Below are 55390 nucleotides of genomic sequence, written 5' to 3' on the forward strand. Positions count from 1 at the left end.
CGGATTTCTCTTAATATTCAACACTTTTGGATGTAGGGTGAATCCCAGAAGTTATATGTAGATGCAAGTTTGTGACCATGTTTCACTAGCTTGCGGTACACTAGCTTCTGGTTTTTCACTTAAGTTTGAGACTATTTTCATTAACCTTTTGGTTCTTCTTTGATCCCCTAATTCGGTTTTTTCTAGTTCTTGCTTGATCCACTCTTCCATTGACTGACTTTGGTTGAACTCAGGTATTGCTATAGAGACTATACAATTCCTCGATTTTGTCAACCTTTATGTTAAGAAAGATGTGGGTAATGGATAGCTTTTTAAGGGGGGTTGGGGGGATCTTCAGACATATTAAAACATGAACCGAACCGTATTGATTGAGGAAGCAGATTTTTTCCTATTGTTTAAGAATTAGCAAAAGCGATCGCTCTTTCTCATTTATCTACTCCTAATTTTTCCCATGCGGACGATGAATAATTGTCTCCAAAACTCGCCGTTTAGCTTTTGGATCAATACCTACTAAGCGGATATACTCACCGCTATATTCTGCCAAAGTTGCTTCCAAGTTTGAGATTGCATCAGACTCAGCATCAATGTGGCTATGAACGCAACTTTGCCAAGAACCTGTGCGGAAACGGCGCTCATCTACGTGTTCAATACTTATTTTGTAACCTTGAGATAATAATTGCCGAATCTGTTCTTGTGTCTCTAGGGTTAAATGTGGGCTTGATACTTCCCGTTTCTGAAATCCATTAGTTTTTGCTTCTTGAGTTGCACCATTGCTTGACGGCTGATTAATTGGGGTTACAGCAGCAGGTGGTGCAGATTGAGAATTTCTACCTCGATTGAGTCGGTTGTAATCATCAACCAAATGGGAATTTTCTACTCGTTTTTGTTCACCAACGAGGAAGTTACCAGACTCGATTAAGTGAGATAGCCTGAAATCTGGCTTTTTAAATTCTGGTGGCCCTTCAGTGCTGTTAACGATGCTCAAGGATACCCGCTCAAAACCTACTTGATGGATGTAGTTGCGGATTTGTTCGTCATAAATGCGCGATCGCAAAGCGCTAAAAAAGTCAATGGACTGATTGACAAATGTATCAACTAGCTGTTCAACTTCCCTCTGTGACAGTCCATCCGGTTCAAAAATCCCTTTGACAATTCCCACTTTGTCGTCTCGGTTTGGTTCCCAGTAGAATTTCTCCATCCGTCCATCCCGAATTAACGGTGCATAGAGAGTGGAAAAATCATTACCTGTGACAATAATCGGTACACGATGTAAAGGTGTGGAATCATAGCTTCCAGGCAACTGCACATCTGTGGGATTATCAGCAATATTCATCAGTGTGGCATTCACCAACTGCGTATTTACAGTATATTGAGTACCTTCATCAAAGCGTCCAGCCCCTGCATCTAAATCGTTAATCATCAGTACACACATTTTGCCGCGTACTTTGATTAGTTCTGCTGTTTCCCGATACCGCAACCGAATCAACCGCGCTGGATCTCCTGCGTCTGGACTTTCCAATTCGCCGCCAGATATGTTAGTAACTTCGATACCCATTTTCTCGAAGACTAATTGACATTGAAATGTTTTGCCTTCACCTTTGCGTCCGTGAATACCTAAAATCACTGGGACTCGCACGCCAGGAAGCTTTAGAAAGTTTTTGGTGATGTGGACAGCCAATTTGTCAAGAAATCGAGGAGCGATGTAGTAACCCATAAAATTATCTTTGCCTAGCACTGCCTAAAGTAATGTTAAGTTTTTTTGGTGATGACTGTTTATTTATCTTTTAGTAGAAAAGTAACGCGATTTACCATACACGTCTTACTGGATATGCATCAAAAATTTTATCGGCACTCAGTAAAGGTATATTTTCCACTATCGATTGTGCAATCAAAATTCGGTCGAATGGATCGCGGTGATGTAAAGGTAGTGTAGCAACAACAGTAACATGGCTAATTTTGATATCGAGTAACCTAAAATCGTTCAGGTTGAGTTGCTGTATAATGAATATCTCAAATGGCTGATTGAAACTAAGCTTGCCTAAATTCTGCTTAATAGCTATTTCCCATAAACTAGCAATACTTAGTAAAATTTCATTATTCTCATCATTGATAAACTCTAGTACTTGATTACTAAGTCTTGAATTGTCAGTCACATACCAAATAAAAGTATGTGTATCCAACAGTAATCTCATTCCATATATTCCTTGAAATCTTCCAGTGGTTCATCAAAATCATCGGATATTGTAATTAAACCCTTTGCGCTTCCAGGTTGACGGGGGCGTTTAACTGGTGACACAGGAGTTAACTTCACAACAGGTTGATTATCTTTGATAATAATAATTTCCTCACCACTAAGTGCTGCTTCAATTAAGTCGGGTAAATTTTTAGATGCTTCAGCTAGAGTAATTTGCTGCATAGTTACCACCTTTGGATATAAAAATCAGGTGCTAACACTATCCTAACTTTGAATACTCGATTAAGTTCAGAGGAAACCAATTTAACCAACCGTCCCAATTTTCCACAATTTGGGCAAATTCTGCATAACCGCCTGCTCTTGGATGAACACCATCATTAGCTCTTGCTTCATTAATCCAGATATTAGATTTTTCTAATATCGGAAAAACGTCTAAATAAGGCACATTTAATTCTTTACAAATTGAAGCATATTGTTTAGATAAATTAGTAATTCTCTGCTTTCTTCCTGGATCTTCTCGTTCTTCGTATGGTGCTAGTCCAATCATCAAAACAGGACACAACGATTTAGCTCTACTTAAAATTTTACGGGCATTTCTGATAGAATCTACCAAATCTACGCGAGTTTTCCCATTTTCTACTGTTGTGTCATTCAATCCAAAAGAAAACACAACTCTGCCATCATATTCTTTGGGCAATCGCAGTAATACTTCCTGTAACCAACGCTTTGCTATATCAGTACTCGTATCACGCCTAATTCCTAAATTATAGTAAGTAATGTCATAACCTTTTTGATTAGCATTAGCACATACTCTACCTGTCCAACCAAGACATTCTTGATCGCCAGTACCATTAACAAAAGAGTCACCAACAAAGCAAATTCTTACTTCCGATAGATGCTGTAATCTCATTTATTTTATTAAAAAAAGCAGAGGTTTATGCAAAGGGGCGCTGATTTATTCTCTGCGTTACTCTGCGTTTTCCTTTGCGTCCCTCTGCGTTTCAAAAAAATCTAGTAAATAGGAGAGGCAGATAATTCTACCTCTCCTATGCAGTTAAACTAATTACTTAGAGCAATGCTTGCTTTAGTATCTGGTAGCTTTGTTAGGTTTGTGAACAAGAAAGCTGAGAACTTGGCACTGCTTAATGTTGTCAAAACCCACAACACGGATATAGCTGGTGTTGAATTGAGAACGGCATCCTTGAACTTCGCTCAATACTTCTTGAGTAGATTTAGCGCCGAACAAAGGTAGCTTCCACATTGTCCAATATAATTCTGTTGGCTCAGAAGTTTCGTTGAACTCGATCGCTGGAATGTAACCTTGATTCAAAATGTACTGGATCTGCTTGGCAATTTGAGCGTCAGTCAGGGGTGGCAGATAAGAAAGGGTTTCGTAACGACGCTCTTTTGGTAAAGTTTGCATAGCTTTTGATAATGGGTTGCGATTTTGACTACTAGGTTGACCGAACTAATTAGATAAGTTATCCAAATTCGGATCTGAAGTTGCTTGCTGTTCTGGTTGCAGACTGGGGCTAGATGTGTCTATTCGTGTGATGCGTTCTAAGTGCTGGCGACGCTGCTCCATGTTGGATTGCTGAATGCCAGTGCGAACCATTTCTGGTAAAAATTCTGCAATTTCTTCCGCTATGTGTTCTCTGACAGTCATGATTCGCAAAGCCAAATCTGGTTTTTCTCGCAGCAGTTGCTCAATGAATGACTCACCATTTTGAATTTTGCCAGACGAAAAGTTATGCAACCAAAGTTCTAATGGAGGATTCGTTTCGCCTAGCTGCGCCAATACTGTCCTTAGAGCCTGATAAGTCAGATAGCTTTGGAGAGTTTTGGCTGTGTCCTTCGCAATTTGCTTAAGATTCATGCTTGACCCCAGCCCTGAAGAGTTATGAGTTATAAGTTAAGAGTTATGAATTAATGCAGAGCAAATCCTAACTCTTAACAGACGCAATTAATCGCGTCTTTACACTCTTGTACAGACGCGATTAGTCGCGTCTCTACTTCTTAACTCCTAACTTTTGATCAGACGGTATCCATTGCTTCAAACTCGAACTTGATTTCTTTCCACAGTTCGCAAGCAACAGCTAGTTCAGGAGACCACTTGGCAGCTTCGCGGATGATATCGTTACCTTCACGAGCCAAGTTACGGCCTTCGTTACGAGCTTGAACAACGGCTTCCAAGGCGACGCGGTTAGCGGTTGCACCAGGAGCGTTACCCCAAGGATGTCCTAGAGTACCACCACCGAATTGTAGTACGGAGTCATCACCAAAGATTTCTACTAGCGCGGGCATGTGCCATACGTGGATACCACCAGAAGCAACTGCCATTACACCAGGTAGAGAAGCCCAGTCTTGGGTAAAGTAAATACCACGAGACTTGTCTTGCTCAATGTAGTTTTCACGCAACAGGTCAACGAAGCCCATTGTGATGCCGCGCTCACCTTCCAACTTACCAACTACGGTGCCGGTGTGGATGTGATCGCCACCAGACAAACGTAGTGCTTTAGCCAATACACGGAAGTGGATACCGTGGTTCTTTTGACGGTCGATTACAGCGTGCATAGCACGGTGAATGTGTAGCAAGATACCGTTATCGCGGCACCAACGAGACAACGTGGTGTTGGCGGTGAAACCTGCGGTGAGGTAGTCATGCATGATGATGGGCATTTTGAGTTCTTTAGCGTACTCAGCCCGTTGCAACATTTGTTCGCAAGTAGGAGCGGTGACGTTTAGGTAGTGACCTTTAATTTCACCGGTTTCTGCTTGAGCTTTGTTGATAGCTTCAGCTACAAACAAGAAGCGATCGCGCCATCTTTGGAATGGTGCGGAGTTGATGTTTTCGTCGTCTTTGGTGAAGTCCAAACCACCACGTAAACACTCGTATACAGCGCGTCCGTAGTTCTTAGCAGAAAGACCCAATTTGGGCTTAATGGTACAACCGAGCAAAGGACGACCGTATTTGTTTAACTTGTCGCGCTCAACTTGGATACCGTGAGGAGGCCCTTGGAAGGTCTTGATATAAGCTACTGGGAAACGGATGTCTTCTAGACGTAGTGCCCGCAGAGCTTTGAAACCAAATACGTTACCTACAATTGAGGTTAATACGTTGGTTACAGAACCTTCTTCAAACAAGTCCAAAGGATAAGCAACGTAGCAGATGTACTGGTTGTCTTCGCCGGGAACTGGTTCGATGTCATAACAACGACCTTTGTAGCGATCGAGGTCGGTGAGCAAGTCTGTCCACACAGTTGTCCAAGTACCTGTGGAAGACTCAGCCGCTACAGCCGCACCTGCTTCTTCGGGAGGAACACCGGGCTGGGGTGTCATGCGGAACGCAGCTAGAAGATCGGTATCTTTTGGTGTGTAATCGGGTGTGTAATAAGTTAGTCTGTAATCTTTAACCCCGGCTTGATACCCAGACTTGCTCTGAGTCTTCGTTTGAGCGTAAGACATATTTTATCCTTCCCTGAAATCACTCTTAATTAATTATCAAATCACGTTTTGTGCAACTTCCCCTCACCCGATTTTTCCCCCCTTCATCGGGGAGGAGATTCGGGAAAAATTTTTCTTAGGGGTTGTTTTTGCCAAAGATTGCAGTTTTTTTGCGGCGGACACTTTGGTAGCGGTGGTAGCCCTCCTCACCAGTGTTATCCCCTTCTAGGGGTACACGACCTAGCGCTTCTACTGTTTCCTCTTTATACGAATCAAAATTCTTTTTTACCTCTTTTTCGCACCCGACTAAACCTTCTCAATTTCACCAAAACTCCCGCTTTTTGCGGCTTTATTTTAGATAATTCCCCTACAAATCGGGGTATTCAGGGGATTGGGCTGGCTGGCAGACATTCCCACCTCTACACTCCTTTTATCTTCCCCGTTGATGGAAAAGATACCAGAAAAGAATTTACTTGACAGAGATTTAGCAGAGTGGTGAGCGAAAGATAAAAAATTGCACACCACGTAATTTGTAACTTATTCCACAATATATCAATAATTCGATAAGTTATTCTTTCAAAGTTTTGAACTTATATATTTAGTTTTGTTATTACAGAATGATTTAACATTTTATTACAAACGCTTTACAAGGTGTCATCAATAGTGTTTTGGAACTGGGTAATAAGAAAGTATTCCTAAATATTTATTCCCCAATTCCTATTCCCCAATCCCCAATGTTTAAAAAATCCCAACCAGGGGAACACTGAAATTAACCCAAAGCCAGTTTAGGTAACGGCTATGGGTAATGTCTCCAAAGGAAATGTCACCGTGGTATTGTTTTGCAAGCGTACTAGTTTATTGATTACTTCGATGTTGCTGGGGTTGATAGCTGTGCCAAGTATAGGATGGGCACAAAAAACCTCTGACATTAAATCATCTGATTTAACTCCCGCTTACCCACCTTCTGCGCCGCCACCGCGAGTAGAATCGTTACCCAATGAGCGGGGAGTACAAGAAAATTCGCCAGAAACTGATTATCGTGTCGGTAACTTACTGGCAGATGTTACAGGCAATCTTTGGGTAGGTTCTTGGCGGGGACTATCGAGGATCGATCCTAAAACCGGCAAGATTATTTCTCGCGTTAGCTTACCGAATGTTGCCATTGGTGCTTTAGCCCAAGACAAAGTAGGACGTTTGTGGGTGGGAAGTTATGAGGGACTGTTTCGAGTAGACCCCCGCACTAGTGAAATCACTGCACAGAATTTATTTTTGCCTTCTAAACGGGTTTTGTCATTGTTACTTGACAAACGAGGTTATTTGTGGACTGGAACCGATAGCGGTTTAGCCCTAATTAGTCCCGACCAAGGTTTGATTATGACAACAGTAAAAAATCTACCTGGTGTCAGCGCCAACACCCTAACTTTAGATGCTGAAGGTCAACTGTGGGTTGGTACTCTTGATGGATTGGTGCGGGTAAATACGGCTAGTGCTGGGATTATGAAGCGGATTGCCGATTTACCAGGGACGACCGTCCAAGCTTTAGCTATCAGTCCAGAAGGATTAATTTGGGCGGGAATGCCAAATAATTTGTTAGTTATTAACCCAAAAACTGGTGCGGTGTTGCGGTCTGTAACTCGCCTGCGTGGGCGCGACGTAAAGGTGGTACGTTTTGCTAAAGATGGTAGTGTCTGGGTCGGGACTAACAATGGTTTGTTACGATTAAATCCAAATACAGGCGCTGTGTTAGATGCAGAAGTTGCTGGGCTTCCTTCTAGTCGGGTTCTTGCCCTTGCACCTGACATCGCCAATAAATTATGGATCGGCACTAGTGAAGGTCTAGCTTGGTTAATGCCCAAAACTGATAGTGCAAAACCCCATATTGCTTTCAGTCGCGCTGTTAAATGAGGGAATGGGGAGTGGGGAGTGGTGAAATTCCCTACTCGTACTCTCTACTCCCTACTCCCTACTCCCCACTCCCTACTTAAAAAAATGGCAATCACTACCCAGCAATTAATTCAATGGAAACAACAGGGACGTTCAATTGTGGCGTTGACGGCCTGGGATTATGCGATCGCTCAACTCATCGATGCAGCTGGTGTAGACTTAATCCTTGTGGGCGACTCTATGGCAGTAGTTTTAGGGTATGAAACAACACTGCCGATAACTTTGGATGAGATGATATACCACGCCAAATCTGTGCGCCGTGGGGTTAAACGCGCATTAGTGGTTGTAGATTTACCATTTTTGACGTATCAAGAAAGTCTCCAGCAAGCGATGCACTCAGCAGGGCGAGTACTCAAGGAAACGGGCGCTCAAGCGGTAAAATTGGAAGGTGGCTATCCAGCGATCGCAGAAACTATTGCTCGTTTGGTTCAAGCTGGAATTCCGGTAATGGGTCATGTCGGTTTGACACCGCAATCTGTACATCAACTTGGTTTGCGACAACAAGGGAAAACGCAAGAAGCGAGTGAGAGGATTTTACAAGAAGCGATCGCTCTCGAACAAGCAGGTGTATTTTCTTTAGTTGTAGAGCATATACCCGCAGATTTGGCAATGCAGATTACACAAAAATTGAGTATTCCGACAATTGGTATCGGTGCGGGAACTCACTGCGATGGACAAGTTTTAGTTACCTCAGATGTAATCGGACTTACTGAGAAACATCCGCCATTCGCCAAGGTTTACACCAACTTGCGGGAAACGATTACCAAAGCTGTACAAGATTATGCTGTAGAGGTGCGCGATCGGAAATTTCCATAGTTTGTGGCAAATTGTGTGCAGTTGCAAAACAGTTTTGATGTTCAATTCATTGACTTGGGAATAATACTAGTGTCATCAGCTTTTATAAACCAATGCTCAATTTAATGTTTGCTTTTGGATACTCTAGCCTAGGTTATATACTTTATAATTCTGGCGACTATTAAGGAGCCATTGAAAATTATACTCAGGCAATTTTACAAAATTCAGAGGATTTGACATCATATCTAAGTCGTGGTATTGCTCGTTCACTGACAAAGGATTATCAAAATGCAATTGAAGACTTTAATGAAACAATCCGGCTGAGTCCTCAATATGCTCAGGCTTATGCTGAACGTGGTGTTGCTCGTGCAGCAATAGGCGATAATCAAAGTGCAATTGAAGATTCTCATCGTGCAATTCAATTAGATCCGCAATATGTACGAGCCTATTTTGGACGAGGTGCAGCTTGTTTTTACTCTGGCAACTATCAAAATGCGCTAGAAGACTTCAGTTTGATAGCCAGCATGGAACGTTCTGCTATTTCTTACTACAATTTGGGCATTTTGCAATATTCTCAGGGTATTAATAGCCAAGCCATTAAGCACTTAACCAAAGCTCTTTATGTAGATCCCAATTTAATAGCTGCTTACTATGTGCGGGGTAATGCGTGTTATGAGTTAGGAGATGAGCAAGGTGCATTTGCAGATTTTAATGAAGCAAAGCACATTGAAGCAGTGGGTGGAGGTGAAATATATTCTGAAGATGAATTTGCTTTCTACGCAAGGGGTTTGGCTTGCCATCGCTTAGGAAATCGAGAGGAAGCGATCGCTGATCTCCAAAAGTCAGCCCAAATTGCTTTAAAGCATCAAAACACAATATTTCACCAAAAAGCGATCGACTTCATGAGCGAAATTCAGTCTTAAGAAAGTTGGTATGAATAAATTATTATGGTTTTTGGTCGTGCTGTCTTCGCTAAAGTGCAACTACAAGCTAATTCCAGATATTTGTCATTAAAAAATATAAGAAAGAAGCTAGCGAATAGTTCAATACAGTTCAGATAAGCCCAAAACCCTCATGTAGAGACGCGATTTATCGCGTCTTCAAAGATAAATTATCTACACCAATAACTTTTAATCCAAGCGTATTGCCGAATAGTTAGTTTTCCACCTGGGATAATTTATGCAATCAGAGAGCAGCACATTATAAAATTGTTAAAGTTAAAAATTGTGCTACAACATCCAGAGTGAAAACTGACAGCATCTTTTATCGCCTATTTCAAGAATTCCCCAGTATCTTCTTTGAACTGATTGGGAATCCTCCTGAAACTGCCAATACCTATCAATTCTCTTCAGTTGAAATCAAACAAACTGCCTTTAGAATAGATGGTGTATTTCTTCCCACGCAAGACGAAGAAAATCCGATTTATTTCGTTGAAGTTCAATTTCAACCAGACTCAGATATTTATTTGCGCCTAGTTTCAGAAGTATTTCTCTATTTGCGGCAAAAGAAATCTAAAAATTCTTGGCGAGGAGTGGTGATTTATCCCAGAAGAAATATAGATATTGGTGAACGACAAGATTGCCACGAATTCTTCAACAGCGATCGTATTAGTATAATTTACTTGGATGAATTAGGCGAAGCTGCATCACTACCAATAGGTATTGCTACCATCAAGTTAGTAATTGAAAATGAAGATACAACTATTACCACCGCCAGAGAACTAATTAACCGTACTAAACAAGCGGTAAATTTGCAACTGCCACAAAAAGAATTACTAGAATTAATAGAGACAATCTTAGTTTATAAATTGCCTAACATAAGTCGAGAGGAGATAGAAGCGATGTTTGGGTTAAGTGAGTTGAAGCAAACACGGGTTTATCAAGAAGCTAAACAAGAAGGTAAACAAGAAGGTAAACAAGAAGGTCGTTTTGAGGCAAAGTTAGAAGCTGTACCTAAACTGCTAGCACTGGGTTTAAGTGTAGAACAAATAGCACAGGCGTTAGATTTGGATGTTGCACAAGTCCAGCAAGCAGTACAGCAAACACCTCTCAATGAATAAATTCAGACAAGCGATGTTTGGCGACAAGCCTTTTTGCGTCTAAGCATTTTAGATTAACGCGATCGCTATCTTAACTACAAATATCAGCTAAAAACGCCATACTTGGAGGTGCAGCAATGGTACAACAAGTTACACCAGAAACCACCATCGAAGTCATCTACCCAGAAAGTGACGGACAGCCAATGGCGGATAATACAGAACAATTTGCATGGATTGTCAAAATTAAAGAAAATTTAGAAATCCTATTTGCATCGACAACTGATGTATTTATCGCCGGAGATTTATTTTGGTATCCAGTTCAAGGAAGCCCGAATCTTAAACAAGCGCCTGATACAATGGTGGTCTTTGGCAGACCAAAAGGAAAACGGGGTTCTTATTTACAGTGGGATGAAGATAATATCCCCCCACAGGTAGTATTTGAAATACTATCACCAGGTAACACCCTCAAAGAAATGACCAAAAAATTGCAGTTTTACCAGCGTTACGGCGTAGAAGAATATTATATTTATGATCCAGCTAAAAACGATTTAAATGGCTTGCTGCGTTCTGGGGATAGTTTTGAAGTTATCGAAGAGATGAATGGCTGGGTAAGTCCGCGTTTGGGAATCAGTTTTACATTAACACCGGATACTTTGGAAATTGTTTCTCCTACCGGGCAAAAGTTTTTGTCACCTGTAGAAATTGACCAGTTACGAGAACAAGAACGCCAACGTGCAGAACGGGAATGTCAAGCAAAGGAAACAGCTTTAGAAGAAAAGGAAGCAGCTTTACAAGAATTAGAAAAAGAGCGCGATCGCTATCAAGAATTGCTAGCTAAACTCAAAGAAAAGGGAATTGATACAGATAATTTGTAACTGCTACTGTTGTATTTACTTACAGAAAAAGTCATGAATTAGATATTTTTATTTCATCTTACTTCTGTGATGCTGATAGATACTTAATAATATTAGGAACTAAAAATTTAACAATGGAACAACAACCGATACAAGTAATTGGAGGTGGACTAGCTGGGACAGAAGCAGCGTGGCAAATAGCCCAAGCTGGAGTACCGGTAATTCTCCATGAGATGCGTCCAAAACGCTTCAGCCCTGCTCATCATACTGAACATTTGGCAGAATTAGTGTGTAGTAATTCCTTTGGGGCAATGGCTAGCGATCGCGCGGCGGGATTATTGCACGAAGAATTACGTCAGCTGGGTTCTATCGTCATCTCGAAAGCTGATGAACACGCCGTACCTGCGGGAGGGGCGCTAGCAGTAGACAGGGGACAATTTGGGCAAGACTTGACTCAAACTTTAGCCAGCCATCCTTTAATTGAATTTCGCCGGGGAGAAGTGTCTGCGATTCCTGAAGGGATTGTGGTTTTGGCAACTGGGCCTTTAACCAGCCCCGAATTAGCCGAAGATTTGCAGCGCTTTACGGGGATGGAATACCTGAGCTTTTTCGATGCAGCTAGTCCGATCATTGTCGGAGAATCGATTAACCGTGATATTGCCTTTATGGCATCACGTTATGACAAAGGTGAAGCCGCTTATCTCAACTGCCCAATGAATAAAGAGCAGTATTTGCACTTTCGAGAAGAACTTTGCAAAGCTGAACAAACAGAACTCAAAGGTTTTGAACGGGAAACAGCGAAATTTTTTGAAGCTTGTTTACCCATTGAAGAACTAGCCCAGCGCGGGGAAGATACCATGCGCTACGGCCCCCTAAAGCCAGTGGGATTGTCAGATACTCGCACCGGGGAACGTCCTTATGCTGTGGTGCAGTTGCGACAAGAAGACAAAGCCGGTCAACTTTGGAATATGGTAGGATTCCAAACTAATCTGCGCTGGGGTGAGCAAAAGCGGATATTTCAGCTAATTCCCAGTTTGGAAAAGGCGGAGTTTGTGCGGTTGGGAGTTATGCACCGCAACACTTTTATTAATGCTCCTCAGCTAATGTATCCAACTCTGCAATTTAAAGAACGTCCCACATTGTTAGCTGCTGGACAGTTGATTGGTACTGAAGGTTATACTGCTGCGGCTGCGGGTGGCTGCTTGGCGGGAATTAATGCAGCGCGGCTAGCCTTGGGTAAAGAAGCTTTGGTTTTACCACCAACAACAATGATGGGTGCGTTATTGGAATTCATTAGTTCCGCTTCGCCGAAACATTTCCAACCAATGCCGCCCAACTTTGGGATTTTTCCCGAACTGGGTGCGAAAATCAAAAGTAAGCAGGAGCGTTATGGACGTTACCGCGATCGCTCTTTAACCGATCTAGCAAACTGGAAAGCTAATCGGAATTAATGGGAATTGGGAATTGGGAATTGGGGAAAGACTTGTTTCAAGTTCTCACCCTTTGTCCCCTTGTCCCCTTGTCCCCTGCCTCTTCTGCCCACTCACTATTTAATAAAACTTTAAATAGGTTTATTATCCTTTAAAATCTTTTGCATAAATTTAGGAAAAATATATGGCTGATATTGTTGATATTGCTGTTACGGCTGAGTCTTTCAAAACACTAGTGGCGGCTGTACAAGCTGCTGGTTTAGTAGAAACATTAAAAAGTCCTGGCCCGTTCACTGTCTTTGCGCCAAATGACGATGCTTTTGCCAAATTACCACCGGGAACTATCCAAACTCTGTTACAAAATATTCCCCAACTAACGCGCATTCTAAAGTATCATGTCGTTCCCGGGAAGCTGCTACAGGCTGATTTGGCAGAACTCGGTACGGTTAATTCTGTGGAAGGTTCACCGATTAAAATTCATTCTTCAGATGGTTTTGAAGTTAAAAATTCCACAGTTTTAGCAGCAGATATCGAAGCTGATAATGGTGTGGTACACGTTATCGATACCGTGATTTTACCGGGTTAATTTAGCTAGGGTGGGTATTTTCCACCCCTCTTATCCAAAATCTTTATAATTAACTAACTATTGAGTAGTATCAAAACGCAACTCAATAGTTTAATTTATGTTATGTTTGCAATGTGATTACTCACTCATCTGTTAATGTAAATTTAGTTATTTTAAAATAAATTAAGTTCTTAAAAAGCTAACATCTATCCCAAAAAAATTAATGCTCGATCTTAACACCTTAGTAGAGTTCTCTCGTGGCAACTGCATAGGTATTTGTGCGTTTCTCGTACCAGCAAACTTGATTGTCACAATTTTAACGATGAGCCTAGTAGCCTTACGCCGCCCATCATATCAAGTGTGGCAATCTGCTGGAATTGCCGGTTTCTTCGCTTCTATAATGATTTTGCACGTATATACTTGGTTTATGATTGGCGTGGTGATGGCTCCTACTTACATCTTGCTTTGGCTAGCAATCACTTGTTTGGTGACTAATTTGGGAGCAATTCTTTATCAAAGACGTTACAGTAACAGCCCTAGTCTTTCCAGCAACGCTTGAATATCATAACTTCTGGTGAGTGCGCTGCTCGTCTCTGTATTTGAAATTGAGCGCACCTCAGCTAAATCACAGATTATAGCTGGGGGCTTTTTCTCTACGAAAAGTAAAGATCAGAAAAAACGATCGCTTGCTTGCACAAATGTCTTCAACCCAACCACCAAATCGGCATAATTTGCAAAGCACTCCGATGGGATACCTGCGGTATATTGTCTATCTCAGGTTATAGTCTCTACTTATGATAACAATCAACGATAAGTTGATATCTAAAAAATTCTGACCGCATTGCTGTAAGAGACTTCGGGTATAGGAAATTCTAATAGCGCAAAAAGTAAAAATTATACATTGTCAAGTTTTTACTTTTTGTTTGCAAACCGTTTGCTTTGAATTAACAAATACATACTAATAGCCACAACCCAAAAATGTTGTAATAAAACTTAATTAACATATATAGTCTTTTATCTATGAAAGCAATTTAATATTTATTTAATATTCAGGCTTGAGAATGAACAATATTGACATATAACGCTGTAAGCTATTGTTAATCTCATTTAACTTGGCAGTAAATACAACTTGCAATTCATGTAAGTCTTTACAGTCTAATTTTTGAACCATCTTTGGTCTAAGCCTTCTTTATTGGGGATTCGTGTTCAGCGAATTTCCGCCTAGAAAGGCTTTATAGTCTGCTGCTTTGCAAAAATTAAATGTTTTCTTTGCCTGATTTTTCATGCAATAAGACATGAATTTTACTTAAAGTAGTTGGCAATTTTTAGTAAGAATTCAGGAGTCAGAATTCAGGAGTCAGAATAATTAAGGAATCAAATAAAGACTTGATAAATAAACATCTAGTTTTATTGAACTCCTTATACGTTCTGGCTTCTGACTCCTGGGTGTTGAATTTTTACAATTTTTACAACCCAAAATTTATTTTCCTGTTTTTGTAACCAAAACCCCAGTATGTCATTGACTAATACGATCCATTTTAGAAACTTACGAGGCGATTTATTCGGTGGTGTAACTGCTGCGATCGTTTCGTTACCTCTAGCGCTAGCATTCGGTGTTGCTTCCGGTGCTGGGCCTGTAGCTGGCCTTTATGGTGCAGTTTGTGTCGGCTTTTTCGCAGCCTTATTTGGTGGGACACCAACTCTAATTTCTGAGCCAACCGGGCCAATGACGGTGGTCATGACTACAATTGTCGGTTCCATGACCGCAGCTAACCCCGAAAACGGCTTGGCAATGGCATTTACCGTAGTCATGTTAGCGGGAATATTTCAAATCTTCTTTGGGATATTTAAGTTGGGTAAATACATTACCCTCATGCCTTACAGTGTGATTTCTGGGTTTATGTCTGGGATTGGGGTAATCCTGATTATTTTGCAGATTGCTCCGTTTGTCGGACAGCCAAACCCTAAAGGTGGCGTACTGGGGATGGTGCAAAATCTGCCTCAGTTATTAACTCAGATTAATCCTGCCGAAACAGCTTTGGGCTTGCTAACGCTGGCAATTATTTTCTTCATGCCATCGAAAATCAAGCGCATCGTTCCCCCGCAACTCGTCGCCTTAATTGTCGGAACTATAGTTTCTCTAACCATTTTCGGTGGTGTAGATATCAGACGAATCGGTGAAATTCCCGTAGGACTGCCCACATTACAAATCCCTACCTTTACTGCATCCCAAATCACAGTGATGATTGTTGATGGAGCAATGTTGGGGATGTTGGGTTGTATTGATACTTTATTGACGGCAGTAATCGCAGATAGTTTGACTCGTACTGAACACAAATCTGACAAAGAATTGATCGGTCAAGGTATCGGTAACTTGGTATCTGGTTTGTGTGGTGGGCTACCTGGTGCTGGTGCCACGATGGGAACAGTAGTCAATATCCAAACTGGTGCTAGTACAGCAGTATCTGGTTTAACTCGTGCGTTAATTTTGTTAATTGTAGTTTTGTGGGCTGCGCGTGTCACTCAACCTATCCCAATGGCGGTATTGGCTGGTATTGCTCTCAAGGTGGGGATTGACATTCTTGACTGGAGCTTCCTAAAACGCGCTCATAAGGTGTCGCTGAAAGGCACACTCATCATGTACGGTGTATTATTCTTAACCGTATTTGTTGACTTAATTGTTGCTGTTGGCGTGGGAGTGTTCATTGCTAATATCTTAACTATCAATCGCCTGTCGGAATTACAAGCTCAGGAAGTGAAGACAATTAGCGATACTGATGATGCAATTGTCTTGAATGACGAAGAGAAAAAATGGCTTGATCTCGGCAATGGACGTATCCTGCTATTTTACCTGAGCGGGCCGATGATTTTTGGAGTATCCAAAGCGATCGCTCGTGAACATTCAGCAATGGCAGACTCTGATGTGTTGATTATGGATTTGACTGATGTACCAATTTTGGGTGTGACTGCTTCTTTGGCAATTGAAAATGCCATCAAGGATGCTAGTGAACAAGGTCGTCATGTGTTGGTTGTTGGTGCAACCAGCAAAGTCAAAAAGCGTTTAGAAAAGTTTGGCATTTCCAGATTTGTACCAGAGCATTATATGTTTGTAGATCGTGTAGATGCGCTTAAACAAGCGGTTGCTTTAGTTAATCCTCATGCAAATTCTGCTAATACTTCTGGCGTTAGTAACTACACTGACAACTATTCGTGAGTTGTAATTCGTAATTCGTAATTAGATTATGAATTACGAATCACGAGTTACATTTTTTAATTGGCTCCAAAATAAATCAGAAACACAAGCAAAAACATGATTTTTTCAGAACCAATAGTTAATTCATTTACCTGGTTAAATTTTCTCAACGGAGGTTTACAGTCTCCTTTACTAGCAACAACTAATGAGGCGGAATATGCTCCTATTGTGCTGACTGGAGTATTGCTAAGTTTAGTAGTCATTTATCTGGCTAGTAAAATTGGTGGCGAATTATTTAGAATGATGGACTTGCCACCTGTATTAGGAGAATTAGTTGGTGGGGTGCTTGTAGGTGCTTCTGCTCTGCATTTGGTAGTGTTTCCTGACAGTGGAGCGGCTGGTAGCGATTCCATTATCATGACTATCCTGCAATTCATTAACAACCTCAGTCCTGATGCCGTCACATCAATCTTTCAAAGCCAGAGTGAGGTTGTTTCTGTGCTTGCCGAACTAGGTGTGATCATTCTGTTATTTGAAATTGGTCTAGAATCAGACTTAAAAGAATTACAGAAAGTCGGTTATCAAGCAACAATTGTTGCTTGTGTTGGGGTAGCTGTTCCTTTTGCAGCTGGTACGGCGGGGCTGATTTTATTGTTTCATGCGCCAGTAATTCCAGCGATTTTTGCAGGTGCAGCGCTCACCGCTACGAGTATTGGGATTACCTCGAAAGTTTTGTCAGAAATTGGGCAGTTAAAATCTCGTGAAGGCCAAATTATTGTTGGTGCAGCTGTAATTGATGACATTTTAGGCATCATTGTATTGGCAGTGGTTGCGAGTCTTGCCAAAACTGGTGAGGTTGATATTTTCAACGTCATTTATCTAATTGTCAGTGCTACCGTTTTTCTCATTGGCTCGATTCTCCTCGGCAAATATTTCAATCAGAGTTTTGTTGCCATTGCTGAGAAATTGCAAACACGAGGCAACTTAATTATCCCAGCATTTATCTTTGCCTTTTTCATGGCTTTTCTAGGCAGCGCCATTCATTTAGAAGCTATCTTAGGCGCATTTGCGGCTGGCTTAGTTTTGGATGAAACGGATAAACGTAAAGAACTAGATGAGCAGGTTAAACCTGTTGCTGATATCTTAGTACCAGTTTTCTTTGTGACAGTTGGCGCGAAAGTTGATTTAAGCGTTCTTAATCCTTTAGTTCCAGGAAATCGAGAAGGATTAATTATTGCTACCTTCTTAATTGCGATCGCAATTATCGGTAAAGTTGTCACAGGTTGGGCGGTTTTTGGTCAACCTGGAATTAATCGGCTAGCGGTCGGTGTGGGGATGATTCCCCGTGGTGAAGTCGGGTTAGTGTTTGCCGCCATTGGTGCAGCTAGTGGTACTCTAGATAAACCATTGCAAGCTGCGATCGTTATTATGGTGATTTTGACAACCTTCTTAGCACCGCCTTTATTGCGGTTTGCATTCAAACAATCATCAGAAGAAAAAGAAGCTTTAAAGGAAGCCAATTTAATCAGCTAATGCCGCAAATGAAGAGGCAGGGAGCAGGGGGCAGGGGGCAGGGGGAAATCATAGGTGTCAACTTAACGTGAAAACCATGTCCCTCAAGGAACTGAAGTTCCAAGAATAATAGCGAAAGTCTTCTATTGATGACTAAATAATCCGAAAAATCCTTAGTCTACTTTAGTAGACTTTAGCTAAAAGCCAAAGAACTTTAGTTCGAGGCGGGCGAGGAACTTAACAGTGAAGCTACTTTTAGCTTAAGTTGACACCAATGGGGGGAAATGACTCCTTCTCTACTAGTGGTTCTAGTACCCCTGCGGGGAAGCAAGCTACAGGTGAAGTGGTCACTAAGCGTAGCCTCTCTTAGATAAAAGTGTCGAATCCCAATTCTGTTCTATCCCCCCTGCTCCCTGCTCCCTGCTCCCTGCTCCCTGCTCCCTGCCCCCTGCCCCCTGCCCCTTTTCCTCCTTTTCAATCCTTATCCAACAGGCAATTTCCGTGTTAGAAGCGTGCATATTCGCAACAATACTTTGCGGATTTTTCGGCATCATCCTTAAAAAGAACCTCGTTATGAAGATCATCTCTATGGATGTCATGAGTACCGGGGTTATCGCCTATTATGTGCTGATTGCATCACGAGGTGGCTTATTCACTCCAATTATTTCCAACCTCAAAAATGTCAGATACGCCGACCCGGTTCCCCAGGCGGTTATATTGACGGCGATTGTGATCGGATTTTCGATTCAGGCGTTAATGCTAGTCGGCGTTATGAAGTTGGCACGAGATAATCCGACTTTGGAGAGCAACGAAATCGAGAAGAATAACACGCCATGAATAGCATTACCATCGCCTGGATTGCACTACCGTTTTTTTTGGGCTTTGTCATTTATCTCCTCCCAAAATTTGACAAATACCTTGCACTGTGCGTAGCTTTTGTTTCGGTCGGATATGCGTTGCAGCTATTTTTTAACCAGTCGCCACTGACACTACAGTTACTGGATAATTTCGGCGTTATCTTAACAATCGATCAATTAAGCGGCTATTTTATATTAACTAATGCCCTGGTGACGGCAGGAGTCATCCTCTATTGTTGGGGCACTGATAAGACAGCTTTTTTTTATACACAACTCATCATTTTGCATGGCAGCGTCAATGCCACGTTTATCTCTTCGGATTTCATCAGTTTATACGTGGCCTTAGAGGTGATCGGTATTGCTGCGTTTCTCTTGATTGCCTATCCCCGAACCGACCGATCAATTTGGGTTGCCTTGCGCTATCTCTTTGTCAGCAACACGGCAATGCTGTTTTATTTGGTTGGTGCGGTGTTAGTCTATCAGGCCAATAATTCCTTTAGTTTTGCAGGTTTGCGTGTAGCACCGACTGAGGCGATCGCACTCATTTTTGTGGGACTCTTGACAAAAGGGGGAATTTTTATATCGGGATTATGGTTGCCGTTGACTCACTCCGAATCGGAAACGCCTGTGTCGGCTATGTTGTCGGGAGTTGTGGTAAAAGCTGGTGTCTATCCATTAGTGCGGTGTGCGCTGATGGTGGAAGAGGTTGCCCCAATAGTGAGAATTTTCGGAGTTGGGACGGCGCTTTTGGGAGTTTGCTATGCATTCTTTGAAAAAGATACCAAGCGGACGCTGGCCTCGAGTACTATTTCTCAGTTAGGTTGGATTATTGCTGCACCAGGCGTGGCAGGTTTTTATGCGTTGGCACACGGACTGGCAAAATCGGCGCTTTTCCTGATAGCAGGTAACTTACCAAGCCGAAACTTCAAGGAATTGCAAGATAAGCCGATCAATACCCCAATTTGGATTGCCCTGGTTATAGCCAGCCTTTCAATTTCGGGCTTTCCCCTGTTAGTCGGCTTTGGGGCGAAGATGTTGACACTGGAGAATCTGGAACCCTGGGAAGCGATCGCTATGAATATTGGGGCGGTAGGAACAGCAATAGTGTATGCCAAATTCATATTTCTGCCGCATGGGGGACGAGAGAATGTACGCCCCGGTTTCTGGCCACCAATTATCCTATTAATCACTGGACTCATTGTGGCAAGCGCGGTCTATTATCAGGCGTATACCATTGCAAATATTATAAAAGCACTCGCAATCATCGGTATTGGTTGGTTAGCGCATTTTTTGATTTTTCAACGGTTAGTAGTCAAACTGCCGCGTGTACTTGAGCAATTTGAGCATCTAATCGGGGTGATGAGTCTAATGTTAATCCTACTCTTCTGGATGGTATTGGCATGATTGGGCATCTGAATCTGATATTACGACTGACCATTTGGTTTCTGCTCACTGCCGATTTCAGTGTGGCAAATATCATCATTGGCATCAGCATCGCATTCCTATTGCCGGGTCGTCCGAAAACCCCGGAAGCATTAAAAGATTGGCTGCGTGTGCTGGGTGAAATTATTGTGGCAATTCCGCAAGCATATATTGAGGCATTTGAAATCATCTTCCGTCCGCATAAATACGAAGATGTAATCAGGGAAAGAGTCAAACCCCAACGGACACCCGGACTCATATTCCTGGATATATTCTTGATCACCTTTACACCCAAGACCATTGTTTTGAAATATCACGAAGAGGGTTGGTATGAAGTCCACCGAGTGCGACGGAGGAAAAAGGCATGATTCTGAACCTAGCATTGATTGCAATGATTTTGACATTGCTTATCCCCATGTATGAAGCATGGCAAGATGATGATATTTGGCAAAAAATGTTGGCGTTTGCAAGTATTGCGACCAAGACATCAATCATGATCCTGGTCGTAGCCGTCTTGCGTGATGATTGGATGATCGGTGTTGTCGGAGTAATCATCTTGAGTGTGGGGAATGCCGGATTAATGTTGTTGGCACATATCCTCAAAAGAATGAATGATTTAGCGAATGAGTAATATTATGATTGACGTGCTTAGTTATACTTGTATAGGGTTAGGAATATTCTTTTGGTTTTGGGGAACCTTCCCTTTGCTTGGCGATCGCTCAGTGTTATTCAAGCTGCATAGTCTTTCGGTTGCGGATACCCTCGGATCTATGAGTATCGTTATTGGGCTACTCTTGAAGATACCCAGCGAATGGCCACTACTTCTCCTCGCCATCATCTCTTTAGCGATCTGGAATACAGTGCTGGGGTATGTGTTGGCTTACTGTTCTAGTAGCGAGGGTAGCCATGAATGATAACTATATCTATATCATCATTGCCCTGCTGCCCTTGGCTGCTTGTATGCTGGTATTTCAAGTCAATCCATACCATGCGCTAGTAATTCGCGGCATATTAGGAGCAGTGGCAGCATTGGTATATACGGTTTTAGGCGCGGCGGATGTTGCTTTAACTGAAGCCTTGGTGGGTACGATGCTGGCAATTACGCTCTATGCGATCGCTGTGCGCTCATCCCTGGTGATGCGTCTTGGCGTACTCGAAGACGAGGCGATCAAGGCAGATAGCAATCACCCTTTTGTGAAACTGATGGATGAGTTACGCACAATTTTTGGCAAACGCTATATGCGTCTTGAACTAGTTACCTACATGAATACGCAGTCCTTACACCAAGCGCTGATGGAAAAAGAAGTCCATGCAATCTGTGCCCCAACGGAACCAAGCGATCAAGACGAAAAGCAACCCTATCACACCAAAACCAGAATTCAACGCATCTATGACATTATGCAAACCGAACTTTCGTCACCAGAAACAATCCTGGACTATGTAAATACGCCAAATTCAGGGGAGAAGCATAGATGAAATGGATTTACATTGCGGCGGGCATAGCCGTGTACATCAAATTCCTCATCATGCCCAATTTAGCACCAGAAATACCAGATTTCTCTATCGTTGATTCGATTGTCAAAGATGGTGGCGTACCCAATGCGGTTACAGTGATCATTCTCAGGAATCGTTTATATGACACTATCTTCGAGGTAGTTGTATTTACGATCGCAATTATGGGGGCTAGTTTTCTACTGGCAAATGAAAGACCATCTTGCACAATCTATCGTTTCACCGATCAACCATCTATTGTTCTAGCACGGCTAGGAGCGACCATTGCTGCGTTGGTGAGTATCGAACTCGCTATTAGGGGACATCTCAGCCCCGGTGGTGGTTTTGCCGCAGGCGTAGCGGGTGGAACAGCCATCGGACTGATTGCGATTACCTCATCACCAGAATGGATGCAAGGGATCTACCAGCGATGGCACGCTGCTACATGGGAGAAAGTTTCGGTTTTAGTTTTCATCGTACTGGCGGTTATAACTCTGATTGGAATAGAATTACCGCATGGAGAAATAGGCGCACTTTTCAGTGGGGGTGTTATCCCCTTGCTGAATATCCTGGTTGCAATCAAAGTCGCATTAGGTTCGTGGGCGGTGATTTTAGTTTTTACTCGTTATCGAGGATTGCTGTGAGAAATGAGCTTTTGGGTTTTCAATGGTAGATTCATTTAGAAAATTCTGCCCGTAACTGATTGACAACCCGATCTAGCCCCACAGAATGGGCGGCTTTGAACAATAAACGATCGCCTGTTTGCACAAATGTCTTCAACCTAGCCACCAAATCGGCATGAGTTGCAAAGCACTCCGATGGGATACCTTCGGCACTTTGAGCGATCGCTTCGGCATCTTCTCCATCTACTAAAACCAACAAACCGTCTAAATTCAATTTTCGTACTGTTTCTCCCACTCGCTGGTGCAACTGCTGCGATCGCTCTCCCAATTCTTTCATTGCACCCAATACGGCAATTTTCCGCTTTCCGGGCGTGTCTGCCAATAATTGCAACGCTGCAATCATAGCTTCTGGTGCAGCATTATAAGTTTCATCTAAAATTACCACATCATTAGCCAAGTTAAATCGCTGCGATCGTCCTGTGGGCATATCCACCTCCACACCTGCTTTAAGGGTTGCCCAATCGATTCCCAACACCTTTGCTACCGCTAAAGCTGCTAAGAAATTAGTCGCATTGTGACGGCCGGGTAGCGGTAGAGGTAGTTGGATTCCGGCAACTTCTACAGTCTCGTTATCAATTAACTTTCCTTGAATATCCCCACCAGAACAGCCGTAAGTTAAAACTTCTCCGTGCCAAACTTTCGCCGCCGTGGCCATTAATAAAGGATTATCGTGATTGAGAATTGCCACACTATCAGCAGGCATTTCAACTAACAACTCACATTTTGCCTCAGCGATCGCTTCTTCGGAACCCAGTAACTCAATATGTGCTGTCCCCACATTGGTAATTACTCCAATTGTTGGCCGCGCTATTTGGGTTAGTTCGGCAATTTGTCCCCTACCGCGCATCGCCATTTCAATCACAGCGTAGTCATTTTCTGCACCAAGTTCTAGGAGAGTTTTCGGAACACCAATTTCGTTGTTGTAATTTCCATAAGTTTTGTGAACTCGTCCCTTTGTTCCTAAAACTGCGGCGATCAATTCTTTGGTTGTAGTTTTACCCACCGAACCCGTTACGCCAATTACAGGAATATTAAAGCGATCGCGCCACCATCTGCCAATTTGCTGATATGCCTTCAGGGTATCTTTTACTTGTAATACAGGAAGCCCCGGATTTTCGTATTCAAAATCCACAATTGCTGCTATTGCACCCTTTGCGATCGCAATTGGCACAAATTCATGTCCATCAAATTTATCGCCTCGCAAAGCTAAAAATATTTCACCCGGCTTTAGGGTACGGCTATCTGTTTGTATACCAGTACTTACTTGTATTAAGGCAGTTTCAGATAAGTTTGTAGGACTGGCCAAAAGAACTTCAACCAGTTGGGTTAGGGTGGCAGAACAACGCATAAGTAATTTACGATTTAAGGTTCAAAATTATAAAATCGAATTATGACACAATCCTACATTCAACAACAAGATTTGCGACTTCTCGAAAAAGTTCTAAATTTTAGCTTCATCACAATAACATCAAAAATATTGCCAAAGAAGCATAATTTCTTTGGCATACCTTTAAAAGCTATTTATATAGTTTAATTAAGAGTTTAATTAAGCAGATATTTTATTGTCCTATCCTCGGTTTTTAATTAACATTACTTCCACAATTTGTACTGCAATCTCGCTAGAAACGCCTAAAGCTTGATATAGATCGTTTAAGAAACTTTTTTCTTCTTCAGCTGCAACACCTCCAGCTAAGATTAAATCGGTTGCTACTGCAAAGGCTGATTCCCGCAAGTCTTGAGATAGAGAATATTTTGCGGCATCAAATAAAGCATTAAAACCATCTCCCTGGAGAATGCCCAAGATTTGGTCAAATAGTCTATTCAACATCTCATGAGGATAACCTTTAAAAAGTTTCATCTGAGACAACGCAAAAGTGATATAATTCCCTTGCTCAACGGAAAGATAACCGTCTGACGCTGTTGCTAGCAAAACAATGACAGCAAAAGCTTCGGCTGAATTGAGTACTGTTTGGGTTTGGTTTTCTGTACCCAACACAGCGTCGAATAGACCCATTTATAGTAACTCCTTGGTTATAGTCTCAATAGCGCTACAGCTTACCCGTGTTTTTGGTATATTTACAGGTAAGACTGCGACGCGATGAGACTTTATGCTTTAGTATTCCCAAGATTAATCCACGGCGAACACTTGCACCCAATGGTTTTTGGCAATAACTACATTGCCATTTGTAAACTTAGCGTTCTCCTGCCTTTTCTATTGTTTCAATTACGGCCAAACCTATACCAGAAGCTGCTATTAACAGTACTGCTGAGATCAAATAGGCGTTGGTCAGCATCCGTAGGGCTTCATCGAAAAAAATGTAGGTGGTCATTCCTTCACCTTTTGAAATTTGTGTTGCTAGTGCTTTTTATTTCTCCACACCCAGATAGGTGAATTTCGTTGAGAAACTGCTAGCAATTGCATCTTAACAAAACTTTAGCTCTTTAAGAACACGATTCAAACTTTTTCTTTCTGAAGATTTGATGAATTTTAAAAAGCCTTTGTAAAAGAAATTACTTAGGTTGAGTTGAGAGCAAAAGTTATGTCACCCTAAATTTACGTAAAGGGGGTTGTTAAATTAGTTAACTAGCTCACAAATAATTATGACAATCAAGATGCACAAATTGCCGATTTTTGCAGATTATATTGTGAAATCCCAAGGAAATATATGAGAGGATTCCCGGTTTCTGGGAGAAGCCGGGAATCTGAACCACAAATCAATAGGATTATTACGATCTCAGTGCATATACGAGAGTCACTCAATAATAAATTCCGAAGTTTTACCTAAAAAAAAGAAAGTTCTAAAGTAAACAGCGTTCAATTGTCGCTACAACTGATTGAGAAAGAGAATCAAAGTCATAACCACCTTCTAAGCCAAACAAAATTTTACGAGTTATCCCTAGACAATAATCAGTAAATAAAGCGTAATCTTGTGGCTGCAAATTGATACTTGCTAGAGGATCTGCAAAATTGCCATCATAACCAGCACTTACAATTAGCAAATCCGCCTGAAAATTAGCTAAAAACGGTACTACCTGTTTTTCGAAAAGTGGTTGATATTCACCGATATCGCTACCAGGACGGACTGGTAAATTTAATACATTATTATGAAAGCCGCGTTCTGTTGATCTGCCAGTGCCGGGGTAGCATGGATATTGATGTAGGGAACAGTAAGCGATGCGTGCTTGGGTTTCGACGATCGCTTGAGTACCATTACCGTGATGCACATCCCAATCGAGGATGGCGACACGGTTAATTCCGGGTTGTTCGAGGGCAAATAAAGCAGCGATCGCAGCATTAGAAAATAGGCAAAAGCCCATCCCCGCATCGCTTTCTGCATGATGTCCTGGGGGACGCGCTAATACAAAAGCTGGATTAGCCGACTTTAATACAGCTTCGACACCATCCAACCATGCACTGACTGCTAGCAACGCCACATCATAACTGCGTGGGGAAACTGGCGTATCTCCATCCAAAGGGCCACCGCCACTAGAGGCGATTTGCCAAAGTTTTTTGATGTAGTCTGGGCTATGGGCTTTAACCAACATAGACATCAGTGCTGGGTGTTCTGATGTTGGTGTGGGCGATCGCCAGTCAATTTTATCTGCAAACGCAGTTGCTTTTAGAGCGGTGGCGATCGCGCTTAAACGTTCTGGTTTTTCAGGATGGTATTTTCCAGTCTTGTGATCTAAAAATTCGTCGGAATAAATGACTGGCAGCATAGAACGAAAAAGTTGGCAGCAAGACAATGAATGCTATTGTATCGTCACTAGCACAAACAGTTTTCCCTTGTACTAGAACACCAGGTTGAAAAAGTTTAAGTTTCGTAAAGATGTACTGAACTAAACAAACATGATGCTAGATTAAGAGCAAGGTACAAACAGGTTAAAAGTTACCAAAAACTTTCATATTAGAGCCTGTACCTTCTGCTCTAATAAGACTGCGATCGCTCTGAAGTTGTGGCATCCATTGAATGTGTTTTTGCTTTAAGTTCAATGAGTTGTTTTGGAGGTTTTGAAAACGCACAGTCAGAAAATGCCTGCCTAGTTGGAATATAAGGATGTGCAATTCTGAGTATAGCGATCGCCAATACTGTCCACCTTAGTTGAGTTACTTACTTCTGAATTCTCCAATCTTCAAGAAACCGCCCCAAGCTGCTGATATTCATCCATCGTAGCTTCCGGCGGTTTCTGCTTTGAGTGTCATTTGTCATTTGTCCTTTGTGATTTATCTTTCTTCTTAAAAGACGGTTATTTAGACCAATGACCAATGACCAATGACTAATGACCAACTAAAGTAATTACAGTCACTTCTGGCGGGCAAAATAAACGGCCTGGTTTATAAGTTCCTAAACCTCGATTGACATATAATTGATTTTCTTGCACCTTATGAAACCCTTGCGCCCACTCCCAATATCGCACGACTTTAGAACAGTCTCCTAGTAAAAATGTTACCCAACACCGTAATTTTTTGGGAATTTGTTTGAGTAGCTTTTTATAGTGAAAAACTACAGGGCCGATGCCAGGAATTACAATGTGGCCGCCGTGGGTATGACCAGATAATTGCAAATCTACACGCCATTGTTGCAGTATCTTGGCTGTATCTGGGTTATGGGATAAAACGATGCGGGGTGTGACAGAATCTAGTTGATTCATAACTGGTGCGGGGTAGAATTCCCGTGACCAATAATCAGCTAGCCCCACTAATGGTAATTCTTTTCCGAATGGATAGGCGATTTCATTCCAAAGTACATGCACTCCAATGCTAGTTAACGCCTGTGTAACTTCTGCTTTTGAATGGCTGTAATAGATATCGTGATTACCCAGTACAGCGTAGATACCACAGCGACTTTGCAGATGTTTAAGTCGATGTACCAATTGGTGAATTGGTGTCGGATCATCAGTTACATAGTCACCAGTTAATACAATTAAATCCGGTTCAGCTTCGTTAGTAAGTGCGATCGCTTTTTCTAACATATCTTCCGATAGCCGCAAACCATCGTAGTGAAAATCTGACAACTGCACTAGCGTTGTACCTTGTAAAGATGCTGGAAGTTCCGCAATCTTAACCGTGATTTTATCTACTCTTAAATGTCCCGTAAACAACCAATGCATAAGACAACCGATACTCCTCATACCAGCGCTTACAGCTTACCAAAAATAAAAATGTAAGTTGATAAACTGCAATAATTTCTGTCATAAGCTCAAAAAAAATTAATTAGCTTAAATCTTAAAGATAAACTAAGAAGACTTTGCTTTAATTTGCAGGCACTCCTTAGTCAGAATACCTGCTGTGATTCCGTTTTTTATTTTGAAATTCGAATCACTTACTCACTTTGTAGCGTGATTATAGTAACTTCTGGGCGGCAAAATAACCGTCCTGGGAGATAAGTTCCTAAACCACGATTGACATACATCTGATTTTTTCCGATCCGATGGAAACCCTGCGCCCATTCCCAATGCTTGACTACAGAAGCATTTACTTCCAAAAATGGCACTCGACGGCGCACTGCTAGGGGTATGTTTTTGGCAATCTTGTTATAAACCAAAGCCCCTGGGCCAAGTCCGGGAATCACGATTTGGCCACCATGAGTATGACCAGATAGTTGTAAATCTACTCGCCACGCTTGCAGGGTCTCCGCAGTATCTGGGTTGTGGGATAATACAATACAGGGTGTGTTGGGGTTTAGTTGATTCATGACTGATACAGGATTGAATTCCCGTGACCAACTATCCGCCAGTCCAACGAGTGGCAATTCTTTTCCTAGCGGATAGGCAATTTCGTTCCAAAGGACATGAATTCCGATACTAGTAAGGGCATTTGTAACTTCTGCTTTTGCGTGTTTGTAATGTATATCATGATTGCCAAGAATCGCATAGATACCACTGCGACTTTGCAAATGTTTGAGTCTAAGTATTAGTTGGTGAATGGGTGTCGGATCGTCAGTTACGTAGTCACCAGTTAATAAAATTAAATCTGGTTTAGCTTCGTTAGTAACTGCGATCGCTTTTTCTAGCATATCTTCCGACAGCCGCAAACCATCGTAGTGAAAATCTGACAACTGCACCAGCTTCTTACCTTGTAACGATGCAGACAACCCTGCAATGTTAACCGTCAATTCTTCTGTACTCAACGGCCCAGATAACAACCAATGCATAAAACGTTCAATAAATTTATATCATAGCGTCTACAGCTTAACCAAACATTGTTGCTTTGTGTGTAGCTACTTAAGCAACTTATTATAAATTTTATAAAAATTCTAGATTATAACGTATTTATACTTGTTTAAGTTAAATGCAGCTTTGCTATTAAGGGACTTCCAAGAAATAAATTATCCAATCTTGTGGGGTGGGCATCTTGCCCGCCTTTGACTATGGGCAGGCGAGACGCCCACCCCACAATAAATAGTTGTATATTTTTTTATTTGGAAGTCCCTAACTAACTGACATCAAAATGCATTAGCTACCCGCTAGGGCGTGTTTTCAAACTCGTTGTATCCTAAAAATAGGCGATCGCAAACAGGATGTTATACCATGTTCGGCAAATCACTTATAACCCTCTTCTGTCACTTTCCGGGAGGGCGATCGCTTCCTGTGCAAAAGCTCTGAAAGTCAGATCAACCACTATTTTGAAAATTTTTCTTAATTGATTAGATTTTTTTAGTAGATAAATGCTGTTTTACCACATCTAAACGTGAACAATTCCAATAATCGACATGGGAGATAATTAAACCATCGGAGTTAAGACATAATTCGCTCCAACCAGGAATAGAAATTCGTGGCTTCCAGGGAAGAGGAGTATTCCAACTGAGTGTCCACTCGGTTTTTATTGTGTCTCCTAGACGTTGAATATTATGTAAGTCCATCTTGGGATCTAAAAACCAAGTTTGGATAAAATTAATCATTCCTTTGTAACGTTTAACACCACGAAATTTATTCAATGGGTCTTGAAAATAAACGTCTGGAGCGTAGATAGTATAAGTTTGATTTGCGGGGAATCTTTGATAGTCTTCTTTGAGGATTTCAATAATATCCATAATAAATAGATATATTTGTAAATTACTTTAATATGTCAACTTGGGGCGGATATAAATTCCGATTAAAGGTAAAAATTAACCTTCGTTCCATAAACGTTCTAGCTGATACCGCCAAGTAGCTAGAACTTCTTCTCGCGCCTCTGAACTTTGATTTATTTCGCCCATAAATCCTTCTGCATAAAAGCGTTCTAAGCTTTGCATAGTAGCTTGCAGAGATTGCCCTTGTTGTTTTGCTGCCTGAATAATTTGTCGAATGCGACTTTCAATTAGTCGATTAAAAACATTATTTAATCTACCCTCATGGAGAGATATAAGTCGGTTGATTGCATTGGACAAATCTGCACTTACTAAAGTGCCACTATTATGTTGAAATACCCCCCAAATTACTCCTTCATACAAAGCGTAACGTACTTCTTGAGTGTCATCAAAGTTGGCTTCTAGGAACTGCCCTAAAAATGGTTGTCCTTCCTCTACGGACACAATAGGCAGTAAAACTCTTAGCCAAGTATTATCTTCGGAAAGCAGCACCAACAACCGAAAAGTAGAAGTGTCTACTTGCCACGATCCTGGCTCGATCGCATTAACAGCCGATGTGCCAAATAATTCGGCTAATGTATCCGCAATTTCTTCAAGTGTCATAAGCCTTTGTTTACAACATATAGCTTCTAGATTAGCGCAGAGATGCATCAGCTTATTTACTAAAACTTCCTATTGTAAAAAAAGTTTCAGTTTCCTGGAACGCGCAGTGGGGGCGTACAGCTAGGTGTACGCCCCCACAAATAATGTATTCCACTAAATTGAAATGTTTTATTTAGCTCATCGAATTGCTCAAAAACACGATACCGATCGCACATAAAGCGAAACCAGCAATGCTGATTTTCCAGGGTAAAGTTCGGTTTATTTCTCCCATACCCATTGCAGCACCAATTTCTCTGGCACTCATGGCAACTGCAAACAGAGTCAATGCCATACCTACTATATAGGCAATTAGTGATATCGTTCCTGCCCCAATAACAGATTCAGCAACAGTGTAACCCTGAAATAAACCAGCACTGATGCCCATCAAAGCAAGTACCACAAAGTTTGGTTGATTTGGCATCATCAGCATAGTACTAAAAACGACGGTAGAAATAGCGATCGCTATTTCAGCACCTGGAAAATTTAGCTGGAATAAATGAATTACAATGCCCAATATTGCTGCTAAGACAAAACATGCCGCGATCGCAACGCCACGAACAAACATAGATGAGAGTAAGCCAATAGCAATAATCCCAACTAAACAATCTAAGCCAATTACTGGATCTGCTAATCCCCAAAGAAAGCCTTCCCAACAGTTTGTGATGGTATGGTTAAGTGGTGTTCCACTTAATGAACTCAGTAAGCTAATTAGAATTAAGACTGCGATCGCTCCAATATGGCGATCCATTAACTTCGAGATGTAAAATTCCCGTGAAGCAGGGAATTCTGATAATTTACTTTTGAACATCGCTATCTGCCAAATTAGTTTTTTCGGTAATTTATACTACCCACCTACCCTAAAAAACTAACGTGGTAATTACACCGCCTTGTACTAGCTTTATGAATTTATGCAAAGCCACGGTTACTGAAAAGTATAACGGGCGGTGTATCCTCTTGTAGAGAAGTTTGTCGCAGACATCGCTACTAAAATTATTAACACTTGATATTCAAGATGGTATCTAATCGACTGTAAATGTAGTTGAAAAATCTAGCTATAATTTCCTTTTATCTTAGTATTTTCTCTCAGAAATAATGCTCTCCTTTACCTAACCTAAAACTTATCTTAACTGAATTCTATTAAAAAGAAGACTAATCTAGAAAATACCTTCATTGAAAGAGAGAATGAAATTCATCAAATTTCTACTACTTAGTGTTACTCTCATCTTCTTTGTATGGATTAGTCCACTACACGCTAGTCCAATCGCCCAATTGCCAACTTCTTCACCTTCAGTTGCACAACGGGAAACAACATCTTTAAAAAGTTCCCAAGATGTATTAACTATTGCAACTTTCAACGTCGAGAATTTAGATCCAAAAGATCGACGCTTTGATAATATTGCTAAAATTGTTCTCAATAATTTGAACGCACCAGATGTCATCAATTTAGTTGAAGTTCAAGATAACAACGGGCCAACCAATGATGACGTTGTGAATGCAAACGAGACTTACCAAAAACTGATTGCTGCGCTCGAAAATATTGGTAGTCCAGCATACGACTTTGTGGATATTGCACCCATCGACGATCAAGATGGTGGAGAACCTGGAGGTAATATCCGGGTTGGTTTCTTATTTCGACCTAGCCGGGTAACTCTAGTAAAACTACCTAGAAGAGGTGGTTCATTAGATGCTGTAGGTATTTCCCAAAGTGCAAATGGTCTTGATCTTTCACTCAACCCAGGCCGGATTGACCCTACCAATAGTGCTTTTGAGGAAAGTCGTAAGCCACTAGCGACAGAATTTATTTTTAACGGTCAAAAACTGTTTATTATTGCTAATCACTTTGTTTCTAAGCGGGGAGGTTCTCCTAGCGACGTTCAACGAGTCAAACAAGCCGAAATAGTTAATGAATTTGTCAGGCAAATACTAGAAATTGACCCGCAAGCTAAAGTAATTGTACTGGGTGACTTAAACGATTTACCAGATTCTCTAACTCTGAAAACTTTGAAGGGTAACATTCTTGAGAATCTGACGGCTAGTTTACCTGCTAGCGATCGCTTTACTTACAAATTTCGGGGAAATCCTCAACTCATTGACCATTTGTTGGTTAGTGAAAATCTTTCTCGTACTGCTCAACCGGAAATTGACATTGTGCATGTCAACGTTGGTTTTAGTAAGCCTGTCAGCGATCACGATCCTGTGATTGCAGCGTTTACGTTATCTGCTACCCAGTCTAATGAAACAATCCCTCCTGTTGTTCAACCCACTCCTACTCCCGTAAATGATTCGGCAATTATATTGCCTCAATTATCCAAAGTTGCTTTAGTTGAAGAACTTGCTAAGGAGTATAGACCCAGCAAAAATTTGAACTACGATCGCGCCAGAGACGAAATGTTTAGTATTATTGACAACCGAGCGGGTATTGTAACTGATATCTATGCTAGTTACCAAATTCGTCTAAATGGTAATGGCGATCCTAGTCAGGAAGCTGACAAGTTAGGGCTGAATACGGAACACGTTTGGCCACAAAGTAAAGGGGCTGACAATGGTAATGCCCGAAGTGACCTGCACCATCTATTTCCTGCACGAAAAGATATTAATAGTGAGCGAGGAAATAAACCCTTCGACGATATAGCTGATACAAGTACTAAAAAATGGTATCGGAATGATGCTGTCCAATCTACAATTCCTACCAGGGCAATTGACGAGTTTAGCGAATCAGCATCTGCTAAATTTGAGCCTAGAGAAAAAGTAAAAGGGGATGTAGCCAGGGCAGTGTTTTACTTTTACACCATCTATCGGAATCAGGCTGAGAAGGTAGACCGAAATTATTTTCAGAATCAGCGTCAGACTTTGTGTAAGTGGAATCAGCAAGACCTACCGGATATTACTGAAATAGAACGAAGTAATGCGATCGCTAAATTTCAAGGTAATGACAATCCATTCGTGTTAGATGTCACATTAGCAGGACGGGCATACTGTAATTCTTAATGCGTGTAGCAATTCTATTTGATTTGTGAGTATTGCAACCCCCCAATAAATCCCCGACTTCTTTGAGAAGTCGGGGATTTTGTTTCTGCGCGTTTGATTCAAGATTGCTACAGACCAAATTTAGCATCAAACAGACTTTATCTGAATCGGAATTTGGATGATAAACTCTGTGCCTTGAAGCGGTGCAGAAATACACTTGAGTATTCCACCATGCTTGTTGATAATTTGGTAGCTAATCGACATACCTAGACCTCTAGCTGAACCAACAGGTTTAGTTGTAAAAAATGGGTCAAAAATTTTTTGCTTTATTTCTTCTGTCATCCCACAGCCATTATCAGCAATCCGAATTATGACTTGATTGGTGTCTAAAAAGTCAGTGGAAATGTGAATCTGAGGATTGTAAGTTGTCAGTTCTTGGTTGCGAGTTGTTTTATAATCGCTCGCTAATAGACGACAACCAATTATTGATTCTTTCAAAGCATCAATAGAATTATTAATAATATTTATAAATACTTGATTTAGTTGTCCAGGATAGCAATCGATTTTAGGTAAGTTCCCATATTCTTTGATAACTCGAATCTCTGGATAATTTCCTTCCGCTTCCAGGCGATTTTGCAAAATTAAGAGAGTGCTTTCAAGACCTTCGTGGATATCAACTTCTTTTTTTTCAGCTTCATCCAAACGCGAGAAGTTACGCAAAGATAATACTAGATTGGAGATGCGCTCGGCTCCCATTTTTATGGAAGATAAGATTTTCGGCAAGTCTTCTTTAATGAAATCAAGGTCTATTTCTTCAATATAAGCTTTAATTTCTGATAGTAAATGACAATCGCCTTCCTGATAAAGCGTAATCAAATTAAGTAAGTTACTAATATATTCATTGACAATAACGATATTCCCGTCAATAAAACTCACCGGATTATTAATTTCATGGGCAATACCCGCAACTAATTGCCCTAATGAAGACATTTTTTCAGTTTGAATCAGTTGAGCTTGTGTATTTTCAAGTTCCTCTAAGGCAAGTTTTAGTTGACAGTTAGCTGCTTCTAATTGTGCCGGACTTGGCAAAGCTAGAGCCTGGGGAATGATGGGTAAAAGTGCGATCGCTGTATATAGTGAAATAATCGCCGTAATCAGTTTAATGAAAGTGGACAGCCAGTAAGTTGGATGCCAAAGCGTCCATATATCCATCAGATGGGTTGTACCACAAGAGATGATAAAAGCTCCAAATAATAAAAGTATCCATTTAAAGGGGAAATCCTTTCGCTTGTGGACAAAGTAAACAAGGGCGATGGGAATAGAATAATACACCAAAGCGATCAGAGAATCTGAGATGATGTTTAGCCACACTAAGCTCGGCTTCCAGAGGTAACAATGTCCATGTGGAATAAATGAGCTATCAGTCAAAAAATTTTGCCCTAGTTCCAGCATATAGCGATATAACTGTCAAGCATTAAACAACAAATCATACACGCTGCATTATAAATTGTCCTTAATACTAAATGCTGAATGTTGTACTAATGCAGTAATTCTTCAACCTGATGCTGGCTCCACAAAGTTCTGTATAAACCCTGTTGTTGCAAAAGTTCTAAGTGATTTCCTACCTGAACAATTTTTCCCTTTTCCATCACCAAAATTCGGTCAGTAGCTGCCGCCGCCGATAATTGATGAGTAATGAAAATTACTGTTTTGCGTCCAGTACCACTGGAGAGATTTTTGAGGATTTTCGTAGCTGTTTGATTATCCACACTAGAGAGGGCATCATCCAAAATTAACACTGGAGCATTAACCAGCATCGCCCTAGCTAAGGCAGTACGTTGTCGTTGACCGCCAGAAAGAGTAATACCGCGTTCGCCAACAAGAGTCTCATATTGCTGGGGAAAATTATTAATTTCTGATTCAATTTGGGCAAGTTTAGCAACAGATTCTATCTGTTCTTGTTCGCTAATTGGATCGCCGTAGCGGATATTATTTTGAATTGTAGTGCCAAATAGAAAACTATCTTGAGGAACGTAGGCGATCGCACCTCGTAAATCTGCCAAAGCTATTTTAGTAATATCCAGCCCATCTAAAAACAATTGTCCTGATTCAATATCCAACAAACGCGGCAAAGCATTCGCCAAAGTGGATTTTCCTGAACCAATTGCCCCAACAATAGCCACGGTTTCTCCGGGAGCAATAGTAAAGTTGACATTTTCTAAAGCTGGAGTAGTAGAACCAGGGTAAGTGTAGGTGAGATTTTTAGCAGTCACTTCCCCTTTAAGTTCAGCCGCCGGGATGTGTATGGCATCATCTGCATCTTGAATTTTCGGTGTGACAGAGAGAATAGATTCTAGACGGTCTATACTAACTTCACCCCGTTGGTAAGCGGTAATTGTGAATCCTAAAAGGGCTGTGGGAAAAACTAGACGCTCTACATAAATTAGCAAGGCTAAAAAGTCGCCAACCTGAAGTGCCCCAGTAGACATCCGCGCTGCCCCTAGCCAGATAATTACCAGCGAACTGACATTGGCTAGCCCACCAATTAGCGGAAACAGGGTATTTCGGAGTTTTGCCAGTTCTATGTTAGCAGCCAATAACTGTTGATTTTTTTTAGAGAAAGCTCGACGCTCGTTTGCTTCTTGGGCATAGATTTTAATTAAAGCAATACCACTAATATCTTCTTGGATAAGTTCGCTGATGTCAGAGAGTTGCTCTTGGACTGCTGCTTGCTGTTTGCGTAAGCGATCGCTAAACAGACTTACCAACAAGAGCATAAAAGGGTAAACTGCCAGAGATGCTAGCGTCAGATCAACACTGATCGCCAGCATTACCGGCAGCGTCAGGGCGTAGGCAAACACCGTATTTGCCAAACTCAAAACGGCAAAACCCAATAACCGTTTGATATTGTCCACATCACTGGTTGCCCGATTAATCAAATCGCCAGCAGTGTTACTGGCAAAATAAGCCGGCTCCAGCTTGAGTAAGTGTTCAAAAATCCTTTGTTTCAGGTCAAATTCCACCTGACGGCCTACCCCAAATAGCCAAATGCGTGATGCCATCCGCATTAGCCACATCGCCGAACTGAGCAATACAATTACTACTACATAATGTACTATTTCGTTCCAGTTGAAGGTTGTTGAGAGTTTATCAACACCAGCACGAATCAACCAAGGGATATAAACGCCCAGTGCATTGACAGACAACAAAGCGAGAATGCCTAATGACGCTTCCCGCCAATGGGGTCGTAGGTAAGCAATGAGTTTAGCGATTCGTCGAGATTTTGCCATTAAAGCAATTTTGCAACTTTATCATCCTAGATTAACTGCTAGTCCAAGCAGACAGCTATGTAGATGGAGGGAATATTGCTTATAGATTAAGCTTTTTTTACCTCTTTCAACTGGATAGTTATCGAGAAAGGCAAGAGGCAGAAGGGAAGAGGAATTGGGGCAAGGGGCGAGGGGCAGAGGGTCAAAGGGGAAAAACTTATTGGTAACTTCTCCCTTGCTCCCTGCTCCCTGCTCCCCTGCTTCTTCCCTCCAGCCTTCTTCAACTTTATTAGCGTTGAACACGCATGAACCTGTAAACTTCAGCGAGATAACTTTCCCAAGTTCTTGTTGTCAATTGCAACGTTTCCGAATTTGGTACAAAGTCTTCAAGTCGTAAACCGCGTGTGCGAATATCTTGGGGATTTCCTTGTAATAGATAGGGAGGCACTCTCAAATTATAAGAAAGAATGCCATCCCCTGTAACATCTGAAATGTTCGCTGCGGTGGTTTGTTGCCCTAATGCCACCAGTGTCCCAGATGGTGTAGTAGTTACTAGAGGTGCCCTATAGAGGAAATAGGCGACTGCTGGTGTACTTGCCAACAACAAAATTGTTAGTGCCCAACCTACCAAGTATCCTCCTGGCTTGTCTATTCCGCCCCCTTTGATTCTCTGAGCTGCAAAAATCATCAGTAAAACAGAGGCTCCTAGAGGTCTAAGTGGAAAAGACAGCATTCTCCACAACGATGCTACAGCTGGTTCGTTCGGGTTAAGAAATGATAGGGCTACGATTACCAAGATCACGACTAGGATTAATCGCCCGACAAAACTTCCAGAGGGATAAAATCGCTGGAACAGAGAATATACGATAGTGCCAATCAGCAGCCACAGCAGTACTCGACTTAACAATAGAAACATAGATTAACTCTCAAATTTTCTGGTGCGGTGAGCCAGTGTGGTGTTAAGACAGTCCATCTTGCTAGGGGTTTTCACGCTACTTTTTCTTTGAGTAGAAGAAGTGGCTCCCCAAGAGGATCTGTCCTGCATGGTTTCCCTGTGTAAAACAACTAGTGACTTCTTCGCCGCGACGCTAGAAGCGCCACCCGTAAGGATCAACCTAGAGGTTTCGGGAAATGGATTTATTTTATTGTCAAATTGTAATCGCACTGTTTGACTTAAAATACTTCAAACCTCACACCCAAAGACTACCGTCGTAGTGATTTTAGTTCAAATTTTTGTCACTGCGTCTATTATTTATAATTTTCCAGAAGAGTAATGTGGCACCGGTAAACTAAATTAATTGAGTAATCCACTTAAAAGGAAAAATTATGTCGTCTGGAAAGCCTACCATTTTGGTAACAGGGGGGGCTGGATACATTGGTTCCCATACAGTGCTTGCTTTGAAGCAAGCGGGTTATAACGTTGTCATCCTTGATAATCTAGTCTATGGGCATCGTGACTTGGTAGAGAAGGTTTTACAGGTAGAACTGGTAGTAGGAGATACAGGCGATCGCGCCTTGCTAGATCACCTATTTAAAACCCGTGATATTGCTGCCGTGATGCACTTTTCTGCCTACGCCTACGTAGGAGAATCGGTGACTGATCCGGCTAAATACTACCGCAATAACGTTGTTGGTACTTTAACCCTCTTAGAGGCGATGCTGACGGCATCTGTAAAGAAATTTGTCTTTTCTTCTACCTGTGCTACCTACGGCGTACCAGAATCTGTACCCATTCCAGAAAACCATCCCCAAAATCCGATTAATCCTTATGGCGCTACAAAATTGATGGTAGAGCGGATTCTTTCTGATTTTGATGTTGCTTATGGTTTTCAATCAGTGCGTTTTCGCTATTTTAATGCTGCTGGTGCTAATCCCAATGGTTTACTTGGCGAGGATCACAACCCAGAAACCCATTTGATTCCCTTGGTGCTGATGACAGCTTTAGGTAAACGAAAATCTATCTCAATTTTCGGCACTGATTACCCCACGCCGGATGGTACTTGTATTCGTGATTATATTCATGTTAATGACTTAGCAGATGCCCATATTTTGGGATTGGAATATTTATTAAAAGGTGGCGATAGCGAAGTTTTTAATTTGGGCAATGGTAGCGGTTTCTCTGTGAAAGAAGTGATTGCCGCCGCCGAACAGGTGACAGGAATTTCCATACCAGTAGAAGAACGCGATCGCCGTCCTGGTGATCCCCCAATTCTTATTGGCACTAGTGAGAAAGCCAGAACAATCTTAGGCTGGAAACCTCAGTATCCATCCATTGAGGATATTGTCGCTCATTCATGGCAGTGGCATCAAAAGCGGCACAAGTAAGAAGAGGGGAATGGGGAATGGGGAATGGGGAAAGACTTGTTTCAAGTTCTCACTTGTTGTCCCCTTGTCTCCCCTGCTCCCTGCTCCCTGCTCCCTGCTCCCTGCTCCCTGCTCCCTGCCCCCTGCCCCCTGCTCCCTTGCCTACTCCCTACCGCCTCTCATGCTTCGCAGGACGACAACTAAGATGCCAATAAATCCGAGGATGGGAAGTGCGATCGCCCAAATTGGTAATTGCTGAGATTCACCCTCAACTAAATCACCATTGCCATTGACATCTCGCAGGTTTTGTGGCCTTTGTGTAGAACCACCTGCCACAGTAACTTCAAATTTGAATTGAAAGGGTTTGAATCTTGCTCCAGAGGCTGGTTTCCCATTTAATTGCAACTCATAAATTCCTGGCTTGGGAAAGGTAATATCTGCGCCTGGAATGCCTTGATAACGTTCAGCTGCCACAGGTTCTAACTGCGGTTCTAGGAGCGGTGGCTCTCCGGCTGCATAAGGTTCGGCATAAACAGCCAACCGACAATTACACTGTGACAGAGGAATCACCCTTCCACCTCTGCGGGTAAGTGCAAACCAGGCTTGGGTAGGTTCTCCAGCGCGGGGATTATCATTTGGTTCAATGTGAAGAGTACCACCAACATCTCCAGATATCTCCACCTTATGAGCAGACGCAGAGGAAAGATTAGTTATTGGTATAACTAAGCAACTCAGAAATAATAAATACTTAATTGTTCCTTGATTCCAGGAAATGCTTTTGAGCGGGTAAAGCCTTTGTTTTTGACTCGTTGGGATGGAGCCAGAAAATAAGGATGATTTACCGCGATTTTGTTGGGGGGACATAAAACTTTTCTACGGCTAACTTTGACCAAAAAAAACGCGATCGCACCATCAATACACTGAGGGTAATAATTACCATCAGTACTACCGCTAATTTATTTCCCCAAGTTGATTGCCAAGAACCCAAATAATGGGAACCAATCAACACAGCATGAATGGCACTCAACAGCAAGGCTGGCACACCCAATAGATGAATCTGTCGCCAACGCTTGCCTAAAGATTTCTGCAAAGATTCCCAACTCGTAAAAGCGGCAGGGGACATTAATACCAATGCTACAACACCCGCAGCCATACCCCATTGAAATTGTGGCGGTAGGAAAGAAAAGGCGGCAAAATTCCATTGCAATGAGTGTTCTATCATGTGGGTGGTGTGAACCACAGAAAGCACAAAAGATCCTACACCCAAAGCGCGGCGGTAACGCAGTGGTGCAGCCCACAACCCACTAATAGGACGCGCAATTAACGCCAAAATTAAGCAGAATAAAGCAGCGTGTCCGGTGTAATCTACCATTGTGTCACCAGTCCGCAATAAGGTGATGATGCCAATGGTGAGTGTTACCCAACCGCCTAATCGAAATAACTGACTGCGCCTATCTTTACTTACCAATGATGTGGAAACGCCTACACCTAGCATAGTGGGCAGGGTTCCCAGTCCAAAAGCCAGCATAGTCGCCCCACCCATCCAGAAATTGCCAGTTTCAACGGCTTTTATTTGGGCAGCATAGAGAAAACCACAGGGCATTAAACCCCAAGTCATTCCCAAAAGTATTGGTGTCCACCATTTAGTTTTAAAGGAAAGCTTAACCATTCCGGCGCTGAGGCGATCGTGTAAACTACCTTGCAATAGGGGATGTAACACAGGAATGCGTGGGAGGAAATCGGGTTTTATTTGTCCTAAACCAAACCAAATTAACAATACCCCAGTTAGGATTGCCATCCAGCGCCGGAATTCGCTGCCAACACCCGCTAGCTGTCCGCTTTGCAGGAATACCGAACCTAATGCCCCAATGCCAGCACCGACTAGAGCATAGCTCAACATCCGCCCCAGGTTTAGCAGGAGATGAAATTTTAATTGCTGTTGCCAAGTGTCGGACTTTTCTAAGGTTGATGTGCGTCCCAAAGAGGCTGTTGGTGGTGTTTTCGGCTGATGAGATAGGGAAAATGCCACTGTTAAAGGGCCGCACATCCCAAAGCAATGCCCAAAACTCCCCAGAAACCCCAAGATTGCGATCAGCAGTAAATCTACCATAAAAAAAGCCGTGAGTTCTGAGTCATGAGTTCTGAGTGTCAGAATAAAGATTTTGAAGAAGTAATAAGAAATTCTTTTCTTCTTTACTCAGTACTCAGCACTCCTCTAGTGGGGCACTTTAAGTGAAGTTGCGATCGCTGTCAAAAGACAAAGCGTCAAACTTGATTATGACAGTAGCAGTGCCATTTTGTGAGGTGCTGAAAATTAACAGGCTAAATCCCGCTATCGAAAATATGGCTATCTAACTGAGAATAAAATCTGACCTTTTTGGAAATTACTCAAGCTAATGTACTCAAGAATTCCATTAGGAGCAATACTTTGCAACTGTCTCTATAGAATCTTCGGTAGAAGACTCTGGATGATTGGATTGATGTCGATTTCCAAAGGTTGCGTCAAGTTTTTCCCGAATACTATCTCGCTGTTTTTGGATAATAGCAAGTTGCTCACGCAGTTCTTCTTCTTTTAGCTGTAATAAGTCAGAAGTATCGGGGCTATTATTGAGATCCCGAACTACACTGTTAACTACCTCTGACTCTTTGACTCTTCCTATAAAAGCAGCAGTTAAGGATGCTACTCTCTCCAAGAATTCTTTGCAGCCAGGATGAAAATCATATTCATACCCAGTATATAAAGAGAGCGCTCCTACAACTTCTTCTTTATAAATGAGTGGAAAACACCCAAAAGATTTAAATTGGTTAAGCACTATCCAATCTTGGTTTTTGAATTTTTCTATGTTTTGATCATTTATTCCGGTAAGTGAGATAGCACGTTTTTCCCTAAGAGTATCTCCTACGAATCCATCTTCATAACCTCTAGGATCATCTAATCGTTTATCCCATTTAACCCTCTCAGCCCCTGCTTTATCTACAACTTCAAGTAAATGATTTTTATTTTTTACTCGTAGTATACATACTTCAAAAGCTGTGTCATCTGAAACTAAACGGTTAACAACAGTTTTGTATGCGTCTTGGACATCAGACAGATTACTGCGATAACCAACTAAAGCATCTGACAAATCAGCAAGTAGTTTTACCTGACGTTTCTTGCGTAAATTTGATATTGCAGATGCGACTGACGAGCCTATTGTATATAACCAATGAATCTCTTCTTGAGAAAAACCATAATTGGGAATAGGTTTTCTTTTAATTGGATCAATTTTATTAATTACTTCGAGTACTCCATAAGTTTTATGTTGACCATCTAGAGGGACAGCAATAGCAGAATAAATGCCTCCGAGTTTTTCTAAATATTTCTCTTGACTTTTGGCATCTAAAGGTATTTTACTCAAATCATTAGCTGACTGAGGTTGGCCAAATCCATCTTCATGAGGGAGAGCGGCTTGACCAGTGAAACTTTCACCAGGTAAATAGTTTTCGCCTTCAAACCAGTTATCATCTATTTCCTTAGCATTGGCATCGATACCTACTATTTTTTGACGATGTAAGTGTCCATCCTTTGAGAATAAAAAAATAGAAGCTGTTTGAGAATTAAGTCTCTCACATACAACTTTCAGAGCTTCCTGAATGACCTCATTCTTATCTTTAAAACGATTTAATTTATTTCTGACTTTTTGTAAATCTTTAAGTAGCTCCTTGGGAAACTTTAGAAATTCATACGGCGATTTTCTAAATAAATTTTCTCTAATTAGATCGAGCTTTTGAAATACTATTTTGTCTAAATTTTTCGTAGAGTTTAATTTTATTGAATTTCCTACTGTCAATTGAAAAACACCTTCATTCCTGTTTGCTCTCGTTAGAAAATTAGAGAGAATTTTTTTGTATTGATCAATCTCACCTGCATTAGGAGAGAAATTAGCTAATCTTACACTCCGACTTTGCCTAACATTATCATTTTCATACCATACAATTAACTGATTTTTCCCATCACCAGTTTCAATAATTGCATATTCTTTAGTTGGTAAAGTTGATAGTTTTGAATTAAAAGATTCAATATTATATCTAGTTGAAACATCTCTCAAAGAAAATTCTTCTGCGTAGGGAAGATAAATTTCTTTTGTGGTAACAAAAACCTTGTAATACGAAGCATGTCGTAGTAGAAAATTTAAGCCTCTTTCAAAATCTTGTTCACTTGAAAAAACAAATAGTCTCTCACTTTCTGGATGTGCAGTTTTTGCAACTTCATCTCCTTTGTCACTTGCCCAAAAAGATTCCACTCCATCAACGATCGCTATCGCTTTGACGCGGACTTGGAGCTTCTGCTGTAAACTAGTAAGACGGCGTGGATATAACTCTAATGGCATCGAGTAAACTGAGCCATTAGAATTTAAATCTTCAATTCGCTCATCGATATCGGCAATATCATTAATGACAAGCTGTTGGAATATTTTATTAGTCTGTAAATAATTATTAGCCTTTAGTATTGGTTCTACAGTATTTAAAATAATTCTTGTTTTGGAAACTTCAACTGGAGATAGACAATTTTGCTCTTCTTCAAGTAATTCATTGAACCAGTTAGAGGTAGAGAGTTTATAATTAATCCAATCCTTTGCTTCTTCTATGTCACCACCAGTTATTTCATGAAGCAAATATGCCAAATTATTCTTCTCTACCCCATCAATCGAGGGAAAGTGAATTGGGATTTCAAAATTAACTTTTTTACTGAAGCGTAAGAGTCTGAAATTATGGAGTCTTCCAGAAAATAGACCGATCAAAAAATTAATCCATGCTTGTTCAAGGCATTCTTTAGGCAAGCAGAGGATACCAAAGTCCACTGTTGAAAGAATCTGTTCAGTTTCTTGAAGCCAAGCTGATCCTGAACTACCGTCAATATCTAAGATGAAGGCTTCAATCTGTGGATGCTTAAAAATGACATCTCTAATTTTTTCAGCTTGGTATTTACTATTGCTACCGGCCCAAGCAATGAGAACTTTGCGTCTACCTTGCTTGGCTTGAAGGCGGTCAGAAAGGATCTTCTGCAATTTAGATAGTTTTCCAGGCCCTGCACCGGTGATTCGGAACTTGGTATAGATTCGTGACAGCGTTTTCTGCACGGCATTTTCAGACTGCCGTCCTAAAATTGTCTTGATTTCTGCTGGCGACTTGCCGTTCAAGGCTAAATCAAGAACTTCTAGTTCGTTATCAGACACGCCTTCTTCGCCAACTAAGTCTTTAAGAGTATCCCAATAAATCTGAGTCATCTACAAACCTGTAAAAAGCCTCACTTGTTCTAGTATCACGATACCACAGCATTTTTGGAGACTTATGTGGATAATGTTAATTCTTTCATTTTAAATGAGGCTTTTTAATGCTTGACATAGGTGTGATATTTGCTATTGTATTAAAAAGCCTCATTTAAGGCAGGCTTTTATTGAGGGACAAATACTTCTCAGTGTCTTAACTTAGTGGCATTGTGCTTATAAATATGTAAAATCATTTTCCTGATAGGTTTGATAATTTGCTACCTCTTCGTCAGCGAAGATATCGAAAAATCAAGCCTTTTCAAGGCATATTTTACGTTTTTACATACATTAAGGCGCAATGTTCGCAAGCGTCAACTTTATGCACTTTTTTCTATTGCCGATAACCAAATTACTTGCCTGGAGGGGAAAGTGAATCTATTAATCAACCGAAACCTTACCTATGCCTGTTTAGTGCTAACTGTCCTTTTAGTAGCCATGATCACAAAGTTTGATGGAAGCGTTGCCGTGCAAGTCACACCTTATGGCATTCGATTAGTAATGAATAGTTCTTCTACTTTGTGCCCAATTGACCAGCATCTGTCAGAAGTTCAGCCCAAGCTGCCTGACCAGGAATTGGCTAAGTACAGGATTTTGCAAATTCATAATGAAGTATAAGTCTTTTCCGTACTACTGGCTAGGCTTTAGAAACGCTACGAAATTTATAAAATCCTGTACTTAGTAGGAGCAGGTTTCAATAACACATTTGTTAACAAGTGTGATGTTAGACCTTTTGCAAAAGTCTATGTTTTGGAGATTCAGCCACAGGTTAACACCGATGTTCATCTGTGGTTCCTTTTCGCTTATTCATATTTTTGCAAGAAGTCTAATTTATTTTGACTAGGGATTTGCGCTACCCTAAGTCTGGAAGCCAAGGATAAATCACATAAAAAAATGGATTTGGCTGATGCTGTTGGCGCTGACTGAACTCACAAAATTATGCTGAAACCTATGCGGTTAATTATTTATCTCATTTTTGTATCTTAAGAACTGTATAGAGATAAAGATAATATTTGCTTAAGCTGATAAATTTGACAGGCTTACAGGTAGTAGAACTGTGAATTTTGTCCAACCTTGAATACTAGTAACTCCTATAGTACCTTGAAGATATTCTACGAGCTTCTTAACTAATGCCAAGCCCAATCCTGTCCCGCCATTTTTCCAGAAATCATTGTAAGGAATTCGGTAAAATGGCTCAAATATTCGAGATTGATCTTTTTTCGGGATTATTACCCCAGAATTGCTGATTGTAATTTCAAAAAATGGTACTTGAGAATCAGTTACTACGCCAGATTGAGCGTCTTCATTAATAAGATTTTTTGTAATGTAGATGAGCTGGACAGTTAATTTAATCTCTTCATCAGGAGGAGAATATTTGCAGGCATTGTTGAGTAACTCTGAGACAATTTTGGTCAGAATAGCTAAGTCTGAAACTATAGGTGGTAAATTTTGAGGGATACTAATCTGGAAAATCTGTTGCTGATTTCGAGCGCGTTCTTGAAAATACAAAGCTAAATAAGGAAGGCACTCTTGAAGTTGAAATGAAGTTACTTTTAATGGATAGATATCTGTATCAATCATTTGCATAGACAGCAAATTGTTTACCAAATCTAGGCCTTCTTCGCTTTGTTGACGCAGAATAGTTAGGTAGCCAGCTATAGACTCAAATGGAGAAAGTAGCTCTGAATTGCAAATGCCCTCTCGCTGAAGAATATTCTCTAGCACAGAGATGGTCATTTTAATATTCTCTAATGGCATTCGTATTTGATGAGAGGTGGTTGCTAAGAAATCCTCTTTCAACTGGTTGAACTGTTGCAATTTTGACAATTGCTCACGTTGATAGCAATTTAGCGCTGTTTGAATGGCAACATAAAGTTGTTGCTCTTTGACAGGTTTGAGAATGTAACCAAAAACAAATGTTAATTTAGCCCGCTCTACAGTACTTTTGTCAGAATGACCAGTAATATAAACTACAGGTATTTGAAAACGATTCCAGATTGTTTCGGCTGCTTGAATGCCATCCATTTCACCCCGCAATCGGATATCCATCAAAACCAAGTTTGGGAGTAGTTCAGCAGCTTTCTCAATTGCCGTTTCTGCCGAATCAGTAATATCTAAAACAGTGTATCCCAGCAATTCTAAAGTCTCTTGTAAATTCATCGCTAGGATATACTCATCTTCAACAATCAGAATCCGAACTGTCTCTGTTGTTTGTGTGTTTGATAAAATGCTGGTCACGTTCATAAGCTGGTTTTTCTAAAATAAATTTTGAAATATATAAAAATAATAAAATTATGTATGTAAGTCTTAGTTAAGGAGATTGCGGTTTAATAATGTAACAATTAAAATTTGGATTTTTCTGCTTTATTACTAGGACTTACGCAAAACTTACCGAAAAACTTAATTTATCGAACCGCCAAGACACCAAGAACGCCAAGAATTCGTAGAGTGTGCGTAAGTCCTAATTACAACAGATTACAACTTTGTGAGGTACAAATTATCGTAAGGGCACAACATTGTTGTGCCACTACCCATGTACTTCATTGACCTGAAATACACTGTATGTATATTTTTATGCGAGTCACTAATGTAACTTAACTCCATCACAGTTTGGGGCGATAAAATCACATCTTGATGCACTCTTTAATTGAGTGATTATTTCTTTAAGCAGAGTTTTAAGTGAGTCAGTTAATTGTATGTATATCCCAGACAGCCAACAACTGGAAGCATACATCATAAAACTTACTACAAGTCGGATAAAGTAAGGATAAATTATATGAAAAAATGGATTTGGCTGACGCTGTTGGTGCTAATGGCAATTACTGTGGTGGGTAGCAGAGGTAGTACGTTTTTTGAACAGCGTCCCTCACCACCAATTGTTGAGAGTATTCCAGTGGAAACAACTCAACCAAAGCCAGAGCTAAAGGAAGTTGACAGTGCGCTACAAGTGTCTGCTGACAGACTGTTAACCCATATCCAAAAGTTGAATTTTCAGCGCTACACGACAAAAGAGCGATCGCTTACTCGCACTTATATCACAACTGAACTCACAAAATACGGCTGGAAACCCAAACTAGAAAACTTCTCTGAGGGTGTGAATATTTTTGCCGAACGTCCAGGAACTGACAAAACTGCTAAAGCAATTCTCGTCGCAGCGCATTACGACACTGTTGCCTTATCCCCCGGTGCTGATGATAATGCTAGTGGTGTCGCTGTAGTGCTGGAAATTGCAAGGTTGCTCGGTTCTCGTCCCACACCACGAACGTTACAGCTAGCTTTTTTTGACCAAGAGGAAGCAGGACTTTTTGGTAGTCAGGCTTTTGTGAGCAAAACAGCACGCTTGCAAAATTTAGGCGGAGCGATCGTTATGGATATGGTAGGTTATGCTTGTTACACTCCTGGGTGTCAGAAATACCCTGCCGGATTGCCTGTCAAGCCACCTAGCGACAAGGGCGACTTTTTGGCAGTAGTTGGTGATACAGAACATTTGCCTTTGCTGAATGCTTTTCAAAGCTCACAGATGCTCCCCTCAACCGCCCTGAATAAACAAGAATCGAATCTGCCAGCAGTTTTAACAGTACCAATTCCTTTTAAAGGTTTATTGACACCAGACACTCTACGTAGCGATCATGCACCATTTTGGTATCAGGGTGTAGGTGCTGTGCTGGTGACAGATACCGCAAATTTACGGACTCCACACTATCATCAATCTAGCGATATTCCAGCGACTATCGAGCGATCGTTTTTCACAGGTTCAGCACAGATTGTGGTCAATGCTACTAGTGCTTTGTTGCAGAAAAAAGAGGTTTTGGAAACTCAATCACCAAGCTAGAAAAAACGCATTATCATCGCAGGAAAATCGGAAAATTCGTTAGACAAATTACCATTTCAGATATGAAGCTTCAATTCCCTGCTCACGGCGAATTTTGCCATCTTTTTCAAACCACGCAATTACTTGCGGTGTTGTCAAATCTTCAATAGCAACACCGTATTCTTGGGCAATATGCTTCAATAGTTTAAGTGATGAAATCGTCAATCTTGTTAAAAACTTTTCTGGAGAAGACAACAAAGCCGCATCTACTTTGGCTGACTCTTCCAGAGTTAAAAATTGTGCTGATGGTTGCTGTGTTGGTACGTCCATAACGCTATTTCAAATTTAGTTGATTATTGGGAAGTGGGAATTGGGTAATAGTTTTCGCAAATGACTAATGACGAATTTGTACCAAATAGCCACAACGATGTTCGCCATCAATAATCCAGTGGGTGCGTTCTACGGTACAATCAGGTAAGACGGCTGCAAACATTTCTAATTCGTGGCCACAGATACTGGGGAAAGATTCGGCAACGTTGGAAATGGCGCAATTATGCTCCATTAAGATAAAGCGATCGCTCTCAAAGCTGTCATTCACATCAACAGGGTGATACTCTGCCATGAACCCTTCCGCTTTTCTCAACTCTACTAAGTTGGCTACCCGTTCTCGCAGTGAACCATTACCGACGCGATCGCGGTATTCTTGAGCTTTGCGTTGCCACTGTTTCTCTAAAATCGACTTAAATTGATCGTGTCCTACCGTTTCGGCTAAGGTGTCTAGCAACGAAACCGCAAAATTTCCGTGGCCATCACCAAAGCGATCGCTCATTCTTCGATGCAAGCGATCGCGTCCTTGACGACTCAGTTGATAAAGATGCTGCGGCCGCCCCATCCCCGCCGCCTGCACTGATGTCGAATACAAAACTAGCTCCTCCGTCTCCAAATCTTTGAGATGGCGACGAATAGCTTGAGGGGTAACGTCTAAAACTTCAGCTAGCTCCAAAGCCGTTGCTTTTTCGTGTTTGTGCAGATATTCTAGGATATCTTGCTTGGTTGAGGACTGGTGGGTAGTCGCCATCTTCATGTGGTGCGAGACGTTCAGCGAACGCCCCAAAAATTTATTTGAAAATTTGACCGTGCCAATTTTGGATTTTGGATTTTGAATTTTGGATTAAAAAAGTTTTCTGGTATATGCCCCGCTATCGTCAATCTAAAATCCTTGAGCCAAGCACCCTTGTGGTCTCTTTCAATCCCAAATTGCAAATCTAAAATCCAAAATTGTTTGACTTAGACAACATTGTTGTTGTTAATTTAGCGTAAAATGAAGATAGATTAAACAACATAGCTGTTGTTTTACTCTCCACCACTATTCTAGCAGCCGTGTAACCATTCCGTAACGGTAGGTGGGAATCGGCTAAAGAAACCCCGTCTCCCATCCTTATAGAGAGATTCAAGTTCTGAACACGAGAGATTATTACTGATGAGTGCCACTGTCAAAACCTTAGTCAACCAACCCTACAAGTACGGCTTTGTCACGGACATTGAGGCCGACACTATTCCGCGTGGACTAGACGAGGACGTTATCCGCTTGATCTCCTCTAAGAAGAACGAGCCGCAGTTCATGCTGGACTTTCGTCTCAGAGCTTATCGCCAGTGGCAAAAAATGACGGAACCAACTTGGCCAAATGTCAAGTATCCGCCAATAAATTATCAGGATATCATTTATTACTCAGCGCCAAAACGTAAGAAAGAAAAACTAAACAGCTTGGATGAAGTTGATCCAACCCTTTTAGAAACCTTTGAGAAACTAGGCATTTCTCTATCTGAACAGAAGCGGCTGGCAAATGTCGCCGTTGATGCAATTTTCGATAGCGTTTCTGTCGCCACTACATTTAAAGAAAAGCTAGCGGAAGATGGCGTTATTTTCTGTTCGTTTTCGGAAGCGTTGCAAGAACACCCAGAACTGATTAAAAAATATTTGGGTAGCGTTGTTCCTATAGCTGACAATTATTTTGCCGCTTTGAACGCCGCCGTATTTAGCGATGGTTCTTTTGTCTATATTCCTAAAGGCGTAAAATGCCCAATGGAACTATCTACCTACTTCCGCATCAACTCTGGTGACACGGGACAATTTGAGCGGACTTTGATTGTCGCCGAAGAAGGTAGTTATGTTTCTTACCTCGAAGGTTGCACCGCACCGATGTATGACAGCAACCAGCTACACGCTGCCGTTGTGGAACTCGTCGCCCTCGACAACGCCGAAATTAAATACTCCACTGTGCAAAACTGGTACGCTGGCGATGCTAACGGTAAAGGCGGTATTTACAACTTTGTCACCAAGCGCGGTTTGTGTCAGGGCGTAAATTCTAAGATTTCCTGGACTCAAGTAGAAACAGGTTCAGCAATTACTTGGAAATATCCTAGCTGTGTGTTGGTGGGTGATAACTCTGTGGGTGAGTTTTACTCGGTGGCGCTGACAAATCATCAGCAGCAAGCTGATACGGGTAGTAAGATGATTCACGTAGGTAAGAATACCCGCAGTACAATTATTTCTAAAGGAATCTCCGCAGGTAATTCTAGTAATAGCTATCGGGGTTTGGTAAAAGTTAACCCGACGGCGAAGGGGGCGAGAAATTATTCTCAGTGTGACTCAATGCTGATTGGGGATAATGCCCATGCGAATACTTTCCCTTATATTCAGGTGCAAAATAACGGTGCGAAGGTGGAGCATGAAGCTTCTACTTCTAAGATTGGGGAAGATCAGTTATTTTACTTTGCTCAACGGGGTATTTCTTCAGAAGATGCTATTTCGATGATGATTAGCGGCTTCTGTAAGGATGTTTTCAATCAGCTACCGATGGAGTTTGCTGTGGAAGCTGATAAGTTGTTGAGTTTGAAGTTGGAAGGCAGTGTTGGATAAGTGGAAGGAAGGATAAACACAGGGACATCGGCGTTCTGTGTTTATCTTTTGGAAGAATGACGAACCGCAGAGGCGCAGAGAGCGCAGAGAAAGAGAAGGGAGAGAAGATGATTATTGAAAATAGTGAAGTTGTGCTGTCAGTACGGAATCTGACGGCTAATGTTGATGGAACACCGATTTTGAAGGGTGTGAATCTGGATGTGCGATCGGGTGAGATTCATGCGATCATGGGGCCGAATGGTTCTGGTAAGAGTACTTTTTCTAAGGTGTTGGCTGGGCATCCGGCGTATGAGGTGACTGGCGGTGAGGTGATTTTCCAGGGGCAAAATTTACTGGAGTTGGAGCCGGAAGAACGCGCAAGAAGTGGTGTATTTTTGGCGTTTCAGTATCCGTTAGAAATTCCGGGTGTGAGCAATTTAGATTTTTTGCGGGTGGCGTACAATTCCCGGCGGAAGGCGCAAGGTTTAGAGGAAATAGACGCTTTTGATTTTGACGATTTGATTGAAGAAAAGCTGGATGTGGTGAAGATGAATGCCAGTTTTCTCAGTCGGAGTTTGAATGAAGGGTTTTCTGGTGGTGAGAAGAAGCGGAATGAAATTCTGCAAATGGCGTTGCTGCAACCAAAGTTAGGAATTTTGGATGAAACTGATTCGGGTTTGGATATTGACGCGCTCCGAATTGTGGCGAATGGGGTAAATCAACTGGCAAGTCCAGAGAATTCGACAATTTTGATTACTCACTATCAGCGATTACTTGATTATATTGTGCCTGATTTTGTGCATGTGATGGCACAGGGGCGAATTATTACGAGTGGTGGTAAGGAATTAGCGCTGGAATTAGAGTCTCGCGGTTATGACTGGGTGCTGGAAGAATTTGCTGCTGAGGTGGGTGTGTAATGAGTATTCAAGTATCTCCCAGTCCAATACCTAACTCGAATTTAGTCAGTTTGACATCGACTTTGTTAGATAAAGATACTTATCTAACTGAATTGTTAAATCAGGTAACTGCAACCAAAACAGAGGGATGGTTACAGGAATTACGCCAAAGTGCTGCTAATTGGGTACGCCACTCGACTATTCCCACCACCCGCGAGGAAGAATGGCGGTTTACTGATTTGTCGTCTCTGCGAAAGGTGCAATTTAATGTAGGGACGGGAAATTTTGCGTCTCTAGAATTTGATATTTTGCCAGAAGCGGCTAATAGTCGTTTGGTATTTGTTAATGGCGTTTTTGCGCCGGAGTTATCCGCAGTTTCAGATTTGCCATCTGGAATTGTAGTGAGCAATTTGGCTGGTTTGTCTGTGGTTGAGCAGGAAGGTGTACGGCAGTATTTAGCTCAAGCTGAGGGAGCGCAGGAAGTTTTTACTGCTCTCAATACGGCTGGGATAACTGATGCAGCTGTGGTATGGGTGAAGAAGAATGTGGTAGTTGAAACGCCAATTCATTTGGTGTTTATTTCGGTTGCGGGGGAAACGGCGACGATTTCGCAGCCGCGTTGTTTGGTGGTGGCGGAAAGTGGTTCGCAGGTGACGTTGGTTGAAGAGTATACGAACCGCGAAGGCGCAAAGGGCGCGAAGGAAGAAGTTTACTTAACTAACGCGGTTACGGAAGTTTGGGTGGGTGACAATGCTGAGGTGAGTCACACTAGGGTTGAGTGGGAAGGTGCAGAGGCTTTTCATATTGGGAAAACTGCGATCGCACAAGCTCGTGATAGTCGATATACTTGTCATGCCATAACTTTAGGTGCGAAGTTGTCACGGCACAATTTGGAGATTTTGCAAACTGGTGAGCAGACACAAACTACTCTCAATGGTTTGACGATAATTTCTGGTAAACAGTTGGCTGATACTCACAGTGCGATCGCACTTAACTATCCCCACGGTACAAGTGAGCAATTGCATAAATGTATTGTAGGCGATCGCGCTCATGCGGTGTTCAATGGTAAAGTTTTTGTACCCAAACTAGCGCAGTTAACAAATGCATCCCAGTTGAATCGTAATTTGCTGCTATCGTCTAAAGCCAGAGTTGATACCAAACCCCAATTGGAAATTACGGCGGATAATGTCAAATGCGCTCACGGTGCTACTGTTAGCCAATTGGAAGATGATGAAATATTTTATCTGCAAAGTCGGGGAATTGATGAAAACGATGCTCGAAAGTTGTTAATTAACGCCTTCGCTGCTGAAGTTATCAACCAAATACCGATTCCCTCTCTGCGAGAAATCCTTTTAAACACAGTGAATAATCTCAAGTCCCTGACTAATGAGTAATAACTAATCTACCAATGACTTTTACTCCTACCAAAACCCTTGCTGATAAAGTTCGCGCTGACTTCCCGATATTGCATCAGGAAGTCAACGAGAAACCCTTGGTTTATCTCGATAATGCTGCGACATCGCAAAAACCTTTGTTCGTATTAAATACCTTGCGGGATTATTACGAGCAATATAATGCTAATGTGCATCGAGGTGCCCATTCTCTGAGTGCTAAAGCTACTGATGCTTATGAAGGTGCTAGAGATAAAGTTGCCAAATTCATCAATGCTGCATCGCGTCAGGAAATTGTCTACACCCGCAATGCAAGTGAGGCGATTAACCTAGTCGCTTATAGCTGGGGAATGAATAATTTGCAGCCGGGAGATGAAATTATTCTGTCGGTGATGGAACACCACAGTAATATTGTGCCTTGGCAATTGGTAGCGCAAAAAACGGGTGCAGTATTGAAATTTGTGGAATTAACTCCACAAGAAACTTTTGATTTGGAACAGTTTAAAAAGCTGATTTCCGAAAAAACAAAGTTGGTGTCAGTAGTGCATATTTCTAATGCTTTGGGTTGTATTAACCCAGTGGAAGAAATTGGTGCGATCGCACACAGCTACGGTGCTAAATTCTTAGTTGATGCTTGCCAAAGTGTCCCCCACTACCCTGTAGATGTACAGAAAATAGATTGTGACTGGTTGGTAGCTTCCGGTCATAAAATGTGCGCTCCAACTGGGATAGGATTTCTGTATGGCAAGTTAGAATTATTGGAATCAATGCCACCATTTTTTGGTGGTGGCGAGATGATTGCAGAGGTGTATTTAGACCATTCTACTTATGCAGAATTACCGCATAAATTTGAAGCCGGTACACCTGCAATTGGAGAAGCGATCGCACTTGGTGCTGCGATCGATTATCTTAGCAGTATTGGTATGGATAAAATCCACGCCTACGAAGCAGAATTAACCGCTTATTTGTTCCAACAATTAGAGCAAATTCCCCAAATTAGAATTTACGGCCCCAAACCAAATGCAAAAGGGGAAGGAAGAGCCGCTCTTGCGTCCTTCACAGCCGGAGAAGTTCACGCTAACGACTTATCTACATTATTAGATCAAGAAGGCGTTGCTATTCGTTCTGGACACCACTGCACACAGCCATTACACCGTTACTTAGGTCTTGCTGCAACCGCACGAGCAAGTCTATCTTTCTACAACACCCGCGAGGAGATTGATATTTTCATCAAAGCACTGAAAGAAACTCTTGACTTTTTTGCAGGTTTCCTTGCTTAAAGCTACAAAATATTCAGATACTAATTGTGCCAATTATCAGCAACATATCTTGCTAATAGTTGGCACAATTTAATTATCTGGATTATTTACAGGAGCAACTAAGGTGTCATACAGTGACTTTACTTTAGATAGAGTTAGAAAAACCTTTGGTCTAACTATTTCTGATAAAGTTGATGTATTTGCATCTGTACATGAAGTAGAGTGTCCACCATTACTTGCAGAAGTCTTGCGGGAAAATGTACCTTTAGCTCTTGCTAGTAATACTGAAAATTCTCGTTCAGAGATGATTACAACGCCTATTTTAATTGCTGTAAGGAAATATTTAAATAATCAAATAAGTTTGTTTTCTGGTATCGATTTTACAGTTGATTCAGCACAAGGTTTAAATGGAAATTGCGATTTTATTATTAGCCGTTCACCAGAGTTACTAATTCTGAACGCACCAGTTGTCACAATTGTAGAAGCTAAGAAAGAAAATATCAATGCAGGGTTAGGTCAGTGTGTAGCAGAGATGTTAGCAGCTAAATTGTTTAATGAACGTGAGGGTAATAACATTCAGGCAATTTATGGAACTGTCACCACTGGAACTAACTGGAAGTTTTTAAAACTTATTGGGCAAGTGATTGAAATTGACTTGAGCGAATATTATATTAATGACATAGGTAAAATTATCGGGATTTTATCTAACATCCTGACAGAAGAACTATTTTAACTAATTCTGGAGGTCTGGTAAATTTTGTGATGAAGTCTAAATCGCAATTACAAAACTTAATTACAAATTACGAATTACGAATTACGAATTACGAATTATTTTAATATGCTTGTCAAGTTAACGCCTGCTGAACAAAGAACAGTGCTACAGAACATTAGCTGGGAAACCTTTGAAGCCTTGCTGAGAGATACAGGTGAGGACAGAGGCTCAAGATTTGCTTATGACTGCGGTGTTTTAGAAATCATGACTCCACTTTTTGAACATGAAAATCCTAAAATTCAGTTTGACCGATTGATATTCGCTTTAGCAGTGGAATTAAAAACTAAAATTAGAAGTGCTGGTTCTACAACATTAAAACGTAAACCAATAACAAAGGGAATAGAACCCGATACTTGCTATTATATTCAAAATGAGCCACTAA

Annotated in this window: 53 protein-coding genes; 27 read left to right on the plus strand and 26 right to left on the minus strand. The window is 41.4% G+C overall.

Features of this window, described 5'->3' with window-relative positions:
• Positions 1–51: 51 nt before the first annotated feature.
• The 8 genes from VB732_RS25305 to VB732_RS25340 form a co-directional block, all read right to left on the minus strand.
• Positions 52–210 (minus strand): transposase, encoded by a 159-nt coding sequence (locus VB732_RS25305; protein ID WP_323233646.1) that lies wholly within the window; start codon positions 208–210, stop codon positions 52–54.
• 229 nt (positions 211–439) lie between these two features.
• Positions 440–1714, minus strand: a complete 1275-nt coding sequence (locus VB732_RS25310; RefSeq protein WP_323233647.1) for a ribulose bisphosphate carboxylase small subunit — start codon at positions 1712–1714, stop codon at positions 440–442.
• Between the two features lie 91 nt (positions 1715–1805).
• Positions 1806–2192: a type II toxin-antitoxin system VapC family toxin gene (locus VB732_RS25315; RefSeq protein WP_323233648.1), complete on the minus strand. Its 387-nt coding sequence runs from the start codon at positions 2190–2192 to the stop codon at positions 1806–1808.
• Complete coding sequence (locus VB732_RS25320; protein WP_323233649.1) at positions 2189–2416, minus strand: type II toxin-antitoxin system Phd/YefM family antitoxin; 228 nt, start codon at positions 2414–2416, stop codon at positions 2189–2191. Before VB732_RS25320 ends, VB732_RS25315 begins: the two co-directional genes overlap by 4 nt.
• Positions 2417–2453: 37 nt before the next feature.
• On the minus strand, positions 2454–3104 hold the full coding sequence (locus tag VB732_RS25325; RefSeq protein WP_323233650.1) for a GDSL-type esterase/lipase family protein: 651 nt from the start codon (positions 3102–3104) through the stop codon (positions 2454–2456).
• Positions 3105–3278: 174 nt separating this feature from the next.
• Positions 3279–3617 (minus strand): ribulose bisphosphate carboxylase small subunit, encoded by a 339-nt coding sequence (locus tag VB732_RS25330; protein WP_114082924.1) that lies wholly within the window; start codon positions 3615–3617, stop codon positions 3279–3281.
• Between the two features lie 45 nt (positions 3618–3662).
• On the minus strand, positions 3663–4070 hold the full coding sequence (gene rcbX / locus VB732_RS25335; RefSeq protein WP_323233651.1) for a RuBisCO chaperone RbcX: 408 nt from the start codon (positions 4068–4070) through the stop codon (positions 3663–3665).
• 158 nt (positions 4071–4228) lie between these two features.
• The gene (locus VB732_RS25340) at positions 4229–5659 is read right to left on the minus strand and encodes a form I ribulose bisphosphate carboxylase large subunit (RefSeq protein ID WP_114082926.1); all 1431 of its coding nucleotides are present in this window, start codon (positions 5657–5659) and stop codon (positions 4229–4231) included.
• A gap of 777 nt (positions 5660–6436) precedes the next feature.
• Between VB732_RS25340 and VB732_RS25345 the strand changes: the two genes are divergently transcribed.
• The 17 genes from VB732_RS25345 to VB732_RS25425 all read left to right on the plus strand — a co-directional run bounded on the left by VB732_RS25345 (position 6437) and on the right by VB732_RS25425 (position 22383).
• Positions 6437–7543 carry a ligand-binding sensor domain-containing protein gene (locus tag VB732_RS25345; RefSeq protein WP_323233652.1) on the plus strand — a complete coding sequence of 369 codons (1107 nt, stop codon included), beginning with the start codon at positions 6437–6439 and terminating at the stop codon, positions 7541–7543.
• A gap of 84 nt (positions 7544–7627) precedes the next feature.
• Positions 7628–8398, plus strand: a complete 771-nt coding sequence (panB, locus tag VB732_RS25350) for a 3-methyl-2-oxobutanoate hydroxymethyltransferase (RefSeq protein WP_323233653.1) — start codon at positions 7628–7630, stop codon at positions 8396–8398.
• 170 nt (positions 8399–8568) lie between these two features.
• Entirely contained in the window at positions 8569–9300 is a 732-nt protein-coding gene (locus VB732_RS25355) for a tetratricopeptide repeat protein (RefSeq protein WP_323233694.1), read from the plus strand.
• A 320-nt stretch (positions 9301–9620) separates the two neighbouring features.
• Entirely contained in the window at positions 9621–10436 is an 816-nt protein-coding gene (locus VB732_RS25360) for an Rpn family recombination-promoting nuclease/putative transposase (RefSeq protein ID WP_323233654.1), read from the plus strand.
• A gap of 116 nt (positions 10437–10552) precedes the next feature.
• Positions 10553–11290, plus strand: a complete 738-nt coding sequence (locus VB732_RS25365) for a Uma2 family endonuclease (RefSeq protein ID WP_323233655.1) — start codon at positions 10553–10555, stop codon at positions 11288–11290.
• A 113-nt stretch (positions 11291–11403) separates the two neighbouring features.
• Positions 11404–12720, plus strand: coding sequence for an FADH(2)-oxidizing methylenetetrahydrofolate--tRNA-(uracil(54)-C(5))-methyltransferase TrmFO (gene trmFO / locus VB732_RS25370; RefSeq protein ID WP_323233656.1), 1317 nt, complete (start codon positions 11404–11406; stop codon positions 12718–12720).
• Positions 12721–12883: 163 nt separating this feature from the next.
• Positions 12884–13285: a fasciclin domain-containing protein gene (locus VB732_RS25375; protein WP_323233657.1), complete on the plus strand. Its 402-nt coding sequence runs from the start codon at positions 12884–12886 to the stop codon at positions 13283–13285.
• Positions 13286–13487: 202 nt separating this feature from the next.
• Positions 13488–13823, plus strand: coding sequence for a hypothetical protein (locus VB732_RS25380; RefSeq protein WP_323233658.1), 336 nt, complete (start codon positions 13488–13490; stop codon positions 13821–13823).
• 954 nt (positions 13824–14777) lie between these two features.
• Positions 14778–16478 carry a SulP family inorganic anion transporter gene (locus VB732_RS25385; RefSeq protein ID WP_323233659.1) on the plus strand — a complete coding sequence of 567 codons (1701 nt, stop codon included), beginning with the start codon at positions 14778–14780 and terminating at the stop codon, positions 16476–16478.
• Between the two features lie 96 nt (positions 16479–16574).
• Positions 16575–17990, plus strand: a complete 1416-nt coding sequence (locus VB732_RS25390; RefSeq protein ID WP_323233660.1) for a cation:proton antiporter — start codon at positions 16575–16577, stop codon at positions 17988–17990.
• 480 nt (positions 17991–18470) lie between these two features.
• Positions 18471–18806 carry a cation:proton antiporter subunit C gene (locus tag VB732_RS25395; protein WP_323233661.1) on the plus strand — a complete coding sequence of 112 codons (336 nt, stop codon included), beginning with the start codon at positions 18471–18473 and terminating at the stop codon, positions 18804–18806.
• Positions 18803–20230, plus strand: a complete 1428-nt coding sequence (locus tag VB732_RS25400) for a cation:proton antiporter (protein WP_323233662.1) — start codon at positions 18803–18805, stop codon at positions 20228–20230. Before VB732_RS25395 ends, VB732_RS25400 begins: the two co-directional genes overlap by 4 nt.
• Complete coding sequence (locus VB732_RS25405; protein WP_323233663.1) at positions 20227–20616, plus strand: cation:proton antiporter; 390 nt, start codon at positions 20227–20229, stop codon at positions 20614–20616. Before VB732_RS25400 ends, VB732_RS25405 begins: the two co-directional genes overlap by 4 nt.
• The gene (locus tag VB732_RS25410) at positions 20613–20879 is read left to right on the plus strand and encodes a hypothetical protein (protein ID WP_323233664.1); all 267 of its coding nucleotides are present in this window, start codon (positions 20613–20615) and stop codon (positions 20877–20879) included. The genes VB732_RS25405 and VB732_RS25410 overlap by 4 nt, the downstream gene beginning before the upstream one ends.
• Positions 20880–20883: 4 nt before the next feature.
• The gene (locus VB732_RS25415) at positions 20884–21162 is read left to right on the plus strand and encodes a monovalent cation/H(+) antiporter subunit G (protein WP_323233665.1); all 279 of its coding nucleotides are present in this window, start codon (positions 20884–20886) and stop codon (positions 21160–21162) included.
• On the plus strand, positions 21155–21724 hold the full coding sequence (locus tag VB732_RS25420) for a DUF4040 domain-containing protein (protein ID WP_323233666.1): 570 nt from the start codon (positions 21155–21157) through the stop codon (positions 21722–21724). The genes VB732_RS25415 and VB732_RS25420 overlap by 8 nt, the downstream gene beginning before the upstream one ends.
• Positions 21721–22383, plus strand: coding sequence for a Na(+)/H(+) antiporter subunit B (locus VB732_RS25425; protein WP_323233667.1), 663 nt, complete (start codon positions 21721–21723; stop codon positions 22381–22383). Before VB732_RS25420 ends, VB732_RS25425 begins: the two co-directional genes overlap by 4 nt.
• A 31-nt stretch (positions 22384–22414) precedes the next feature.
• On the opposite strand, the gene VB732_RS25430 is transcribed toward VB732_RS25425, so the two are convergent.
• The 9 genes from VB732_RS25430 to VB732_RS25470 all read right to left on the minus strand — a co-directional run bounded on the left by VB732_RS25430 (position 22415) and on the right by VB732_RS25470 (position 30942).
• Positions 22415–23770 carry a UDP-N-acetylmuramoyl-tripeptide--D-alanyl-D-alanine ligase gene (locus VB732_RS25430; RefSeq protein ID WP_323233668.1) on the minus strand — a complete coding sequence of 452 codons (1356 nt, stop codon included), beginning with the start codon at positions 23768–23770 and terminating at the stop codon, positions 22415–22417.
• A 219-nt stretch (positions 23771–23989) separates the two neighbouring features.
• Positions 23990–24436 (minus strand): tellurite resistance TerB family protein, encoded by a 447-nt coding sequence (locus tag VB732_RS25435; RefSeq protein WP_323233669.1) that lies wholly within the window; start codon positions 24434–24436, stop codon positions 23990–23992.
• A 178-nt stretch (positions 24437–24614) separates the two neighbouring features.
• Positions 24615–24752 (minus strand): hypothetical protein, encoded by a 138-nt coding sequence (locus VB732_RS25440; protein ID WP_323233670.1) that lies wholly within the window; start codon positions 24750–24752, stop codon positions 24615–24617.
• Between the two features lie 469 nt (positions 24753–25221).
• The gene (locus tag VB732_RS25445; RefSeq protein ID WP_323233671.1) at positions 25222–26142 is read right to left on the minus strand and encodes a histone deacetylase; all 921 of its coding nucleotides are present in this window, start codon (positions 26140–26142) and stop codon (positions 25222–25224) included.
• A gap of 558 nt (positions 26143–26700) precedes the next feature.
• Positions 26701–27534 carry a metallophosphoesterase gene (locus VB732_RS25450; protein WP_323233672.1) on the minus strand — a complete coding sequence of 278 codons (834 nt, stop codon included), beginning with the start codon at positions 27532–27534 and terminating at the stop codon, positions 26701–26703.
• 212 nt (positions 27535–27746) lie between these two features.
• A complete protein-coding gene (locus tag VB732_RS25455; protein WP_323233673.1) occupies positions 27747–28577 on the minus strand; it encodes a metallophosphoesterase in 831 nt (276 codons plus the stop codon).
• A 492-nt stretch (positions 28578–29069) separates the two neighbouring features.
• The gene (locus VB732_RS25460) at positions 29070–29456 is read right to left on the minus strand and encodes a DUF2358 domain-containing protein (protein ID WP_323233674.1); all 387 of its coding nucleotides are present in this window, start codon (positions 29454–29456) and stop codon (positions 29070–29072) included.
• A 75-nt stretch (positions 29457–29531) separates the two neighbouring features.
• Positions 29532–30095, minus strand: a complete 564-nt coding sequence (locus VB732_RS25465) for a leucine zipper domain-containing protein (RefSeq protein ID WP_323233675.1) — start codon at positions 30093–30095, stop codon at positions 29532–29534.
• Between the two features lie 172 nt (positions 30096–30267).
• Positions 30268–30942: a HupE/UreJ family protein gene (locus VB732_RS25470; protein ID WP_323233676.1), complete on the minus strand. Its 675-nt coding sequence runs from the start codon at positions 30940–30942 to the stop codon at positions 30268–30270.
• A 374-nt stretch (positions 30943–31316) separates the two neighbouring features.
• Between VB732_RS25470 and VB732_RS25475 the strand changes: the two genes are divergently transcribed.
• On the plus strand, positions 31317–33122 hold the full coding sequence (locus tag VB732_RS25475; protein ID WP_323233677.1) for an endonuclease: 1806 nt from the start codon (positions 31317–31319) through the stop codon (positions 33120–33122).
• A gap of 126 nt (positions 33123–33248) precedes the next feature.
• On the opposite strand, the gene VB732_RS25480 is transcribed toward VB732_RS25475, so the two are convergent.
• The 3 genes from VB732_RS25480 to VB732_RS25490 form a co-directional block, all read right to left on the minus strand.
• Positions 33249–34529 carry a sensor histidine kinase gene (locus VB732_RS25480; RefSeq protein ID WP_323233678.1) on the minus strand — a complete coding sequence of 427 codons (1281 nt, stop codon included), beginning with the start codon at positions 34527–34529 and terminating at the stop codon, positions 33249–33251.
• A gap of 110 nt (positions 34530–34639) precedes the next feature.
• Positions 34640–36391 (minus strand): ABC transporter ATP-binding protein, encoded by a 1752-nt coding sequence (locus tag VB732_RS25485; protein WP_323233679.1) that lies wholly within the window; start codon positions 36389–36391, stop codon positions 34640–34642.
• A 268-nt stretch (positions 36392–36659) separates the two neighbouring features.
• Entirely contained in the window at positions 36660–37286 is a 627-nt protein-coding gene (locus tag VB732_RS25490; protein WP_323233680.1) for a hypothetical protein, read from the minus strand.
• 410 nt (positions 37287–37696) lie between these two features.
• On the opposite strand from VB732_RS25490, the gene galE reads away from it, so the two are divergent.
• Complete coding sequence (gene galE / locus VB732_RS25495) at positions 37697–38695, plus strand: UDP-glucose 4-epimerase GalE (RefSeq protein WP_323233681.1); 999 nt, start codon at positions 37697–37699, stop codon at positions 38693–38695.
• Positions 38696–38836: 141 nt separating this feature from the next.
• Here the strand turns inward: galE and VB732_RS25500 are convergent, their stop codons facing one another.
• The 3 genes from VB732_RS25500 to VB732_RS25510 all read right to left on the minus strand — a co-directional run bounded on the left by VB732_RS25500 (position 38837) and on the right by VB732_RS25510 (position 43941).
• Positions 38837–39538 carry a hypothetical protein gene (locus VB732_RS25500; RefSeq protein WP_323233682.1) on the minus strand — a complete coding sequence of 234 codons (702 nt, stop codon included), beginning with the start codon at positions 39536–39538 and terminating at the stop codon, positions 38837–38839.
• Positions 39513–40784: a sulfite exporter TauE/SafE family protein gene (locus tag VB732_RS25505; protein WP_323233683.1), complete on the minus strand. Its 1272-nt coding sequence runs from the start codon at positions 40782–40784 to the stop codon at positions 39513–39515. Before VB732_RS25505 ends, VB732_RS25500 begins: the two co-directional genes overlap by 26 nt.
• 304 nt (positions 40785–41088) lie before the next feature.
• Complete coding sequence (locus VB732_RS25510; RefSeq protein WP_323233684.1) at positions 41089–43941, minus strand: GAF domain-containing protein; 2853 nt, start codon at positions 43939–43941, stop codon at positions 41089–41091.
• 411 nt (positions 43942–44352) lie between these two features.
• Between VB732_RS25510 and VB732_RS25515 the strand changes: the two genes are divergently transcribed.
• Positions 44353–44598, plus strand: a complete 246-nt coding sequence (locus VB732_RS25515; RefSeq protein ID WP_323233685.1) for a hypothetical protein — start codon at positions 44353–44355, stop codon at positions 44596–44598.
• 399 nt (positions 44599–44997) lie between these two features.
• Here the strand turns inward: VB732_RS25515 and VB732_RS25520 are convergent, their stop codons facing one another.
• Positions 44998–46224 carry a response regulator gene (locus tag VB732_RS25520; RefSeq protein WP_323233686.1) on the minus strand — a complete coding sequence of 409 codons (1227 nt, stop codon included), beginning with the start codon at positions 46222–46224 and terminating at the stop codon, positions 44998–45000.
• A gap of 532 nt (positions 46225–46756) precedes the next feature.
• Between VB732_RS25520 and VB732_RS25525 the strand changes: the two genes are divergently transcribed.
• Positions 46757–47812: a M28 family peptidase gene (locus tag VB732_RS25525; RefSeq protein WP_323233687.1), complete on the plus strand. Its 1056-nt coding sequence runs from the start codon at positions 46757–46759 to the stop codon at positions 47810–47812.
• A 48-nt stretch (positions 47813–47860) separates the two neighbouring features.
• Here VB732_RS25525 and VB732_RS25530 read toward each other — a convergent pair whose 3' ends face one another.
• A complete protein-coding gene (locus VB732_RS25530) occupies positions 47861–48121 on the minus strand; it encodes a hypothetical protein (RefSeq protein ID WP_323233688.1) in 261 nt (86 codons plus the stop codon).
• 64 nt (positions 48122–48185) lie between these two features.
• Positions 48186–48869: an iron-sulfur cluster biosynthesis transcriptional regulator SufR gene (gene sufR / locus VB732_RS25535; protein WP_323233689.1), complete on the minus strand. Its 684-nt coding sequence runs from the start codon at positions 48867–48869 to the stop codon at positions 48186–48188.
• 402 nt (positions 48870–49271) lie between these two features.
• Here sufR and sufB point away from each other — a divergent pair, with 402 nt between their 5' ends.
• The 6 genes from sufB to VB732_RS25565 form a co-directional block, all read left to right on the plus strand.
• The gene (gene sufB / locus VB732_RS25540; protein WP_109009508.1) at positions 49272–50711 is read left to right on the plus strand and encodes a Fe-S cluster assembly protein SufB; all 1440 of its coding nucleotides are present in this window, start codon (positions 49272–49274) and stop codon (positions 50709–50711) included.
• 107 nt (positions 50712–50818) lie between these two features.
• Complete coding sequence (gene sufC, locus VB732_RS25545) at positions 50819–51607, plus strand: Fe-S cluster assembly ATPase SufC (protein ID WP_323233695.1); 789 nt, start codon at positions 50819–50821, stop codon at positions 51605–51607.
• Complete coding sequence (gene sufD, locus VB732_RS25550; protein WP_323233690.1) at positions 51607–52980, plus strand: Fe-S cluster assembly protein SufD; 1374 nt, start codon at positions 51607–51609, stop codon at positions 52978–52980. The genes sufC and sufD overlap by 1 nt, the downstream gene beginning before the upstream one ends.
• A 14-nt stretch (positions 52981–52994) precedes the next feature.
• Complete coding sequence (locus tag VB732_RS25555) at positions 52995–54257, plus strand: cysteine desulfurase (protein ID WP_323233691.1); 1263 nt, start codon at positions 52995–52997, stop codon at positions 54255–54257.
• A gap of 103 nt (positions 54258–54360) precedes the next feature.
• A complete protein-coding gene (locus VB732_RS25560; RefSeq protein ID WP_323233692.1) occupies positions 54361–54969 on the plus strand; it encodes a hypothetical protein in 609 nt (202 codons plus the stop codon).
• A 105-nt stretch (positions 54970–55074) separates the two neighbouring features.
• Positions 55075–55390, plus strand: a 316-nt coding sequence (locus VB732_RS25565; RefSeq protein WP_323233693.1) for a Uma2 family endonuclease, incomplete at its 3' end; no start/stop codon positions are given.

The sequence above is a fragment of the Nostoc sp. UHCC 0252 genome, assembly GCF_034931145.1.
Taxonomy (GTDB): domain Bacteria; phylum Cyanobacteriota; class Cyanobacteriia; order Cyanobacteriales; family Nostocaceae; genus Nostoc.

Bases quoted from the DNA above. Each gene is read 5' to 3' on its own strand.
- VB732_RS25305 (WP_323233646.1), bottom strand. From the start codon at position 210: ATGGAAGAGTGGATCAAGCAAGAACTAGAAAAAACCGAATTAGGGGAT.
- VB732_RS25310 (WP_323233647.1), bottom strand. From the start codon at position 1,714: ATGGGTTACTACATCGCTCCTCGATTTCTTGACAAATTGGCTGTCCAC.
- VB732_RS25315 (WP_323233648.1), bottom strand. From the start codon at position 2,192: ATGAGATTACTGTTGGATACACATACTTTTATTTGGTATGTGACTGAC.
- VB732_RS25320 (WP_323233649.1), bottom strand. From the start codon at position 2,416: ATGCAGCAAATTACTCTAGCTGAAGCATCTAAAAATTTACCCGACTTA.
- VB732_RS25325 (WP_323233650.1), bottom strand. From the start codon at position 3,104: ATGAGATTACAGCATCTATCGGAAGTAAGAATTTGCTTTGTTGGTGAC.
- VB732_RS25330 (WP_114082924.1), bottom strand. From the start codon at position 3,617: ATGCAAACTTTACCAAAAGAGCGTCGTTACGAAACCCTTTCTTATCTG.
- rcbX (WP_323233651.1), bottom strand. From the start codon at position 4,070: ATGAATCTTAAGCAAATTGCGAAGGACACAGCCAAAACTCTCCAAAGC.
- VB732_RS25340 (WP_114082926.1), bottom strand. From the start codon at position 5,659: ATGTCTTACGCTCAAACGAAGACTCAGAGCAAGTCTGGGTATCAAGCC.
- VB732_RS25345 (WP_323233652.1), top strand. From the start codon at position 6,437: ATGGGTAATGTCTCCAAAGGAAATGTCACCGTGGTATTGTTTTGCAAG.
- panB (WP_323233653.1), top strand. From the start codon at position 7,628: ATGGCAATCACTACCCAGCAATTAATTCAATGGAAACAACAGGGACGT.
- VB732_RS25365 (WP_323233655.1), top strand. From the start codon at position 10,553: ATGGTACAACAAGTTACACCAGAAACCACCATCGAAGTCATCTACCCA.
- trmFO (WP_323233656.1), top strand. From the start codon at position 11,404: ATGGAACAACAACCGATACAAGTAATTGGAGGTGGACTAGCTGGGACA.
- VB732_RS25375 (WP_323233657.1), top strand. From the start codon at position 12,884: ATGGCTGATATTGTTGATATTGCTGTTACGGCTGAGTCTTTCAAAACA.
- VB732_RS25380 (WP_323233658.1), top strand. From the start codon at position 13,488: ATGCTCGATCTTAACACCTTAGTAGAGTTCTCTCGTGGCAACTGCATA.
- VB732_RS25385 (WP_323233659.1), top strand. From the start codon at position 14,778: ATGTCATTGACTAATACGATCCATTTTAGAAACTTACGAGGCGATTTA.
- VB732_RS25390 (WP_323233660.1), top strand. From the start codon at position 16,575: ATGATTTTTTCAGAACCAATAGTTAATTCATTTACCTGGTTAAATTTT.
- VB732_RS25400 (WP_323233662.1), top strand. From the start codon at position 18,803: ATGAATAGCATTACCATCGCCTGGATTGCACTACCGTTTTTTTTGGGC.
- VB732_RS25405 (WP_323233663.1), top strand. From the start codon at position 20,227: ATGATTGGGCATCTGAATCTGATATTACGACTGACCATTTGGTTTCTG.
- VB732_RS25410 (WP_323233664.1), top strand. From the start codon at position 20,613: ATGATTCTGAACCTAGCATTGATTGCAATGATTTTGACATTGCTTATC.
- VB732_RS25415 (WP_323233665.1), top strand. From the start codon at position 20,884: ATGATTGACGTGCTTAGTTATACTTGTATAGGGTTAGGAATATTCTTT.
- VB732_RS25420 (WP_323233666.1), top strand. From the start codon at position 21,155: ATGAATGATAACTATATCTATATCATCATTGCCCTGCTGCCCTTGGCT.
- VB732_RS25425 (WP_323233667.1), top strand. From the start codon at position 21,721: ATGAAATGGATTTACATTGCGGCGGGCATAGCCGTGTACATCAAATTC.
- VB732_RS25430 (WP_323233668.1), bottom strand. From the start codon at position 23,770: ATGCGTTGTTCTGCCACCCTAACCCAACTGGTTGAAGTTCTTTTGGCC.
- VB732_RS25435 (WP_323233669.1), bottom strand. From the start codon at position 24,436: ATGGGTCTATTCGACGCTGTGTTGGGTACAGAAAACCAAACCCAAACA.
- VB732_RS25440 (WP_323233670.1), bottom strand. From the start codon at position 24,752: ATGACCACCTACATTTTTTTCGATGAAGCCCTACGGATGCTGACCAAC.
- VB732_RS25445 (WP_323233671.1), bottom strand. From the start codon at position 26,142: ATGCTGCCAGTCATTTATTCCGACGAATTTTTAGATCACAAGACTGGA.
- VB732_RS25450 (WP_323233672.1), bottom strand. From the start codon at position 27,534: ATGCATTGGTTGTTTACGGGACATTTAAGAGTAGATAAAATCACGGTT.
- VB732_RS25455 (WP_323233673.1), bottom strand. From the start codon at position 28,577: ATGCATTGGTTGTTATCTGGGCCGTTGAGTACAGAAGAATTGACGGTT.
- VB732_RS25460 (WP_323233674.1), bottom strand. From the start codon at position 29,456: ATGGATATTATTGAAATCCTCAAAGAAGACTATCAAAGATTCCCCGCA.
- VB732_RS25465 (WP_323233675.1), bottom strand. From the start codon at position 30,095: ATGACACTTGAAGAAATTGCGGATACATTAGCCGAATTATTTGGCACA.
- VB732_RS25470 (WP_323233676.1), bottom strand. From the start codon at position 30,942: ATGTTCAAAAGTAAATTATCAGAATTCCCTGCTTCACGGGAATTTTAC.
- VB732_RS25475 (WP_323233677.1), top strand. From the start codon at position 31,317: ATGAAATTCATCAAATTTCTACTACTTAGTGTTACTCTCATCTTCTTT.
- VB732_RS25485 (WP_323233679.1), bottom strand. From the start codon at position 36,391: ATGGCAAAATCTCGACGAATCGCTAAACTCATTGCTTACCTACGACCC.
- VB732_RS25490 (WP_323233680.1), bottom strand. From the start codon at position 37,286: ATGTTTCTATTGTTAAGTCGAGTACTGCTGTGGCTGCTGATTGGCACT.
- galE (WP_323233681.1), top strand. From the start codon at position 37,697: ATGTCGTCTGGAAAGCCTACCATTTTGGTAACAGGGGGGGCTGGATAC.
- VB732_RS25500 (WP_323233682.1), bottom strand. From the start codon at position 39,538: ATGTCCCCCCAACAAAATCGCGGTAAATCATCCTTATTTTCTGGCTCC.
- VB732_RS25505 (WP_323233683.1), bottom strand. From the start codon at position 40,784: ATGGTAGATTTACTGCTGATCGCAATCTTGGGGTTTCTGGGGAGTTTT.
- VB732_RS25510 (WP_323233684.1), bottom strand. From the start codon at position 43,941: ATGACTCAGATTTATTGGGATACTCTTAAAGACTTAGTTGGCGAAGAA.
- VB732_RS25520 (WP_323233686.1), bottom strand. From the start codon at position 46,224: ATGAACGTGACCAGCATTTTATCAAACACACAAACAACAGAGACAGTT.
- VB732_RS25525 (WP_323233687.1), top strand. From the start codon at position 46,757: ATGAAAAAATGGATTTGGCTGACGCTGTTGGTGCTAATGGCAATTACT.
- VB732_RS25530 (WP_323233688.1), bottom strand. From the start codon at position 48,121: ATGGACGTACCAACACAGCAACCATCAGCACAATTTTTAACTCTGGAA.
- sufR (WP_323233689.1), bottom strand. From the start codon at position 48,869: ATGGCGACTACCCACCAGTCCTCAACCAAGCAAGATATCCTAGAATAT.
- sufB (WP_109009508.1), top strand. From the start codon at position 49,272: ATGAGTGCCACTGTCAAAACCTTAGTCAACCAACCCTACAAGTACGGC.
- sufC (WP_323233695.1), top strand. From the start codon at position 50,819: ATGATTATTGAAAATAGTGAAGTTGTGCTGTCAGTACGGAATCTGACG.
- sufD (WP_323233690.1), top strand. From the start codon at position 51,607: ATGAGTATTCAAGTATCTCCCAGTCCAATACCTAACTCGAATTTAGTC.
- VB732_RS25555 (WP_323233691.1), top strand. From the start codon at position 52,995: ATGACTTTTACTCCTACCAAAACCCTTGCTGATAAAGTTCGCGCTGAC.